This window comes from Dankookia rubra (assembly GCF_004355005.1).
In the GTDB taxonomy this organism is placed as follows: Bacteria; Pseudomonadota; Alphaproteobacteria; order Acetobacterales; family Acetobacteraceae; genus Paracraurococcus; species Paracraurococcus ruber_A.
The window spans coordinates 1-56,321 of the sequence record NZ_SMSJ01000033.1 but is presented as its reverse complement, the minus strand read 5'-3'; the positions used below and the strand labels follow the sequence as shown (position 1 = coordinate 56,321).

Genomic DNA, 56,321 nt, shown 5'->3' with positions numbered 1-56,321 from the left:
ACGAGCAGCACGCCGCCGGCCAGCAGCGCCGGCAGCAGCCAGGCCCAGGCGGGCGCCTGCGGCGCGAGCCAACGAGCCGATGCGGGCAATCTCCGCGCCGCGGCCAGCCGGGCGAGCTGCGCCAGCCCGAGCAGCAGCACGAATACCGCCCCCATCTCGACGCTGCCGGCCGTCAGCAGCAGCGCGGCGCAGAGCGCGGCAGGATGGCCGCGGCCGATCAGCAGCAACGCCGCGGCACCCATGCCGGCAAAGGCCGGCAGGTAGGCCAGGCTTGCCGCCGGCCAGAACCACATCTCCCCGGGCCGGGCGAGCAGCAGGGCGGCGGCGAAGAGGGCCAGCGGCGTGGCCAGGCTCAGCCGGGCGTTGCGCGCCGCGGCCAGAAGCAGGAGCAGCGCGCCGCCCCAGGCGGCAGCCAGCACGGGCACGATGCCCGGGACGTCCTGCCAGGCGACCAGGCGCGAATAGGCGAAGAGCAGCACCTCGGACACCGGCCGGGGGCTCCAGCCCAGGATGCGTTCGGCGACCTGGGCCCAGCCCGACTGGCCGTGTTGCGCGAATTGCAGGAACTCGTCCGGCCGCCAGCCACCGAGCGGCAGCAGCAGGGCATGCGCGGCAATGGCGGCGAGCGATACCAGGCCCAGCGCAAGGCCGGCCGGGCCTGCCGCTGGCCTGGCCATGCCGCCCTGCCTCAGACCGTGCTGATATCGGGCGCGTCGACCGCCTTCATGCCGACGACGTGGAAGCCGCTGTCCACGTGATGCACCTCGCCGGTGACGCCGGCCGAGAGGTCGCTCAGCAGGTAGAGGCCGGCGCCGCCGACTTCCTCAATGCTCACGTTGCGCTTCAGCGGCGCGTTGTACTGGTTCCACTTGAGTATGTAGCGGAAGTCGCCGATGCCGCTGGCCGCCAGCGTGCGGATCGGCCCGGCCGAGATCGCATTGACCCGGATGCCGATGCCGCCGAGGTCGACCGCGAGGTAGCGCACGCTGGCCTCGAGCGCCGCCTTGGCCACGCCCATCACGTTGTAATGAGGCGTGACGCGCTCCGCGCCCAGGTAGCTCATGGTCAGCAGCGATCCGCCCGGCTTCATGAGCGGTACCGCATGCTGGCTGACAGAGACGAAGGAATAGGCGGAGATGTCGAGCGCCTGCAGGAAGACGTCGCGCGGCGTATCCAGGTAGCGCCCCCGCAGGTAGTCCTTGTTGGCGAAGCCGATGGCATGGACCAGGAAGTCCATCCCGCCCCAGGCATCCTTGATGGCGGCGAAGGCGGCATCGACGCTGGCATCGTCCGTCACGTCGCAGGGCAGCACCAGGGAGGAGCCGAGGCTCTCCGCCAGCGGGCGGACCCGCTTCTCCAGCGCCTCGCCCTGATAGGTAAAGGCGACCTCCGCCCCTTGGGCCGCCAGCGCGCGGGCGATGCCCCAGGCGATCGAGCGATCATTGGCGACGCCCATGATGAGGCCCCGCTTCCCGGCCATCAAGGTGCCGGTGGGAGCATCGGCGAGGGGCGCGTCTGACATGCGGGACAGGGACCAGCTTGTTGCGGATGGGCAGGCGTGGTGGCACACCCCCGGACGCCGGGCAAGGGATTCCGGCCGCACGCTTCGTGACCCGGGATTACCGCCATGGACAGCACCGCCGCCGACCCGTTCGCCCGTTTCGAGGCCTGGATGGCGGAGGCAGCAGCTTCCGAGCCGAACGACCCGAACGCCGTCTGCCTGGCGACCTCGACGCCGGAGGGGCGTCCCTCCGCCCGCATGGTGCTGCTGAAGGGCATCGATCCGCGCGGATTCGTCTTCTACACCAACCTCGAGAGCCGCAAGGGCGGCGAGCTGCTGGCCAACCCCTTCGCCGCGCTCTGCTTCCACTGGAAGAGCCTGCAGCGCAGCGTGCGGGTGGAGGGCGCTGTCGAGCGCGTCTCCGACGCCGAGGCGGATGCCTACTACGCCTCCCGCGCCCGGGGCTCGCGCATCGGCGCCTGGGCCAGCCGGCAGTCGCGCCCGCTGGAAGGCCGCTTCGCGCTGGAGAAGGCGGTGGCCGAGTACACGATGAAATTCGGCATCAGCGAGATTCCCCGGCCGGAATTCTGGTCGGGCTTCCGGGTGCTGCCGGAGCGGATCGAGTTCTGGCGCGACATGCCCTTCCGCCTGCACGACCGCCAGGTCTTCCACCGGGTCGCCGGCAGCGGCGCGGCGGGGGCATCCGCGGCCTGGCGGGTCGAAGCGCTTTATCCGTGACGTCGCGCCGGGGGCGCGCGGGCGCATGATACCGGCGGCGCAGGCCGAGGCCGCGGCGCTGCTCCGCCGCCTCGCCGGCGCCGATCCGGTGGAGACGCACATCTCCGCCGTCTTCGTTGGGCCGGACACGGTGTGGAAGCTGAAGAAGGCGGTGGCGCTCGGCTTCCTCGACTTCTCGACGATCAAGGCGCGCGAGCATTTCCTGCGGCGGGAACTGGCGATCAACCAGCCGGTCGCGCCGGCTCTTTACCGCGACGCGGTGCCGGTGACCCGGGCGCCGGACGGCACCCTGGCGCTGGGCGGGCCGGGCGAGCCGGTGGACTGGGTGTTGCGCATGGCGCCGGTCCCGGCCGGCGATTTCCTCGATGCCGTGGCGGCGCGCGGCGGGCTGGACGAGGCGATGCTGGACGCCATCGCCGATGCCGCCTTCGACCTGCACGCCGCCCTGCCGCCGGTACCCGGGGTGGATGCGGCGGCCGCGCTGCAGCGGGTGCTGCAGGGCAATGCCGCGGCGGCGCTCGCCGCCGGCCTGCCGCCGCCGCGGATCGAGGCGCTGGCGGCGGCGACGCGCGGCTGGATCGCCCGGCTCGCGCCCATCCTGGCGGCGCGCGCCGAGGCCGGCCTGGTGCGGCGCTGCCACGGCGACCTGCACCTCGGCAATCTCTGCCTGTTGCAGGGCCGCGTGACGCCCTTCGACGCGCTGGAGTTCGACGAGGCGCTGGCGACCATCGACACCGGCTACGACCTCGCCTTCCTGCTGATGGACCTCGGCTACCGGGTCGGCCGGGCCGCGGCGAACCGGGTGCTGAACCGCTATGTCGCGCGAAGCGGCGATGCCGGGCTGGTCGCCGCCCTGCCGGTCTGGCTCTCGCTGCGGGCAATGATCCGGGCGCATGCTGTGGCGAAGGCGCAGGGCGTAATCCAGGGCCAGCCCTATCTCGACCTGGCCGAGGCGATGCTGACACCGCCGCCGCCGCGCCTGGTCGCGGTCGGCGGGCTGCAGGGCACCGGCAAGTCCCGCCTGGCCCGAGCCCTGGCCCCGGCGCTCGGCGCTGCCCCCGGCGCGCTGGTCCTGCGCAGCGACGAGATCAGGAAGCGCCGGGCCGGACTGACGCCGGAGCAGAGGCTGCCGGCGGAGGCCTATGCGCCGGAGGCCAGCGCGGCGGTCTTCGCCGAGCTCGCCGGCCAGGCCGCCGAGGCGTTGCGCGGCGGCCATGCCGTCATCGCCGACGCCGCCTTCCTGCGGCCGGAGGAGCGCGCGGCGATCGAGGCGGCACGCGCGAAGGCCCCGTTCCAGGGCTTCTGGCTGGAGGCGCCGCTCGAGGTGCTGCGCGCCCGCGTCGCGGCGCGCCGCGGCGATGCCTCGGATGCCGATGCCGCGGTGCTGGCGGCGGCCGCGGCGCGCGATCCCGGGCCGATCGGCTGGCAGCGGCTGGATGCCGCGGCCGACCCTATTCCGGCGGCACGTGCGGCCCTGGGCTTGAACCGGGACGATCCGTGATAGACATGTCTGAAATGCGCCTTCGGGGAGATGCGCCATGGCCTACCGTCGCCTGCTTCTGCCGCTGACCGGCACCGCTGCCGGGGAAGCCGCGCTTGCCACCGCGCTGAGCGTGGCGCGCATCTGGAATGCCCATGTGCATTGCCTGCATGTCCGGGTGGATGCGCGGGACGTGGCGCCGCTGGCCGGCGAGGGCCTTTCGGGCGCCATGATCGAGGAGATGATGGCGGCGACCGAGCGCGAGAGCGGTGAGCGCGCCAACCGCGTCCGCGCGCTGTTCGAGCGCTTCACCGGCCATGCCGGCGGCGTGGCGCTGGCCAACAGCGCCGAGACCGCGCTGAAGACCGACGGCCCGACCCTGTCCTTCGAGAGCATCGCCGGCCGCGAGGAGGACGTCGTCGCGCAGCAGTCCCGGCTGTACGACATGGCGGTGGTGCCGCATCCGGAGGCGGACGAGGACGTCTCCTCCTCCGACGCGCTGCATGCCGTGCTGTTCGATTCCGGCCGGCCGGTGCTGATCGCCCCGCGCGAGGCGCCGGCGACCATCGGCACCCGGGTCTGCTGCGCCTGGAACGGCTCGGCCGAGAGCGCCGCCGCCATCGCCGCGGCGCTGCCCTGGCTCCACCGGGCGAATTCGGTCCAGTTGCTGTACGCCGACGAATACCAGCGGCGCGGCCCGACGGTGGACGGCATCCGCAGCTACCTGCGCTGGCACGAGATCGAGGCCGAGCCGAAGCTGTTCAAGCCGCTGACCAAGGATGTCGGCGCCGGGCTGCTGGGCGCGGCGCGCGACTTCCGCGCCGACCTGCTCTGCATGGGCGCCTATAGCCATTCCCGGCTGCGGCAGCTGATCCTGGGTGGCGTGACGCGGCACATCCTGGAAAACAGCGACATGCCCGTCCTGATGTGCCGCTAGCCCCCACCACGCTGGTCCGGCCCGCCGCGGAGCACCTGGCGGAGTACGAGGCGGCGCTCCGCCGCGGCTGGTCCCCGGACAATGTCCGCGGCGAGTCGGCGCGGCTGGAGCAGCTGGAGAGGATCGCGTGCGCTACGGCCGGCTTCCTCGGCGGCCTGGATGACCGGGAAGCGCGGGGCGGTCCGATCATCCTGCCGGATGGCAGCCAGGTGCTGCGCCTGCCCGGCTTCCATCGCTGGATCTGGGCGGATGGCTTCTGCGGCGCGATCGGCTTTCGCTGGCAGCCCGGCACGCCGGCGCTGCCCGCCCATGTGATCGGCCATCTCGGCTATGGCGTGGTGCCCTGGCGGCGGCGGGAAGGGCAGGCGACCCGTGCGCTCGGCCTGCTGCTGCGGGAGGTGGCGCCGCTCGGCCTGCCTTGGGTCGAGGTCGCGGCGGAGCCGGACAACGCCGCATAAATCGCCGTGATCACCGCGAACGGCGGCGTGCTGGTGGCGCGCTTCACCACCGGCCCGGAATTCGGCAGCCGGCCTGGCTTGCGCTTCCGGATCGGGCTTCCGGCGCCATAGCCGTCCCTGATGATGACGATCACCCCCGGCCCATGGCGAAGCACGGCGGGCTGGACCATCTTCCGCCCCAACGGACGACAAACCCGTCCGGCATGGGGATAGAATGATCGATGTCCGCCCCTTCAAGACCCTCGGTGGCGCCAACCACGGCTGGTTGAAGGCGAAACACCACTTCTCCTTCGCCAGCTACCATGACGACGCTCGGATGAACTGGGGCCGCCTGCGCGTCTGGAACGACGACGAGATCGCCGCCGGCACCGGCTTCGACCCGCATCCGCACCGCGACATGGAGATCATCACCTATGTCCGGGAAGGCGCGATCACCCACAAGGACAGCCTGGGCAATACTGGCCGGACCGAGGCTGGCGACGTGCAGATCATGTCGGCCGGCACCGGGGTGGTTCACAGCGAGTACAACCTGGAGCCGGAGACGACCAAGATCTTCCAGATCTGGATCATCCCCGACCGCCGCGGCGTGAAGCCGAACTGGGGCGCCAAGACCTTCCCCAAGGCGACCCGCGAGGCGGGGTTCGAGGTGCTGGCCAGCGGCCGCGAGCAGGATGCCGGGACCGGCGCGCTGCCGCTGAACGTCAACGGCGCGGTGCTGGCGACGACGCTGAAAGCCGGCCAGACCCTGCGCCAGCCGCTCGCCGAGGGCCGCGCCGCCTACCTGGTGCCGGCCAAGGGGGCGGTGACGGTGAACGGGCAGGCGCTGGGCGCCCGCGACGGTGCCGGCATCGTCGATGAGCCGGTGATCGAGATCACCGCCAGCGAGGATGCCGAGCTGGTGCTGGTCGAGGTCGCCAAGGAGTAGCGGGAAGGGGGCGGGTGACCGCCCCCTTTTCCATGCGCCGCTTTGGCGCCCCGTTTCTTGCGCGCGATCTTGGCACCCTCTTTCTTGCGCGCGGTTTTGGCGCGACGCTGCCTCCCACCAAACCGCGGGAGGACACCATGCCGAAGATCCAGGCCGAGAAGCTGCGCGAGCTCGGCCGCGCGCTGCTGGTCGCCAACGGCGTGCCGGAGAGCGAGGCGGCGACCGTCGCGCGGCACGTGGTCAATGCCAACCTGGCCGGCCACGACAGCCATGGCATGATCATGCTGCCCAACTACATCGAGCGGGTGAAGGCCGGGCATATCGTCCCCGGCGCACCCCTTACCATCATCCAGGAAAGCCCGACCACCACCGTCGTCGACGGCAATTGGGGCTTCGGCTACGTCGTCAACGAACAGGCGATGGCGCTGACGATCGAAAAGGCGCAGGCCAGCAACATCGCGGCCACCACAGTCTTTCGCCAGGGCCATGTCGGAAGGCTGGCGAGCTACCCGCTGATGGCGGCGAAGGCGGGGATGATCGGCATGGCCTGGGCCGATAGCGGCCGTTCCCCCAAGGGCGTCGCCCCATTCGGCGGGCGGGAGGCGCGGCTCGGCACCAATCCCTGGGCCATTGCCGTGCCCTCCGACCTCGACGGGCCCTTCTGCATGGACTTCGCCACATCGGCCGTGGCGATGGGCAAGATCAAGCTGGCCGAGGCGCGCGGGCAGGAGATCCCGCTGGGCTGGGTGGTCGACAAGGATGGCGACCTGACCACCGATCCTGCGAAGATCAAGGGCGGCGCGCTGATGCCGCTGGGCGGGACGGAGGGCTACAAGGGCACCGCCCTGGCGGCGATGGGGGAGATCTTCTGCGGCATCCTCACCGGCCTCGGCTTCGGCGTGGAGCCCAGCGGGCGCCACAACGACGGCTGCTTCCTGATCGCCATCAAGGTCGAGGCCTTCCGGCCGCTGCTGACCTTCCGCCGCGAGGTCGCCGATTTCGCCCACTACCTGAAGGACACCCCGCCGGCCAAAGGCAGTCAGGGCGTGCTCTATCCGGGCGAGGTGGAGCACCGGGCGGAGCAGGCGCGCGGCGCCGCGGGCATCGAGATCGAGGACGCGACCTGGAGAAAGCTCGGCGAGCTGGCCGCGGCGGGCGGCGTGGCGATGCCGGCCTAGGCAAGGTCGGGGAGGAAAAGTATTCCCTCCCCGAACCCCACCCTTCCTTTCTTTGAGTCGGCTGCCGCCGCGCGTCGAGTGCCGGCTCACAGAAATAGATGAGGGGTCTGGGGAGAATACTTTCTCCCCAGCCTTTCCTTCTTACGGCTTCGCCCGGTCCCGGCTGACCTCGCGCACCATCCGATGCACGAAGTCCAGCTTCTCGATCGCCGGCGGCGACAGCACGAAGGGATAGAGGTCCGGCGCGCCCATGCAGCGGTTCAGGCTGTTCACCGCGAAGGTCAGCGGCAGCCAGGCCTCCACCAGCGGCTGGATCGACTCCTGCGCATAGGGGTCGAAATCGATCGCGGCATCAAGGTCGTCGGTCTTCGCCACCTTGGGCGAGACCTGCAGCCCGAAGGCATCGGCCATCTCCAGCGTGTCGATGATGTGCAGGTAGTGCGCCCAGGTCTCGGCGAAATCTTCCCAAGGATGGGTCGTCGCATAGGCGCTGACGAAATGCGCCTGCCAGTCGGCCGGCGGGCCGGACTGGTAGTGGCGCTGCAGCGCCGCGTTGTAGTCCTGGCTGTCGTCGCCGAAGACGGCGCGGCAGGCCTCGAGCCGTCCGCCGTCGCGCACCAGCAGGTCCCAGTAGTGGTGCCCGCTCTCGTGCCGGAAATGCCCGAGCAGGGTGCGGTAGGGCTCGCCCATCGCGGTGCGGCGCTTCTCTCGCTCGGCATCGTCCGCTTCGACCAGGGCGATGGTGATCAGCCCCTCGTCGTGCCCGGTCATGACGCGGGACGTGCCGCCCTCCGGCGGGTCGGCCAGCACGTCGAAGGTAAGGCCGTGCCGCGGGTCCTCGATGCGGTCCTGCAGCGGCAGGCCGAGCCGGAGCAGGGCATAGACCAGCCGCCGCTCGGCATCCTGGATCTTGCGCCAGGGGATCAGGTTGGCCGTGACGGTCAGGTCGGGCACGGTGCGGTTGTGCCGGCAGGCCGCACAATAGGCATCCGTCGTGCCTTCCGGCACCAGCCAATTGCAGGCGTCGTATTGCGCATTGGTGCAGAACAGCCGGCGCTGGTCGGGCTTGGCCAGCGGCTGCCATTCGTTGCCCTCGCCAGGCTCCACGGCCGAGAGCCGGGTGACCTCCGGCAGGAAGCCGAGGCGATGGCCGCAGCGCTCGCACTTGGTGTTCTCGAAGTACAGCACCTGATCGCAGTGCTGGCAGCGGAAAAGTTTCATGCGGGGCCTCCGGGACTTGCCCGGCGGCAGGTCGCGGGCAACGGGAGGACGCGCGAAAACCCGCTTGGTTTCGCAAGTGCGAAGGCTTGTTGCCGGGCCGGGGCTACTTGCTGGCGACGGCCGGCCGGTCCGCGGCACTCGCGCTGCCCCGGAGCCAGCCGGCGACCGCCGTGGCGATGTCCTCCAGCCGCCGCTGCCGGCCGGTGTCGATGGCGACCGTCGCGGTGATGCCGGCGCGCAGCGGCGGCTCCCCCGGGAAGGGCTGCAGCTGGATTTTCACCGGCAGCCGCTGCACCACCTTCACCCAGTTCCCGGACGCATTCTGCGGCGGCAGGATGGCGAACTCCGCCCCGGTCGCCGGGCTGATGCTCTCGACCACGCCTACCCAGGTCACCTCCGGGTACAAATCGAGCACCACGTCCACCGTCTGCCCCGGCACGATATGGGTGAGCGTCGTCTCCTTCAGGTTCGCCTCCACCCAGGGCCGGCGCTCGGAGACCAGGGCGAAGACCGGCGTCGCCGCCTTCACCTGCTCGCCCCGCTGCAGCCGCATGTTGACGATGGTGCCGCCGACCGGCGCTGCGATGGTGGTACGCCGCAGGTCGAGCAGCGCCTGGTCGCGCTCGGTGACCCGCTCCCGCACCGTCGGGTGCTCGTCGGTCGGCAGGTCGGGATTGCCCTTCAGCGTGGTCAGCAGCCGCACCAGGCGCTGGCGGACCACGTTGATCCGCTCGCGCGCCACGTCGGCATCGTTCTGCGTCTCCTCCATCTTGCTCGGCGCGGCGACGCCGCGGGCGTGCAGGTCCTGCTGACGGCGGGCCTGGCGCGCCAGGTACTCGGCCCGGGCCTGCAACTCGCCGAGCTCGCTCTGGGTCTCGCGGTAGGTCGCGCGGGCGGTCTCGACCAGGGTGCGGGCGGCGTCGAGCTCGGCCTCCGCCTTCTCGACCGCCAGGCGGAAGGGCTCCGGGTCCAGCCGCAGCAGCACGTCGCCGGCGGCGACGCGGCTGTGGTCGCGCACCGCGACCTCCAGGATCCGGCCGGCGACCTCGGGCGCGACCTGGACGATGTCGGCCTTCACATAGGCATTCTCGGTGGTGACGTAGCGGCCGCCGCGCTGCCAGATCAGCGCGGTGCCGGCGAGCGCCAGCAGCGGCACGCCGAGCAGCAGCACGGCGCGCAGCAGGCGCCTGGCCGGCGGGGCGGCGGTCATGGCGCCGCCCCGGGCCGCGCCTCGGCCCGCCCCTCCGGCCGGCGGGCGCCCATGCCGATGAGCTGGGCTTTCACCCGCTCCATCAGATCGCTGAGCGCCTCGCGCTCGCCCTCGTCGAGCGAGGCCAGGGCGTCGTCGAGCAGCCCCTCGGCGATCAGCCCCATCTCGTCCTGCACCGCCCTGGCCTCGGCGGTGAGGAAAAGCCGGTTGATGCGGCGGTCGGCCGGGTCGGGGCGGCGGGTCAGCCAGCGGCGCCGCTCCATCCGGTCGATCATCCGCCCGGCGGTGGCGCGCTCGACTTCCAGCATCTCGGCCAGTTCGGACTGGCTGATGCCGGGGTGGCGGTCCAGCCGGCTGAGCACCAGCCATTGCGCCCGGGTCAGCCCCATCCGCCTCACCCTCCGGTCGAAGGAGGACCGCATCAACCGCGCCACGTCGGCGATGAGGAAGCCGATATGGCGCCGGTCCTCCGGCGGGGCAGGCGCGGGCAGGGCGGGGGCTGGACGCGGCATCGGAGGCTCGCCCTCGTTTGTTGCCTAAGTCATCATCGCCCGGCACACTTTCGTCAAGGTTACGAGGCGGTCCCACCCGAAAATGTCCGACACGGCCGAGAGCCCGGAGCTGTCCGTCGCCCGCCGGGTGCTGATCCTGGCCGCGGTGGTGCTGTGCTCGACGCTCTACGCCACCACGCTGCTGGTGGCATCGACCCTGCTGCCGCAGATGCAGGGCAGCATGGCGGCGACGCCGGACGAGATCGCCTGGACCACCACCTTCAACATCCTGGCGACCGCCATCGCCACCCCGACCAGCGGCTTCCTCGCCGCCCGCTTCGGCCGCAAGCGGGTGCTGCTCACCGCCGTCATTGGCTCGACCGTGGCGACCTGGCTCTGCGGCCAGGCCGAGAGCCTCGAGGCGCTGGTGCTCTGGCGCATCCTGCAGGGCGGCATCGGGGCGCCGGTGGTGCCGCTGGCCAATGCGATCGTGCTGGACAGCTTTCCCCGGCGGCAGGCCGGCCTGGTCAGTTCGATCTTCGGCATGACCGTCGTGCTGGGGCCGGTGATCGGCCCGGTCTTCGGCGGCATGCTGGCCGAAACCTACAACTGGCGCTGGGCTTTCTACATGATCGTCCCAGCGGGTGCCCTGGCCGCGGCCGCCGTCGCCGTCATCCTGCCGGCGGACCGGCCGGGCCAGCGGGTGCCGATGGACTGGACGGGATTCCTCGCGCTCGCCACCGCCATCGCCTGCCTGCAGCTGGTCTTCTCCCGCGGGCAGCGGCTGGACTGGCTGGAGAGCTCGGAGATCATCGCCGAGATCGGCATCGCCGCGCTCGCCTTCTACGTCTTCCTGGCGCATTCGCTGACGACGGACCGGCCCTTCCTGAACCTGCGGCTGCTGCTCGACCGCAACTATGCGCTCGGCCTGGTGCTCGTGCTGATCTACGGGATGGTCAACTTTACCCCGATCGTGCTGCTGCCGACCCTGCTGCAATCCTATGCCGGCTATCCCGACAGCATCATCGGCCAGATCGTCGGCTATCGCGGCATCGGCGGCGTCATCGGCTTCGGCAGCACCCTGCTGATCGGCCGCTGGGACCCGCGGCTCGGCATGACCATCGGCTTCGGCCTGCTGGTGGTCTCGGGACTCTGGCTGATGAGCCTCGACCTCAACGTCGATGTCGACACGCTGCTGCTGAACGCGGTGCTGCAGGGGATCGCGGTCGGGATCATCTGGGTGCCGTTGACGGTGCTGACCTTTCGCACCCTCGACAGCCGCTGGACCGCCGAGGCGATGTCGCTGTTCCACCTTCTGCGGAACCTGGGGTCGAGCCTCTTCATCTCGCTGAGCGTGACCGAGATCGTGCGCTCCACCACCATGAACTACAGCCGGATGACCGAGCTGGTTTCGCCCTACAACCGGGCGCTCTCGGTGCCGAACCTGATGGGCGGCTGGAGCCTGGAGACGCTGCAGGGCCTGGCGCGGCTGTCGAAGGAGATCGACCGCCAGGCGGCGATGATCGGCTACCTCAATGCCTTCGGCCTCTACATGGCGGCTTCGGCGATCGCCATCGGCTTCGTGCTGCTGGCCAGGGGGAAGCCGCGGGCGGCGGGATAGGCTGGGTGGCGGCTGCGGTTCAGCCGCCCGCCGCGGCGTCCTCGCCCACCGGCTCCAGGTCCACCCCGATCTCCAGGCCGTGGTCGCCGCCGCCCAGCATCACCCCGCGCACCGGGCTGATGTCGCCGTAGTCGCGGCCCCAGCCCAGCACCACGTGCTCGTCCCGCACCAGCACGTCGTTGGTCGGGTCGAGTTCCACCCAGCCGTCCTCGGGGCCGAGCCAGGCGCCGACCCAGGCATGGCTCTGGTCGGCGCCGCGCCGGCGCGGCTGGCCGGGCGGCGGGCGGGTGCGGATATAGCCGGACATGTAGCGCGCCGGCAGGCCGATCGACCGCAGGCCGCTGATCATCAGGTTGGTGAAGTCCTGGCAGACCCCCTCTCGCCGCCGGAGGATCTCGGCGACCGGGGTATGCAGGTCGGTGACGCCGGCACGGAAGCGGAAATCGGCGCGGATCCGGTGGTTGAGCTCGAGCAGCCCGGCCAGCACCGGCCGTCCCGCCGGGAAGCTCTCGGCGGCATAGGCGCCGGCCGCCGGAACACCTGGGCACATCGGGCTGTCAAAGCGGAATTCCGCCGCCTGCCAGGCGCCCGGCCCACCGGCGCGCGCCAGCGCCGCCACCCGTTCCCAGGGCAGCGTCGCCTCCGCCGGCGGCGGGGCCGGGTAGCCGACCTCGACCTCCGCCTCGGCCGTCACTTCGAAAGCGTCGTGCGGCGCGTCGATGAACAGCCAGGTCACCGCATTGCCGAAATGATCCAGCCGGTCCTGCCGGCGCGAGGCCTCCGGCAGCGTCGAGATCGCCGCCGAGACTACCCGCTGGTAGGGCAGGTCACGCGGCCGCAGGTGCAGCATATGCGCGGCGAGGTCCACCGTGCTGCCATAGGCGTAGCGGGTGGTATGGCGGACCCGGTAGATCACGCCGCGCCGCGCAGCCAGATCGCCGGGGCGGGGCCCAGGCTGTGGGAGGCCGGCAGCAGCGCGAACCAGCGCCGGGTGATGCCGTCGGAGAGCGTGGCGACCGCGTCTTCCATCGCCACCAGCCGCGGCCGCAGCCGGACCGCTGCCTCGGCCTGGGACGGTGCCTCCGCCACCTGCCGCACCATCGCGCCCGCTTCCTCGATCAGGGATTCGGCCATCTGCTCCAAGGGTGACCCGGGCTTGCCCTCCAGGTCCACCAGCATGTCGCGCGCCGCCGCCAGCTGGAAGGCGAGGCCGCGCGGATTGCCTTCGTCGGCCAGCACCAGGTCGAGCACCGGCGCCGCCTGCAGCACGGTAAGGTACCGGCTGCGGTAGGTGATGACCGAGTCGCGCAGCTCGAGCGCCAGCCGCAGCCCCGGCTCCAGCTTCGCCGGCTGGCTGGCGGCACCCGGCTGTTCCAGCGCCCGGGTCAGCTCGGCGACGATCGCCTGGGCGCGCTCCACCCGCCGGCCGAGGTCGAGGAAGAGCCTGCCTCCGCCGCGTACCATGTTCTCGGCGGCAAGGCCCGCGACGGTGGCGGCGAAGCCCAGCACGCCGGCGCTGGCATGGCCCAGCGCTTCCAACCCATGTGCCTCGTCGCGGCCGAGCGGCACGGCGTCGAACTCTTCCGCCAGCTGCCGCAGGCCGCGGTTCAGCGCCAGGTGCATCTCCCCGGTCAGCCGGTCGCGCAGCAGCCCGGCGAGGCGGGCGACTTGGTTCAGCAGGGACTGAATCCGGCCCCGCTCCCGCACCGCCCGCAGCAGGGCGCGGGTCACCGGGATGGTGCCGATCTCCCGCGCCGTCTCGGCGTCCAGCAGCCCGGCCCGCACCAGGCAGGCGGCGAGGCTCTTCAGCTCGGCCAGCTCGCGCGGGCTCGGGCTGGTGGTGGCGAGGCGGGCGGCACTGGCGCGCAGCAGCCGCGCGGCGCTTTCCAGCCTTTCGAGGTAGCGTCCCAGCCAGAAGAAGTTGTCGGCGACGCGGCTCGGCAGGTCGCCGGTGCCGCGGCGGATCGGCAGCGATGGGATGCTCAGCTGCTGCGGCCCCTGGACCTCGGCCATGTCCTCGAAAGGGACCCAGACATCCTTGCTGAAGCCCATCGCCGGGCGGGCGCCAGTGCCCGGGTCGGGCGCCGGGAAGGCGCGCGCAAGCCCGCCCTGCAGCGCCTGCCAGCCGCGGCCGTCATGCACCAGGAAGAGCCGCAGGATCACCGGCCGCGGCTCCAGCCCCCGCGGCCCCGAGCAGGGCGCGACCGAGGCCGGCATGCGGGCGGAGACGGCGTATTCCTCGGGCGCGGCCAGGATGCGCTGGGCCAGCTCGGCCCGCGCCGCGTCGGGCAGGGCGGCGGCGGTGATGGAGCGTACCGTGCCGTCCACCGCGCGGCGCACCATCCAGCGGTCGAGATCGGCGCCGACGATGGCGCGCGCCGCCGGGTCGCCCAGCCAGAGGGTGCGGGCGCCGGCGAGGCGCAGCGGCTCGCCCAGCAGGCGCTGGGCCAGCGCGGGCAGGAAGGCGGCCAGGGCCGGGGCCTCGGCGAAGCCGGCGCCGGGGTCGTTGACGATGCGGACGGTGCCGGACCGAACCGCGTCCAGCAGGCCGGCGACGCCATGCCCCGGGCTCTGGTCGCCCTCCAGCGGGTCCATCTGCCGGCCGTCCACCCGGCGCAGCAGCACGTCGACCGGCTGCAGCCCGCGCAAGGTCTTCAGGTAGAGCGCGCCGTCCCGCACCGTCAGGTCGCCGCCCTCGACCAGGGCACAGGAGAGCCGGCGGGAGAGGACGACGTGCTCGTACCAATGCGGGCTGGAATGCCCGGCGGTGAGCATGGCGACGCCGGGGTTGCGGCCATCCGCCGCCGGCGGCGCCAGCCGCTGCAGGCTGTCCTGCCAGATGTCGAAAAAGGGGCCGTGCCGCCGGAGCTCGCGCGCCCGGACCAGCTCCGGCACGTAGCGCGACAGGGCGCGGCGGTTCTCCAGCACATGCGCGAGGCCGGTGGCCCCCGCCGTGCGGTCCGACAGTACCCGCCACTGGCCGTCCGGGGCGCGCAGCAGGTCGGCGGAGTAGAGGTGCAGCAGCGGCCCCCGGCGATGCCCGGCGGCCTCGCGGCAGGACCGCAGGAAGGCCGGGTTGGCATAGACCAGGGCCGGCGGCAGCAGGCCTTCCGCCAGCAGGTGCTGCGGGCCGTAGACGTCCTGCAGCACCGCTTCGAGCAGGTCGGCACGCTGGGCGAGGCCGGCGGCGAGCGCATCGAATTCGCCCGGCGGCAGGATCAGCGGGACCGGGTCGCAGCGCCATGCCGGGATATTGGCGCCGCCCGGCAGCAGGCTGGTGGCGCCTTCCTCGATGAAGTGCTGGTCGAGCAGCCCGGCACGTTCCGCCAGCTCGCCCCGGCCGAGCGAGGAGAGGGCGCCGAGCAGCCCGCCCCAATGCGGGCGGAAGCCGCCGGCGCCGTCGACCATTTCATCGAGCGGGGCGGAGTCTGTCATGCCTGGACGGTGATGCCATGATCGGCGCCCCGCGGCGAGGGGGCTGGGTCGCCGGACGCAACCGCCGCAGGTGATCGCCCCGCCCGGGCGCGGCGGGGGCCGCGGCCCCGCCATATGCCCGGAGCACCCTGCCGGAGTTTCAGGCCGGCGGGCTGCCCTGGCTGGCTGCCGACGAGGCAGGCTCACGCCTGCGGGCAGCTCCGCCCGCAGGCGATCCGCTTCAGCCGGCGCGCCGTAGGTCGAGCGACCGCGTCGATTCCCGCGCAAGCAGCGGCCGCGGCGGCGGCATCGGTCCCGGGGTATGGCCGAAGGGCTGGAACCGGGTGCGCCGCCGGGCCTCGGCCTCGTTTGCATTGACCGGCAGGGTCTCGTAGTTCCGCCCGCCGGGATGGGACACGTGGTGGGTCAGCCCGCCCAGGCTCCGCCCGGTCCAGCGGTCGTAGACGTCGAAGACCAGCGGCGTCTGCGCCCGGATCGTCGGGTGCAGCGCGGAAGGCGGGTCCCAGGCCTTGAAGCGGATGCCGGCGACGTACTCGCCTTCCGTCTCCGTCCGGGTCAGCGGCACCGCGTAGCCGTTGCAGGCCAGCACGTAGCGTTCGTCCACCCAGCCCGCGACCTTGGCCTGCAGGCGTTCGGTGCTGCTGTCGACGTAGCGCACCGTGCCGCCGCCGCCCGGCTCCTCGCCCAGCACGTGCCAGGGCTCGAGCGCATGCCGGAGTTCCAGCCTGGCGCCGCGCAGCGTCACCTCGCCGATCAGCGGGAAGCGGAATTCGAGGTGCGGGGCGAACCAGTCCTCGGCCAGCGGAAAGCCGAGATCGGCCAGCTCCCGCAGCACGTCGCCGAAGTCCTGGGCGACGTAGTGCGGCAGCATGAACTCGTCGTGCAGCCGCGTGCCCCAGCGGACCAGGCGGCGGTCATAGGGGGTCTTCCAGAAGGCGGCGATCGCGCTCCGCATCAGCAGCATCTGCGCCGCCGCCATCTGCGGATGGGGGGGCATCTCCAGCGCGCGGTACTCGACCAGGCCGAGCCGGCCGGAGCTGCTCTCCGGCGCATACATCTTGTCGATGCAGAACTCGGTCCGGTGGGTATTGCCGGTCATGTCGGCGAGGATGTTGCGGAAGAGCCGGTCCACCATCCAGGGCGGCGTCTCCTCCCCGGCCGTGATGCGGGAAAAGGCGATCTCGAGCTCGGCCAGGCTGTCCTGCCGCGCCTCGTCGACGCGCGGATGCTGGCTGGTCGGGCCGATGAACAGCCCGCTGAACAGGTAGGAGAGGCTCGGGTGGTTGTGCCAGAAGCCGAGCATGCTCTTCAGTAGGTCGGGCCGGCGCAGGAAGGGGCTGTCCTTCGGGCTGGCCGCGCCCATGACCACGTGGTTGCCGCCGCCGGTGCCGACATGCCGGCCATCCAGCATGAACTTCTCGGCCGAGAGCCCGGTCTGCCGGGCTTCCTCGTACAATTGCTCGGTGCGCGTCACCATCTCCGGCCAGGAGGTCGCGGGGTGGATGTTCACCTCGATCACGCCGGGGTCGGGGGTGACGGAGAAGTTCAGGATCCGCTCGTCGCGCGGCGGCAGGTAGCCTTCCAGCACCACCTTGCGGCCGCACTCGGCCGCCGTCGCCTCCACCGCCGCGGCGAGGTCGAGCCAGTCCTCCGCGGCCTGCAGCGGCGGAAAGAAGACGTGCAGCAGCCCGCCGCGGGCCTCGACCGCCATCGCGGTGCGGACCACGCCGGGATCGGAGCGGCCGACCACCGGCAGGTCCTGCGGCACCGGGCGGAAGCCCTCGGCGCCCATGCCGGGGGCGAAGCCTTCGCCGCGCCCGGGCGCTCGCGGGTCCTGCTGCGGGACCAGCCGCCAGGCATCGGGCGTCATGCCCCCCGCGGCGGCGCCGCGCATGCCGGGCCTGGACCGCTCGAAGGCCTGGCGCGGCGGCAGCGGGCCGGCGGGGGCGAAGGGATCGGCCTCGCTCTCGAAGATCCGCGCCGCATCCTCCTCGGACATCCAGGGCAGGCTTTCCAGCGGCAGGCGGAAGCCGACCGGGCTGTCGCCGGGCACCAGGAACATGTGGTCGCCGCGGAAGAACCAGCGGCCGGACTGCCAGCGCCGGGCACCGTCCTCGATCACGCGGCGGATCGGCAGCACCGAGCCGACCTGGGCGGTCAGCCCCTGGCCGAAGACCTTGGCCAGCCGCGCCCGCTCCAGCGGGTCCTTGAGCTTCGCGTCGTCGACGACGACGTTTGCCGGCAGGCGCTTCTCGCGCCAGAGGAAGTAGTGGATGTCCTCGTAGGCCGGATTGACCAGCGCCGGGTCGAGCTGCAGCCGCTCTGCCAGGATGCGGGCGAAGCGGTCGGCATCCTCCGCCGTCGCGTCGTCGGTGTCGTCGTCGGAGGCCAGCAGCGCCGGGTCCTGCCAGACCGGCTCGCCATCCTTCCGCCAATGCGCATAGAGCGCCCAGCGCGGCAGCTGCTCGCCCGGGTAGTGCTTGCCCATGGCGTATTGCAGCGCGGCGCCGGGCGACCAGAGCGGCACCAGCCGGCGCAGCAGCCGCCCGGCATAGCGCCGCTTGGTGGGGCCGAGCGCCGCGGTGTTCCATTCCGGCGCGTCCATGTCGTCGGTGGCGATGAAGGTCGGCTCGCCGCCCATGGTCAGCCGCACGTCGCCGTCCCTGAGCGCCGCATCCACCGCCTGGCCGCCGGCCAGGATCCCCTGCCACTGCCGGTCCGAATACGGCTTGGTGACCCGCGGCGTCTCCCGCACGCGCGTCACCGTCATGGCGAAGTCGAACTCGGTCTCGGCCTTCTCCGCGAGGCCGCTGATGGCCGCGGCCGAGGCCGGCTCCGGCGTCGCCGCCAGCGCGATGTGCCCCTCGCCGGTCATCAGGCCGGAGGTGGCGTCGAGCCCGACCCAGCCGGCGCCGGGCAGGTAGACCTCGGCCCAGGCGTGGAGGTCGGTGAAATCCTCGGTCGGACCGGAGGGGCCAACTAGCGCCTTCTGATCGGCAACGAGCTGGATCAGGTAGCCGGAGACGAAGCGCGCGGCGAGGCCGAGATGCCGCAGCGTCTGCACAAGCAGCCAGGCACTGTCACGGCAGGAGCCGCGCCGGTTGCCGAGCGTCTCCTCCGGCGTCCAGACGCCGGGCTCCAGGCGCACGACATAGGCGGTGCGCTCCTGCACCCGGCGGTTCAGGTCGACCAGGAAGTCGACGGTGCGCGTCTCGGCGCGCGGGATCTCGGCGAGGAATGTCTGCAGCAGCGGCCCCGGCGCCTCCAGCTTGCGGAAGGGGGCGAGCTCCTGGTCCAGCACCGCGTCGTAGGCGAAGGGGTAGGTCTCCGCCTCGGGCTCAAGGAAGAAGTCGAAGGGGTTGATCGTCGCCATGTCGGCGACGAGGTCCACTTCCACGCTGAAATGCGTGACGCGGTCGGGGAAGACGACGCGGGCGAGGTGGTTGCCCTGCGGGTCCTGCATCCAGTTGAGGAAATGCGGCTTCGGCTCGATCTTCAGCGCGTAGCTGACCACCGGCGTGCGGGCATGCGGCGCCGGTCGCAGGCGGATGGTCTGCGGCCCGAGCGTGATCGCCCGGTCGTAGCGGTAGCGGGTAGCGTGATTGAGCGCGACGTGAAGCGGCATGATCGGGAAGCCTGCGAAGAGTCAGCCGGGTTTACAGCAAAACCGGCGCCATGCGCGGCATGATGATCCGGGGATGGAGGGTTGCGCCCAGCGTCCGTCGGGCGCCCAAAATGCGGGCAGATGCCTGCTTTAGGAAGCAGTGGAGGCAATTGCCGTCCGCGTCGATCCGACCCGGTGTTCCCAGCCGCGCCGATCGCGTCCTAAGCTTCCCGCCAAGGGACTGGGGGGAAGGGCGCATGGCGCAGCGTAGCAAGCAGGTGGCGGGTTTCGCCGCCGCGGTGGCGGATATCCCGGATGGCGCGGTGATCGCCTTCGGCGGCTTCGCCGGACCCGGCACCCCCTACAACCTGACGAAGGCGCTGCTGGACCAGGGCGCCCGCCGGCTGACCTGCATCGGCAATACCACCGGCGGGGCGCACCAGCCGCGGCTGCCGGATATCGGCATGCTGGTGGAGGCCGGGCAGGTGGCGAAGGTCGTCTGCAGCTTCACCGCGGCGACGCGCCCGACCGACGTGCTGCCCTTCACGAAGTACTACGAGGCCGGCGAGGTCGAGGCCGAGCTGGTGCCGCAGGGCACGCTGGCCGAGCGGCTGCGCGCCGCGGGCGCCGGCATCCCGGCCTTCTACACCCCGGCCGCGGTCGGGACCGAACTCGCCGAGGGGCGCGAGACCCGCGTGATCAACGGCCGCGAATACCTGCTGGAATACGCGCTGCCCTGCGACGTCGCCTTTATCCGCGCCTGGCGCGCCGATGCCGCGGGCAACCTGCAATTCCGCCTGGCGCAGCGGAATTTCTGCCCGCTGATGGCGATGGCGGCGAAGCTCACGATCGTCGAGGTGGAGGAGGATATCCTGCCCGCCGGGGCGCTCGATCCCGACCAGGTGCACCTGTCCGGCATCTTCGTGCAACGCCTGGTCAAGGTGCCGCCGGCGCCCGAGGGGTTGTGGACCGTCCGCCGGCAGGAGCGCGCGAAATGAGCGCCACGGACATCAAGGGCTGGGATCGCCAGCAGATGGCGGACCGGCTCGCCCGGGAATTCCAGGACGGCTGGATCGTCAACCTCGGCGTCGGCATCCCGACGCTCTGCAGCAATACCGACATAGGCGACCGCGACATCCTCTACCACGCCGAGAACGGCGTCATCGGCTATGGCCCGGTGCTGCCGGCGGGGGAGGAGGACCTGCACCTGGTCAATGCCGGCGGGCAGAATGTCTCGCTGCGGCCGGGCGCGGCCATCGTCCACCATGCCGACAGCTTCGGCATCATCCGCAGCGGCCGGATCGACGTGACGGTGATGGGGGCCTACGAGGTCTCGGCCGGCGGCGACTTCGCCAACTGGAAGGTCGGGCGCGCCAAGGGCGGCGGCATCGGCGGCGCCATGGACCTCGCGGCCTGCGCGAAGCGGGTCTTCATCATCCTCGAGCACACCACCCGCAAGGGCGAGCCGCGGCTGGTGCCGCAATGCTCCCTGCCGGTGACGGCGCGCGGCGTGGTGACCCTGGTGGCGACGAATTACGGCCTGTTCGCGCCGACCGGGGAGGGCTTCGCGGTGATCGAACTGGCGCCCGGGATCAGCCTGGACGCCGCGCGCGCGGCGACCGGCGCACCGCTCATGGAAGGACGCTGAAATGGCCCTGCACATCGACTACTACGCCTCCCTCAACTCGCCCTGGACGCATCTGGGCGCGGCGCGGATCGAGGCGCTGGCGAAGCAGCACGGTGCCAGCCTCCGCATCTTCCCGGTCGATTTCGGCACCATCTTCGCCGGCTCCGGCGGCCTGCCGCTGCCCAAGCGCAGCCCGCAGCGCCAGGCCTACCGGCTGCAGGAACTGGCCCGCTGGCGGGAGGCGACGGGCATCCCGATCACCATCCAGCCGAAACACTTCCCGAGCTCCGAGGCGCTGACCAGCGCCTGCGTCATCGGCCTGCGGGAGACGGAGGGCGACGCGCCGGCGATCCGGCTCGCCCACCGGGTGCTGAAGGCGGTCTGGGAGGACGAGCTGAATCCGGCCGACCGCGACGTCCTGGCCGGGCTGGTCGGCGAATGCGGGCTCGACCCCGCGGCCGTGCTGGCGCTCGGCGACGACCCGCGCTGGGCGGCGATGCGGGAGGCGGATACCGCGGCGGCGCTGGCCCGCGGCGTCTTCGGCGCGCCGAGCTACGTCGTCGGCGAGGATATCTTCTGGGGCCAGGACCGGCTGGAATTCGTCGCGAAGCGGCTGGCCAAGGGGTAGGGGGGGCTCGCTACACTCGCGCCCGGAAAGCCCAGGAGCGAGCGATGCGGCACCAGAGCCCCGGCGGCCCGGCGTGATCGGCGAGAACCGCCGCCGCGTCGAGGATGCGCGCTTCCTCACCGGTGAGGGCCGCTACCTCGCGGACCGTATCCCCGCGGGCGCGCTGCATGGCGTGGTCCTGCGCTCGCCGCACGCGCATGCGCGGATCGTCTCGGTCGATGCCGCCGCGGCCGGCGCCATGCCGGGCGTGGCGCTGGTGCTGACCGGCGCCGACCTCGCCGCCGAGGGCATCGGCCCGCTGCCCTGTCCCGCCGTGGTGGCCACCATCGGCCCGATCATTGTTCCGGCCCGCCCGGCCCTGGCCCATGACGCGGTGAAGCATGTCGGCGAGCCGGTGGCGCTGGTGGTGGCGGCGACGGCGGCCGGGGCGCGCGACGCTGCCGAGGCGATCCTGGTGGACTACGAGACCCTGCCCGCCGTGGTCGATAGCCGCGCGGCGCTGGCCCCCGGCGCGCCGCAGATCTGGCCGGAGGCGCCGGGCAACCGCGCCTTCCGCTTCGAACGCGGCGACCGCGCCGCCATGGAGGCGGGATTCGCCGCCGCCGCCCGCACCATCGAGCTCGATCTGGTCAACCACCGCGTCCACGCCGCGCCGATCGAGCCGCGCGGCGCCGTGGCGTCCTGGGACGGCAGCCGCTTCGACCTGCTGTTCTCCGGCATGGGCGTGCACGCGATCCGCAAGCAACTGGCCACGGTCTTCGGGCTGGAGGAAGCCGCCTTCCACCTGCATTGCCCGGATGTCGGCGGCGGCTTCGGGATGAAGAACTTCCTCTTCCCCGAACACGTCGCCCTGCTCGCCGCCGCCCGCCGGCTCGGCCGCTCCGTCGCCTGGGTCGCCGAGCACACGGAGGAATTCCAGGGCGCCGTGCATGCCCGCGACTTCCAGGGCAGGGCGCGGCTGGCCCTCGATGCGGAGGGCCGCTTCCTCGCGCTGCATGCCCGGATGGCCGGCGACCTCGGCGCCTATTGCTCGGCCTTCGGGCCGGCGGTGCCGACCAACTCGGTCTCGACCGCGATCGGCGGCGTCTATGCCATTCCCGCCATCCTGCTGGAGGTGGAAGGCGCCTTCACCAACAGCCTCCCCGTCGATGCCTATCGCGGTGCCGGCAAGCCGGAAGCGAACTACCTGACCGAGCGCCTGGTCGAGGCCGCCGCCCGCGCCACCGGGACCGACGCGATCGAGATCCGCCGCCGCAACGCCATCAGCGCCTTCCCCTACCGAAGTGCCACGGGGATGCTGATGGATACCGGCCGCTTCGGCGACAACCTCGGCGACCTCGCGGCGCTGCTGGACCGCGAAGGCTTCGCGCAGCGCCGGGCCGGGAGCGAGGCGCGCGGCCTGCTGCGCGGCCTCGGCATCGCCTGCTTCCTCGAGACCTCGCGCGGCGCGCCGCAGGAATGGGCGGCGGTGCGCTTCGCCGCCGACGGCATGGTTGACCTCGTCATCGGCACGCAGAACAACGGCCAGGGGCTCGAGACCAGCTTCGCCCAGATCGCCGCCGCCTGGCTGGGGCTCGAGGAATCGCGCTTCCGCCTGGTGCAGGCCGACACCGACCTGGTCGCCTTCGGCAACGGCCATGGCGGCGCGCGCTCGCTGCATGTCGGCGGCACCGCGCTGGTGCTGGCGCTGGACAAGGTGATCGAGAAGGCCCGCCGCCTTGCCGGCCACCTCCTGCAGGTTGCGCCGGAATCGGTGGACTTCGCCGAGGGCTGCTTCACCTGCACCGCCACCGGCCAGGCCTTCACGCTGGATGCGCTGGTCGAGGCCTCGCGCGACCCGCAGGACGTGCCGGACGGGATGGAACTCGGCCTGGATGCCGAGGCGATGAACCTTTCGGACCTCGTCACCTTCCCCTCCGGCGCGCATTGCGCCGAGGTGGAGATCGACCCGGAGACCGGCGCCGTGACCCTGGCGCGCTACCAGGCGGTGGATGACTACGGCTCGCTGGTGAACCCGATGCTGACCCGCGGCCAGGTGCAGGGCGGCCTCGCCCAGGGGATCGGCCAGGCGCTGCAGGAACGCATCGCCTACGACCCGGAGACGGGTCAGCTGCTGTCCGCGTCCTTCATGGACTACGCCCTGCCGCGGGCGGCCGACCTGCCTGACTTGTTCATCGCCTTCGGCGAGGCGCCGACCCATTCCAACCCGCTTGGCGTGAAGGGGGTGGGACAGGCCGGCGCGATCGGTGCTCCGCAGACCGTGATGCATGCCGTGCTGGATGCGCTCCGGCCGCTCGGCGTGACCGGTCTGCAGATGCCGGCCACCGCCGAGGCGGTCTGGCGGGCGATCCGGGATGCCCGCGCCGGGCGCTGAGGCCCCGGCCGCAGGTCGTTTCATGCGGCAACCCCGGCGGTCCGGGCCGGTTCTTCGGCCCTGCTTCCAAGGACCGCCCATGACCACGGACGACATGAACTCCTCCCGCCGGCAGATCGTCGGCGGCGCCGGCTTCGGCCTGGCGGCGGCCGCTGCGGCACCGGCGCTGGGCCAGGCGGCAGCGCCCGCGGCGGCGGCGCAGCCGCTGCGGAACCCGGCCGACGCTTATCCGAAGCCGCCCTTCCAGCGGCAGTCTCAGCCCTGGCCGGGGCTCGCCGGGCAGATGCAGCCGCGCCCCGACCATGGCGAGAACAGCTATCGCGGCTCCGGCCGGCTGACGGGGCGCCGGGCACTGATCACCGGCGGCGATTCCGGCATGGGCCGGGCCGCCGCCATCGCCTATGCGCGGGAAGGCGCCGACGTCGCCATCAACTACCTGCCCGCCGAGGAGCCGGACGCGCAGGAGGTCATCGCCCTGATCCGGGAAGCCGGCCGGAAGGGCGTGGCCATCCCCGGCGACCTGCGCGAGGAGGCCTTCTGTCGCCGCCTGGTGGAGGATGCGGTGCGCGGCCTCGGCGGGCTCGACATCGTGGTGTGCAACGCGGCGCGGCAGCAGACCCGGGCCTCCATCCTCGACGTCTCGAGCGAGGATTTCGACGCGACGATGAGGACCAACATCTACGCGCCCTTCTGGATCATCAAGGCGGCGCTGCCGCATCTGCAGCCGGGCTCGGCCATCATCGGCACGACCTCGGAGCAGGCCTACGACCCGTCGCCCGAGCTCTACGACTATGCGCAGACCAAGGCGGCGACGATGAACTACGTGAAGTCGCTGGCGAAGCAGCTCGCGTCGAAGGGCATCCGGGTCAACGGCGTGGCGCCCGGCCCGATCTGGACGCCGCTGCAGGTTTCGGGCGGCGCGACGATGGAGAAGCTCGAGACCTTCGGCGGGCAGACGCCGATGGGCCGGCCGGGCCAGCCGGCCGAGCTCGGCTCGATCTATGTCCAGCTTGCCGCCGCCGATGCCAGCTACGCCACGGGGCAGGTCTACGGCTCGGCCGGCGGCAGCGGCCAGCCCTGACACGGGATGGGCGGGGCCGGCCCGGCCTCGCCCTTGCCGGCCCGGTTCAGATCACGAAGTTCAGCGGCTCCACCGTCGGCCGCTTCACCCCGGCCGCGGCGGCGCGCTTGATCAGGTCGGCGATGGTCAGGCGCGCGAGATGCTCGCGGCAGAGCGCTTCCATCTCGGTCCAGAGCGGCTGCACGACGGCCGCCTGCAGCCGCCCGGCCGGCGCCTCGGCACCGCCATCCTCGTCGAGCGCGGTGGAGACGATCTCGGCCAGCCGCAGGTCGCGCGGCGGACGGCCGAGCCGGTAGCCGCCCTTCGGCCCGCGGATGCTGTCGAGCAGCCCGGCGCGCGAGAGGGCCTGCAGCACCGGCTCGATGCCCCGGCGCGCCTGGCCCAGCCGTTCGGCGATGTCGGCGGCGCTGACCGCTTCGGTGCGGCCGGCATGGAAGGCTACGTCCAGCACGATCGCCACCGCGGTCATCGCCCGTTCCCGGCGCAGCAGCATGCGTGTTTCCTCCCAGGGGGCGGGTGCCCCTCAGGGCGGCGCCGGGGCGCCGCCCTTCCTCACGGGCCTCGGCCTCTCCCGCTCAGCCGCGGGTGAGGGTGGAGGCTTCCGGGCCCTTCTTGCCCTGCACGACCTGCATGGTCACCGACTGGCCTTCGGTCAGCGGCGGGATGCCGCTGCGCTCGAGCGCCGTCGCATGCACGAAGACGTCGCGCCCGCCGCCTTCCGGGGAGACGAAGCCGAAGCCCTTCTCCGCGCTGTACCACTTCACGGTGCCGCGCATCTCCTCGGCCGGGCCGGAGGGGGCGAAGCCGCCGCCGCCGAAGCCGCCGGCCCGAGGCGGCCGGTCGCCGAAGCCGCCCGGACGGGGCGGCCGGTCGCCGAAGCCACCCGAACGCGGCGCACCGCCGCCGCCGGGACCGCCGCCGCCGGGCTCGCCGGGGCTGGTGATCTCGACCACCTCGGTCACCTGCTGGCCCTTCTGCCCGGGGCCGACGCGGACGCGCAGCCCGGCGCCCGGGTTGACCGCGTCGCTGCCGGAGCGCTGCAGCACGGAGACGTGCAGGAAGGCGTCGCCGGAGCCGTTGCCGAGCTCCACGAAGCCGAAGCCTTTCTCCGGGTTGAACCACTTGACCGTGGCCTCGACCTCGGGACCCGTGGCAAAGACCGAGGGACCGCGGGAGGCCGGGGGGCCGCTCGGGATCGGGAAGGGGGGTGGGGCTCCCCAGCCACCACCACCGCCGCCAAACTCGGGTGTATCGTCGTCAAACCCGCGCTTGCGGGGCTTGCGGGGGCGCCAGCTTTCGTTTTTGGCCATCTCTCGAACTCTTCGGTGCTCCACGGGCCACGCCCCGTTTCCGGAACCCGGCCTGCCTTCATCTGCCCCCTTGGACAGCGAATGGCATACGCCAAGCACCTAGCATAAGCCTTCTCGCTTCGCGCGCCAGCCCATCGTGGAAATCTGAGCGCAGCGATGAAATTTCGATATCGTATCGTCTATATCCGGCCAAACGGGCGGCAGGCTGCGGCAAATCGCGGCAGAAACCGGCGCCGCCGGCCGGTTGACCAGGCCCCGGGGCGCCCCGCACCGTGGCCCGGAACGGGGATTCGCGTGAACGATCTCGGGGCCGCCTTTGCCACCGCGCTGCACCTGGTCGCCGAGGGCGACCCGGCGGTGCTGCGGATCGTCGGCCTGTCGCTGCGGGTCAGCCTGGCCGCGACGCTCTGCGCCGCGCTGGCCGGCCTGCCGCTCGGCGCCCTGCTGGCGGTGACGCGCTTCCCGGGCCGGCAGGCGATCATCGTCGCACTGAATGCGCTGATGGGCCTGCCGCCGGTGGTCGCGGGGCTGCTCATCTACCTGGCCCTGTCGCGCAGCGGGCCGCTCGGCGGGCTCGGCCTGCTGTTCACCCCGGCGGCCATGGTCATCGCCCAGACCCTGCTGATCGCGCCGATCCTCGCCGCCCTGTCGCGCCAGGCCATGGAGCCGCTCTGGGAGGAGTATGCCGAGCAGCTCCGCTCCTTCGGCGCCGGCCCCTGGCGGGCGGTGCCGACCCTGTTGCGGGACGGCCGCTTCGCGCTGCTGACCGTGCTGCTGGCCGGCTTCGGCCGGGCCAGCGCCGAGGTCGGCGCGGTGATGGTGGTTGGCGGCAACATCGAGGGCTTCACCCGGGTGATGACCACCGCCATCGCGCTTGAGACCAGCAAGGGCGACCTGCCGCTGGCCCTGGCGCTGGGCGGCATCCTGATGGCGATCGTGCTGGCGGTGAACGTCGCGGCGCAAGTGTTGCGCGACGCCGCGGCGCGGGCGGGCGGCTGATGCGGGCGCCGGAGGCCGCGCTGCCCCTGCTGGCCGAGGGGCTCGGCTATGCCGCCGGCGGCGTCGCCATCCTGCGGGGCGTGACGCTGGCGATCGAGGCCGGGCCGCCGCTGCTGGTCATCGGCCCGAACGGCGCGGGCAAGTCGGTGCTGCTGCGGCTGCTGCACGGGCTGCTGCCGCCGGGCGCCGGGCGCATCCATTGGGCGGGGCCTGGGCCGAAGCGCGACGCCATGGTCTTCCAGCGCCCGGTGATGCTGCGGCGGACGGCGCTCGCCAACCTCGAATACCCGCTGGCCCTGGCCGGGCTGCCGCGCGCGGCGCGGCGGGCGCGGGCGGAGGCGGCGCTGGCCGAGTCCGGGCTGGCGGCGCTGGCCGGGCGGCCGGCCCGGCGGCTCTCGGGCGGCGAGCAGCAGCGCCTGGCGCTCGCCCGCGCCGCCGCCCTGGCGCCGGAGGTGCTGTTCCTCGACGAGCCCTGCGCCAGCCTCGACCCGGCGGCGACCCGGGCGGTGGAGGCGGCGATCGCCGGCATCGCCGCGCGGGGGACGAAGATCGTCATGACCACGCACGACCTGGCCCAGGCGCGGCGGCTGGCGGGGGAGGTCGCGTTCCTGCACCGCGGCCGGCTGCTGGACCACGCGCCGGCGGCAGCCTTCTTCGCCGGGCCCGCCGCGCCCGAGGCCGCGGCCTTTCTGCGGGGCGAATTGCTGGCCTGAGCCGGGCTTGGGCATACTGGGCGCGACGGAACGGGGAAGCGCCATGCGGTTGCGGGACAAGGTCGTGGTCATCACCGGTGCGGGGGCCGGCATCGGCCGCGCCACGGCGCTGCTCTGCGCCGAGGAAGGCGCCACCGTCGCCTGCATCGACCGCGACCCCGCCGCGGCCGAGGCGGTCGCCGCGGCACTGGCCCGGCCGGGAATGGCCATCACGGCCGATGTCGGGGCGGAGGCGGAGGTGGCCGCCGCCATGCAGGCCGCGGCCGCCCGCTTCGGCCGGATCGACGTGCTGCTCAGCAATGCCGGCTTCGGCATCCAGGGTGCGGTGACCGAGACCACGGAGGCCGACTGGGACGCGATTTTCCGGGTCAACGTGAAGGGCGTGTTTCTCTGCGCCAAGCACGCCATCCCGATCATGGCGGCGAGGGGGGGCGGGGTGATCGTCAACACGGCGTCGAACATCGCCATCGTCGGGATCCGCGACCGCGCCGCCTATGTGGCGACCAAGGGCGCGGTGGATGCGCTGACCCGGGCCATGGCGATCGACCATGCGGGGCAGGGCATCCGGATCAATGCGGTGGCGCCGGGGCCGACCGCGACCTCCTACTTCGAGGGCATGCTGGCGCGGTCGAACGACCCGGCGGCTTTCACCGCGGCGCTGGCTGCGCGCTCCCCGCTCAACCGTGTGGCGCAGCCGGAGGAGATCGCCCGGGCGATCGTCTTCCTCGCCTCCGACGACAGCTCCTTCATGCTCGGCGCGACGCTGGTGGTGGATGGTGGCCATGCCATCTGGTGAAAGTGCCCGATCGCCGGGCGCAGACGGCGCGGCGCGTGAACCGGCTGCGTCGGGCAGCGCCCTTTTCCATGACGGCAACCGCGCGCTGCAGGACCGCTTCGACGGCCGCCGGGTCGCCGACACGCTGGAGGCGCGCCGCCGCGCTGCGGCCTTCGCGCCGGAGCATGTGGCACTGATCGAGGCGGCGCCCTTCTTCTTCCTGGCGACCGCGGCGGAGGGCGCGGTCGACTGCAGCTTCAAGGGCGGCCCGCCCGGCTTCGTCCGCGTCACCGGCCCGGCCGAGCTGGAATTCCCAGACTACGACGGCAATTCGATGTACCTCTCGCTCGGGAACATCCTGAAAAGCCCATCCATCGGCATGCTGTTCATCGCCTTCGACGGGAGGTCGCTGCGGCTACGCCTGCGCGGCCAGGCCAGCCTGGTCGAGGATCCCGTGCGGATCGCCGCCATCCCCGGCGCGCGGCGGCTGGTGCGCGTCGCGGTCACCGACATCTTCCCGAATTGCCCGCGCTACATCCCGGACCTCGCCGGCAGTGCGCCCTCCGCCTACCTGCCGCGGCCGGACGGCAGCCAGCGTGCGCCGGAATGGAAGGGCCGGGATTATATCCGCGACATCCTGCCGCGGGACGACCCGCACCGGGTGTGACGGCCGCTTGATCCTGTTCTAGCCTGCCCGCGACGCAGCGATGGGGTGGGGCCGATGGACGGGATCACGCGCAGCCTGGACGAACAGGCGCTGGTGCGGACGGCGCACCGCGTCCTGCCGGCCGGCGGCTTCGGCAATTTCGCCTCGGACATCATCATCCGGGAAGGCCGCGGCGGCCGGGTGTGGGATGTCTCAGGCAACGAATACGTGGATTACCTGCTCGGCTCCGGCCCGATGTTCATCGGCCATGCGCATCCCGAGGTGACGGAGGCGGTGCTGGCCCAGGTGCCGCGCGGCACGACCTTCTTCGCCAACAACGAGCACGGCATTCGCCTGGCCGAGGTGATCGTCGAGGCCATGCCCTGCGCCGAGCAGGTCCGCTTCGTCAGCAGCGGCTCGGAAGCCGACATGTACGCGATGCGCGTCGCCCGCGCCTTCCGCGGCCGCGACCGCATCCTGAAGTTCGAGGGCGGCTACCACGGCATGTCGGACTGGGGGCTGATGAGCCTGGCCCCCAAGCGCCTGGCGAATTTCCCGACCGCCGTGCCGGATTCGGCCGGCATCCCGAAGAGCGCGCGGGACGAGGTGCTGGTCGCTCCCTTCAACGACCTGGACGCGGCGCGGGCGCTGATCGAGGCGCATCACGACGAGCTCGGCGGGGTGATCCTCGAGCCGTTCCAGCGGCTGATCCCGCCGGCGCCGGGCTTCCTGCAGGGCATCCGCGACATCACCGCGCAATATGGCATCCCGCTGATCTTCGACGAGGTGGTGACGGGCTTCCGCTTCGCCTACGGCGGCGCTCAATCCTACTACGGGGTGACGCCCGACCTCTGCACACTAGGAAAAATCATCGGCGGCGGCTTCCCGCTGGCGGCGATCGCCGGGCGGGCCGACATCATGGCGCATTTCGACCGCGGAATCGTCGGCGACGACGGCTTCCTGATGCAGGTGGGAACACTCTCGGGCAACCCGGTCGCCGCGCTCGCCGGCCTTGTCACGCTCGAGGTGCTGCGCCGCCCCGGCGCCTATGAACAGGTCTTCGCCAGCGGCCGGACGCTGATGTCGGGCATCGACGGCATGCTGAGGAAGGCCGGGCTGCCGGCGCAGATCGTCGGCGAGCCGCCGCTCTTCGACGTGGTCTTCAGCGCCGAGGAGGTGCGCGACTACCGCAGCACGCTGCGCGCCGATGCCGCGCTGCAGAAGCATTTCAACACTCAGCTGCGGGCGGCCGGCATCCTGAAGGGCGACAGCAAGTATTACATGTCGCTGGCGCATACCGCCGAGGACCTTGAGCAGACGCTGCAGGCCTTCGCCGGCGCTATCGCCGCACTGCCGCGGAAGGTGGGGTAGGAAAGGCCGGGGAGAAGGTATTCTCCCCGGACCCCTCATCTATTTTTGGGAGTCGGCACTCGCCGCGCGGCGGTCGCCGACTTTCAGAAGGGAAGGGTGGGGTTCGGGGAGGGAATACCCTTTTCCCTCCCCGACCTTCCTCAATCGACCTTCACCACCAGCTTGCCGAAGTTCTTCCCCTCGAGCAGCCCGATGAAGGCCTGCGGCGCATTGCGCAGCCCCTCGGCCACGTCCTCCCGCCAGGTCATCCGGCCATCCGCCATCCAGCCGAGCATCTCCTTGCGGAACTGGCCGTAGCGCGGCCAGCCCTTGTCGCTGACGATGAAGCCCTCGATCCGCAGCCGCTTGCGGACCACGGCGCCCAGGTTCGGCCCCGGCGCACCGCCGAAGCTGTCGGCGCCCTCGACCGAGTTGTACTGGCTGATGACGCCGCACATCACCATGCGGCCGAAATCGCGGAAGCGCGGGAAGACCGCCGCCTGCACCGGGCCGCCGACATTCTCCCAATAGACGTCGATCCCCTCCGGGCAGGCCGCGTCGAGCTGCGCGTCGAGGTCGCCGCGGTGGTCGATGCAGGCGTCGAAGCCCAGCTCCTCCGTCACGTACTGGCACTTCTTCGGCCCGCCGGCGATGCCGATGACCTTGCAGCCCTTGATCTTGGCGATCTGCCCGACGACCTGGCCCACCGCGCCCGAGGCGGCGGAGACGACCACCGTCTCGCCGGACTTGGGCATGCCGATATCCTCCAGCCCGACCCAGGCGGTCAGGCCGGGCATGCCGAGCACGCCGAGATTGGCCGAGAGCGGCGCCTCCTTCGGGTCCACCTTGATCAGCCCAGCGGCCTTCACGCAGGAATAGCGCTGCCAGCCGTAGCCGCCCGCGACGATGTCGCCCGGGGCAAAGCCCGGTGCCTTGGAAGCGACGACCTCGCCCGCCGCACGGCCTTCCATGACCGCGCCGAGCTCGACCGGCTTGGCGTAGCTCTTCGCCTCCGCCATGCGGCCGCGCATGTAGGGGTCGAGCGAGAGGTACTGGTGGCGGATCAGCACCTCGCCCTCCCGCGGCTCCGGCACCGCCGTCTCGACGATCTCGAAATCCTCGGGCACCGGGGCGCCCTTGGGGCGGCGGCGCAGCAGCACCTGCAGGTTGGCGTTGGTCATGGCGGTCCTCCCTTGGAATGGCCGCAACATTGCCCCGGTTGCAGCCCGGGGGAAGGGGGCCACCTGCGCTGCATGACCCAGCGCCCCACCGAACGCGTCGCCGACTACCCCCGCCCGCCGCGGCTCGAACGCAGCAACCGCCTGGTCCGCATCCTGCTCGGCGGCGAGACCATCGCCGAGACCCGCGATGCCTTCCGGGTGCTGGAGACCTTCCACCCCTCGAGCTGGTACCTGCCGCCCGAGGCCTTCCGCCCCGGCGTGCTGCGCCCCGCGCCCGGCGGCAGCCTTTGCGAGTGGAAGGGCCGGGCGCGCTATTGGACCCTTGCTGCCGGCGGCGTGGTGGCGGAGGCGGCCGGCTGGTCCTACCCGGACCCAACCCCAGCCTTCGCCGATATCCAGGACCATGTCGCCGTCTATGCCGGCCGGATGGAGGCCTGCTTCGTGGACGACGAGCGGGTGGCGCCGCAGCCCGGCGGCTTCTACGGCGGCTGGATCACCGCGGAACTGGTCGGACCCTTCAAGGGCGGGCCCGGCACCCTGGGTTGGTAGGGCAACGCGCTCAAAATCGTGAAGCGGATGGCCGCCGCATTGCGCGGACGGCAAGACGTTGTGATCGGCATTGCACCGATAACGGGGCGAGGGTGGCGGCGGAACCTTTTGGGGGATGACACCGCATGCGAATCCACACTCTCACGCTTGCCTTGGCCGCCGGGCTGGCCCTGGCCGCCTGCGCCGACGTGAAGACCACCAGCGGCCCGCCGATCGCCGGGACCTCGACCGGGCCGGGCGCCGCGCCGCTGCAGCAGCAGGCGCGCGATACCATGGGCGCGAATAGCGCCAATGCCTCGGGCGGCACGGCCACCTTCACCGGCACCCGCAGCGCCGGCGACACCGGGTCCAAGCCGACCATCGACTATACCGGGACGGCGCCTTCCGGTGGCGCCGGCAGCCCCACGCCGGTGCCGCTGCCGACCGGCGGCCGACGCGAAGGCAACAAGGGCGGCTGAGCCGCCGGGCGGGGCTCAGCCGAGCCCCGCCAGCTCCCGCCACTCGGCCTCGGTCAGCACCCGGACACCAAGCTCGGCCGCCTTCGTGGCCTTGCTGCCCGCATCCGCCCCGATCACCACGAAATCCGTCTTCTTCGACACGCCCTTGGTCACCTTGGCACCGAGCGCTTCGGCGCGCGCCTCGGCCTCCGGCCGGGTCATCGTCCCGAGCGTGCCGGTGAAGACCAGCACCTTGCCGGCGAAAGGCGAATCCGCATCCGCGGTGAAGGCGACCGGCTCGGGCGTGACGTAGCGCGCCAGGTCGTCCAGCGCCGCCAGGTTGTGCGGCTCCTCGAAGAAGTCGACCAGTTCCTGAGCGATGGCCGGGCCGATGCCCTGGATCGAGCCCAGCTCCTCCCGCGCCTCGGAGCCGATGATCCGTGCTGCCAGCATCCGCTCCCGCCACTCCGGCAGGGAATGGTAGTGGCGTGCCAGCAGCTTGGCATTGGCCTCGCCGATGCGGCGGATGCCCAGCGCGAAGATGAAGCGGTCGAAAGGCGGCCGCCGCCGCGCCTCGATGGCCCGCACCAGGTTTCGGGCCGACAGCGCGCCCCAGCCCTCCATCGCCGCGATCCGCGCCTCGTGCGCCGGCAGGCGGAAGATGTCGGCCGGGGAGGCCAGCAGACCCGCCTCGCGCAGCTGGACGATCCGCTCCTCGCCGAAGCCGTCGATGTCGAGGGTGTTGCGGGCGACGAAGTGCTTCAGGCGCTCGATCGTCTGGGCCGGGCAGATCAGCCCGCCGGTGCAGCGCTTCACCACCTCGCCCGGCGGGCGCACGGCATGGCTGCCGCAGAAGGGGCAGGTGTCGGGGAAGGCGAAGGGCTTGCTGTCGGCCGGGCGCTTGTCCAGCACGACCGAGACCACCTGTGGGATGACGTCGCCGGCCCGCTGCAGCACCACCATGTCGCCGACGCGGATGTCCTTCCGCGTGATCTCGTCCTCGTTGTGCAGCGTCGCGTGCTGCACCATGACGCCGCCGACATTCACCGGCTCCATCACCGCGCGCGGCGTCAGCGCCCCGGTGCGGCCGACCTGGATCTCGATCCGCAGCAGCTTCGTGATGGCCTGCTCGGCGGGGAATTTCCAGGCGATGGCCCAGCGCGGCGCCCGGCCGACGAAGCCGAGCCGGGTCTGCCAGTCCAGCCGGTCCAGCTTGTAGACCACGCCGTCGATGTCGTAGGCGAGGCCGGCGCGCTGCTCCGCCATCCGCGCCTGGAAGGCCTCGGCCGCTCGCTCGTCCGGCAGCAGCTCCGACATCGGGTTCACCCGGAAGCCCCAGTCCTTCAGCCGGTCGAGGTAGCCGGAATGCGTCTCAGCGACCGGCTCGCTGGAGACACCCTGCGCATAGGCGAAGAGCTTCAGCGGCCGCCGTGCGGTGATCGTCGGGTCGAGCTGCCGCAGCGAGCCGGCTGCGGCGTTGCGCGGGTTGGCCGGGATGCGGACGGCTTCGCCGACCTTCTCCCCGGCCTCGCGCCGCCGCTCGCGCTCGGCATGCAGCCGCGTCTGCTCGGCCTGGAAGGCGAGGAAGTCGGCCTTGGTCATGAAGACCTCGCCGCGGATCTCGATGCGCTCCGGGAAGGGCGGCGGCAGCGCGCGCGGCAGCTCGGACAGGGTCAGCAGGTTGGCGGTGATGTCCTCGCCCTCGGTGCCGTCGCCGCGGGTCGCGCCGCGCTGGAAGCTGCCGTTCTCGTAGGTCAGGTTGACCGAGAGCCCGTCGATCTTCGGCTCGGCGACGAAGGCCAGCACCTCCGCTTCGGCCAGGCCGAGGAAGCGGCGGATGCTGCGGGCGAACTCGGCGAAATCCTCGGGCGCGAAGGCATTGCCGAGGCTGAGCATCGGCGTGCCGTGCCGCGCCTTGGCGAAGCCCGCCGCCGGTGCCGCGCCGGGGGCGGCGTCCGAGGGGCTATCCGCCCGCTTCAGCCGCGGGAAGCGCGCCTCGATCGCCGCGTTGCGCCGGCGCAGCGCGTCGTAGTCGGCGTCGGTGATCTCCGGCGCGTCCTGCTGGTGGTAGGCGATGTCGGCGGCGGCGATCTCGGCGGCCAGCGCGGCGAGTTCCTCAGCGGCCTCGGCCTCGTCCAGCGCCTCGGGCGGGCGGGCGCGGCGCGCGGTCCCGGTCATGGCGCATCCCCCGCTGCGAGCCGGTGGAAGGCATCGCCCGCGAGAAGGAAATCGGTCACCGGCGCCGCCTCGGCGCCGAGCCTGGCGTGGAAGCGCAGCGCCAGGTCGTCCCCCGCATCGGCATTCCACCAGAGGAAGCTGCCGCCCTCCGCCAGCGCCGCCGCGGCAACGGCGCCGACCAGGGCGCGGCCGATCCCGCGCCGCCGGGCCTCGGGCGCGACATAAAGGTCGTTGAGGAAGAGCCCCCAGCGGCTATGGCCGCTGTCGTAGCAGGCATGCGCCGTGGCGAAGCCGAGCGCCTCGCCGGCCTGCTCGGCCAGCAGCACCAGCGCCCGCGGGTCCCCGATCAGGTCGCGCGCCACGCTGGCCGCCGAGATCCGCTCCGGCCGCAGCCCCGGCTCGTCGTTGATGGCGCGCAGCATGCCGGCCAGCGCCGCTGCATCGGCCGGGACCGCCGCCCGGATCACAGCAGCCCGCCGGTCAGCAGGCTGTCGGCCGCCGCCCGTGCCGCATCGGTCACCCGCTCGCCCGCCAGCATGCGGGCGATCTCCTCGCGCCGCTCCCGCTTGTCCAGCGGCTCGACCGTCGTCGCCGCGCGCTGGCCCTTCACCGACTTGGCGACCCGCAGCTGCTGCGCCCCGCGCGCCGCGACCTGCGGGCTATGCGTCACCACCAGCACCTGCAGCCGTTCCGCGACGCGCGCCAGCCGGTCGCCCACCGCCGCCGCCGTGGCGCCGCCGATGCCGGCATCGACCTCGTCGAAGACCAGGGTCGGCACCGGCGAGCCCCGCGCCAGCACCACCTTCAGCGCCAGCATCAGCCGCGACAGCTCGCCGCCCGAGGCGATCTTCTGCAGGTGCCCCGGCGTCTGCCCAGGATTCGTGGAGACGAGGAAGGTGACGCGGTCCATGCCGTCGGCCGCCCATCCGCCCTCCTCGCGCGGCGCGACCTCGACCACGAAGCGGGCGCGGTCGAGCTTGAGCGGCGGCAGCTCCTTCGCCAGCGCCGCCTCCAGCCGCTTGGCCGCGGCCTGGCGAGCCTCGGTCAGCGCCCGGCCGGCCGCGAGGTAGTCGGCGCGGGCGGTGGCGGCGGCGGCTTCCAGCCCGGCCACGCGCTCGGTCCCCGCATCCAGCGCGCCGAGCCGTTCCTTCAGCTGCGCCAGGTGCGAGGGCAGCTCCACCACCGGCACGGCATGCTTGCGGGCGGCGGCGCGCAGGCCGAAGAGCCGGTCCTCCAGCGTCTCCAACCGGCGCGGGTCCGGCCCGCCCTCATGCATCAGCCGCTGCAGCAGCGTCTCCGCCTCGGCCAGCGCGTCCTGTGCCTGGGCGAGGAAGCCGAGGATCGGCTGCGCCTCCTCGTTCGGCGCCGGGAGGCGTTCCAGCGCCCGGGCGGCGCCGCGCAGCGCATCGCCGGGGCCGCCGCGGCGGCGGTCGCGCGGCTGCAATTCGGCGAGCGCCGCGGCGATGCTCTCGCTGCGCCGCTCGCCCTGCTGCAGGCGCTGGCGCTCCTTCGACAGCTCCTCCTCCTCGCCCTCCACCGGGGCGAGGTCGGCCAGCTCCTGCACGGCGTGGCGAAGGAATTCCTCGTCGCGCTGGGCGGCGGCGATCGCCTCCCGTGCCGCGGCCAGGGCGCGCGTGGCGTCCCGCCAGGCGCGATGCGCGGCGGCCGTCGCATGGCGCTTCGGCTCCAGCCCGCCGAAGGCATCCAGCAGCCCGGCATGGGTGGCGGGGTCGGCCAGGCCGACCTGGTCGTGCTGGCCCTGCACCTCGACCAGGGTCGCCGCCAGCCGCCGCAGCAGGGCGACGCCGACGGGTTGCTCGTTGACGAAGGCGCGGCTGCGGCCATCGGCCTGAACCACGCGGCGCAGCACCAGCGTGTCGTCCCGCTCGATGCCCTGTTCCTCCAGTACGGCGAAGGCCGGATGACCCTCGGGCGGCGTGAAGGCTGCGGTGACGGAACACTGCGCCTGGCCGGCGCGTACCATCCCCGCCTCGGCCCGGACGCCGCAGGCGAGGCCGAGGCTGTCCAGCAGGATCGACTTGCCCGCACCGGTCTCGCCGGTCAGCACGGTCAGCCCGGCGCCGAAGGCCAGGTCCAGCCGCTCGATCAGGACGACGTCGCGGATAGCGAGGGAGGCCAGCATGGGTGGCGTGCGACCCGCCCTGTTCCTCAGAAGACCCAGTTCCAGGCGCGGCGCGCGAAGCCCGGCCGGTCCGGCGCCGAGGCCTCGGCGCCCGCCACCAGCAGGGCGTAGCTGTCCTGGTACCAGGGGCTGCCGGGGAAATTGTGGCCGAGCACCGAGGCGGTCTTCTTCGCCTCCTCCGTCAGGCCGAGGGTCAGGTAGATCTCGGTCAGCCGGTGCAGCGCCTCGGGCACGTGGTTGGTGGTCTGGTATTCCTCGACCACCCGCTTGAAGCGCCCGATCGCCGCGGCATAGAGGCGCTGGCGCTGGTAATAGCGGCCGATGTTCATCTCCTTGCCCGCCAGGTGGTCGCGGCCGAGGTCGAGCTTCAGCCGGGCGTCGCGGGCATAGGCGGTTTCGGGGAAGCGGTTCACCACGTCCTGCAGCGCCGCCATGGCCTGTTCCGTGGTCCGCTGGTCGCGCTGCGCGTCGGCGATCTGCTCGTAGTAGCAGAGCGCGCGCAGGTAGAAGGCATAGGCGATGTCGCGATGCGCCGGATGCAACTGGATGAAGCGGTCCAGCGCGCCGATGGCCTCGGTGTAGCGGTTGCGCTGGTACTCGGCATAGGCCGACATCAGCTTGGCGTTGGTCGCCCAGGTCGAATAGGGATGGTCGCGCTCGATCTGGTCGAAGTAGTCGGCCGCGGCGGCGTAGCGCCGGGCCTGCAGGGCCTCCACGCCGGCGCCGTAGAGGCCTTCCGGGGAGGGGTCGACCGTGGCGTTGGCGATCCGGCGCTCGCCGTCCAGGCTGGCCTGCTTGCCGTCCCAATTGTCGAACCAGGAACAGCCCGGCAGGGCGGCGAGGCCGAGGCAGAGAACGAGCAGGGTGGGGAGGCGTCTTGTCATCATGGCCCGGTCGCTGGAGTGCCGTGGCGCTGGGGCGGCGTCATGCTGGCGAGGCAGCATGCGGGCGCCCGAGGCCGCTGGTCGATGAGCGGAATCCCGCGGCCAGGCAAGCCCGTCCCGCGGCGTCCCGCTCTATAGCACGCTGCCGCCCTGGTCCACAGGCGGCACCCGGGGGCAGGCGCCGGGTCAGGCGACGGCGGCGGCCGCGGCGGCGGCGAGCGGCATGCGCGCCCCGCCATCGATGCTGGCGCCGGTCGGCAGCGCCCGCCAGTTGGCGCGATCGGCGAACAGCGCCCGCAGCAGCCGGTTGTTCAGCGCGTGGCCCGAGCGGTGGCCGGTGAAGCGGCCGCGGATCGGCGCCCCGGCCAGGGCCAGGTCGCCCACCACGTCGAGCATCTTGTGGCGGACGAACTCGTCCGGCCGGCGCAGCCCGCCGGGGTTCAGGACGGCCGGGCCGTCGACCACCACGGCATTGGCCAGGCTGCCGCCCAGCGCCAGGCCGGCGGCGCGCAGCCGCGCCACGTCCTCGGCCAGGGTGAAGGTCCGGGCATCGGCCAGGCCGGTGCGGAAGCTCTGCGGCGTGAGCCGCATGGACACCGACTGCCGGCCGATCGCGGTATTGGGGAAGTCGATGCTCAGCGCGGCATCGAAGCGGTCGCCGCTGCCCGGGGCCAGTTCGGCCCAGGCAAGGTTCGGACCTTCGCCCTCCTGCACCCGGACCGGGCGCAGCACCTCGATCGACTCGGCCACGCCGGCACCGATGCCGCCATGGGCGGCGAGGCCGACGCAGTCGATCAGGAAGACGAAGGGCGCGGCCGAGCCGTCGAGGATTGGCACTTCCGGACCGTCCAGCTCGATCACCGCGTCGTCGACGCCGCAGCCGGCCAGCGCCGCCATCACGTGCTCGACCGTACCGATGCGGTGCTGCGGCGCTTCCGTCGCGCCGAGCGCAGTGCAGAGCCGGGTATCGACCACCTGATCGAAGAGCGCCGGGATCTCGAGGCCGATATCGGTCCGGTGGAACACGATCCCCGCGCCCGGTGCGGCCGGTCGCAGGGTGAGCTGGGCACGCCGGCCGCTGTGCAGGCCGATGCCAACGCAGCCGATGGCGGCTTTCAGCGTCCGGCGACGACCTGTTTCGAGCGCGATGTAACCGTCCATTCCTGATCCTGCGACCCCTGGACGGGTGCTGCATGGCGCCTGTCCCATCGCATAGATGGCACCGCCGGCGCAACGTGGCGAATAAAGCCTTGTTTCGTCATATTACGCCGCAAGCCACTGAAATCGCATGATTTGTGCGTTGCAAAATATTGCGCAGGCCCCAACCCTGTGACCCCACATGGAAAAGGCCGCCGCGGTGTCCCGCGGCGGCCTCCCCACTCGGATCCCGGCCGGTTCAGTTCGACTGGCGGCGCAGGAAGGTCGGGATGTCGAGCCCCATGTCGTCCTGCTGCGGCGCGCGCGAGGCGGCCCGCGGCGCCGGAGAATCGGGCACCAGGCGATCCGCCACCGGCGCCGGGGCCGGCTCCGACAGGGTGCGGCGCATCAGGCCGCCGCCGGTCACGTTGCGGAACAGGTTACGGAAGCCGCCGCCGCCCGAGGCCGCCGCCGCCGCGGGCGCTGCCGGGCGGGCTTCCGCCGGGCCGACCACGGGGGCCGGGCGGCCGCCGGGGAAGGAGTTCGGCGCCGGGGCCGGGGTCATCACCACCGGCGCTGCGGCCTCGTGATCCTCGACCAGCACCGGGTGCGGGCCAATCTGCTGCGGCATCGGCTCGGGGGCCGCCACCGGCGTCCCGTTCACCGCCGCGCGAATGAATGAGCCGGGGATGCCGCCAGCGCGGCGCGGCGCCTGGCCGGCCGGCTGCACGCCGGCGACCGGGGAGGCCGCGCGGGGCGCCGGCGCCGTTGCGACCGTGGGACGCCCGCCCGGCACCAAGGTCAGGCCTTCCGGCTTCGCCGTCGGGGCTGCGGCCGGCTGGGCCTGCACCGCATCGATGCCGGTAGCGACGACCGAAACGCGGAGCCGGCCGTTCAGGTCGTCCTCGACCGAGGTGCCGAAGATGATGTTGGCGTCCTCGTCGACTTCCTTGCGGATGCGGCTGGCGGCTTCCTCGACCTCGTACAGCGTCATGTCGTAGCCGCCGGTGATATTGATCAGCACGCCGCGGGCGCCGCGCAGCGATGCGTCGTCCAGCAGCGGGTTGCTGATCGCCTTCTCCGCCGCCTTCACCGCGCGGTCGTCACCCTCGGCCTCGCCGGTGCCCATCATCGCCTTGCCCATCTCCGCCATGACGGTGCGGATGTCGGCGAAGTCGAGGTTCACCAGGCCGGGCTTGATCATCAGGTCCGTGACGCCGCGGACGCCGTCGTACAGCACCGCATCGGCCATCTTGAAGGCCTCGGCGAAGGTCGTCCGCTCGTTCGCCATCCTGAAAAGGTTCTGGTTCGGGATGATGATCAGCGTGTCGACGACCGACTGCAGCTCATCGATGCCCGCCTCGGCGGAGCGCTTGCGCTTCGGACCCTCGAAGTCGAAGGGCTTGGTGACGACGCCGACGGTCAGCACGCCCCGCTCGCGCGCCATGCGGGCGATGACCGGCGCCGCGCCGGTGCCGGTGCCGCCGCCCATGCCGGCGGTGACGAAAACCATGTGCGCGCCGTCGAGGTGACGGGCAAGCTCCTCAGTCGCCTCTTCCGCGGCGGCGCGGCCGATCTCCGGCTTCGCGCCGGCGCCGAGGCCCTGCGTCAGGTGCGGGCCGAGCTGCACGCGGCGTTCCGCCTTGCTGTGCACGAGCGACTGCGCGTCGGTGTTCGCCACGACGAATTCCACACCTTCAAGCCCCATGGCGATCATGTTGTTGACCGCATTGGTGCCGCCGCCGCCGACCCCGATGACGGTGATGCGCGGGCTGAAGTCGGTGTGCTGGGCGACAGGCAAGGTGAGGTTGAGCGTCATGCGGGCATCTCCTCGGGCGATCCTAATGTCGTGAGACGATTCGTGTCCTGCGGACGACGCGGCAAATCGCATTTCATCCACAGGATTTTTCAGGTCGACGTGGCGTGGCGGCAGCATCACGCGCGATCCCGCAGCCAGTTGACCAGCCGGCGAAAAACACCCGGCGGCCGGTCAAGTCCGGGCAGGAGGTCGAGCAGCGGCCGGCCCTCGCCGGCGCACCAGGTGAGCAGCCCGAGCGGCGCGGCGAAGGCTGGCCCTTGCGCGGTTTCCGGCAGGCCGCGCACCGGATGCGGCCGGCCGAGCCGCACCTGGCGATCGAGCACCCTTGCCGCGAGCTCGCGCGCGCCGACCAGCTGGCTGGCGCCGCCGGTCAGCACGACACGGCGGCCCATCTCCTGGCTCAGCCCGGCGGCGTCGAGCCGGTCGCGGATCAGCTCGAAGGTTTCCTCGAGCCGCGGGCGGATGATGCCGACCACCATGGCGCGAGGGATGCGGGCGATCTGGTCGTCCTCCTCCCCGACGAGCGGCACCGGCAGCCATTCGCGCTCGTCGTCGGGCGCGCCCAGCACGCCGCCATGAAGCGTCTTCAGCCGCTCGGCATGCGCGACCGGCGTCGAGAGCAGCCGCGCCAGGTCGTTGGTGACATGCCAGCCGCCGACCGGAAGCTGCGCGGTGTGCAGCAGGTGACCCTCGGCGAAGACCGCGAAGCTGGTGGTGCCCCCGCCCATGTCGATGACGGTGGAGCCGAGATGCTTCTCGTCCTCGACCAGCGTGGCAAGGCCGGCGGCGAAGGGCGCGGAGACCAGCTCCTCGACCTCGAGGTCGCAGCGCATCAGGCAGGCGCCGAGGTTGCGGAGCGAGGCCTGCGCCGCATCGACCAGGTGCAGCCGCGCGGTCAGCGTGTCGCAGATCATCCCGCGCGGGTCGTTGGCGCCCGGCGTCGCATCCACCGTGAAGCCGAGCGGGAAGGCATGCACCGTCTCCCGCCCGTCCTCGGCGCCGCGGCGGCGGCCCTCGGCCATGATCGCGCGCAGGTCGGGCTCGGTCACTGCACGGCCGCCGATCTGCCACTGGATGTTGTGGTGGCGCGACTCCGGCTGGCCGCCCGAGAGGTTGACGACGACGCTGCGCAGCCTTGTGTCGGCCATCTCCTCGGCCTGGCCGACCGCGGCGCGGATCGCGCCCTCGGCTTCCTCGAGGTCGATGATGCTGCCGCCCTTGACGCCGCGCGCCCGCTGCCAGCCGAAGCCGAGCGCGCGGGCCTCCCCGTCGTTCTCGATGCGGGCGATGATGCAGACGATCTTGGTGGTGCCGATGTCGAGCACCGCGAAGACGCCGGGCTTGGCGCCGCGGCGGCGGCGGGCCGGCGCCGGCGGATCGATGGCGGGCGGCAGGCGGGACAGCTGGTTCATCCGCGGCCGCTCCTCGACTTCTGCGTCTCGGCCGGCTGCGGGCCCGGCGGGCTGGGCGGCAGCCGCAGCACCAGCTTGTCCGGCAGCCGCAGGTCGATCGCGACCAGCGGCCGGTCCATCAGCCCCTGCTTCGCCTGCAGCTCCGCCAGCCGGTTGATCGCCGCGACCTCCTGGCCTTCCGGCAGCAGCACGTCGGTGCCGTTGCGCAGCCGCAGGTTCCAGCGGCGCTCGGAGACGCGGACCAGCGCATGCACGCGCTCCTGCACCTCGGCCGCGCCGCGCAGCGCATCGACCATCGGCGCCGCGGCGCGGTCGGCGCCGAGGCCCACGATCAGCGGCAGCCGACCGAAGGCGCCGACATTCTCGGTCGCCACCACGCGGCCCTCGCGGTCGATGACCGAGAACTTGCCGTCGCGCTGCCAGATGGCGAAGGGCTGGCGTTCCTCCAGCCGCACCCGGATGGTGCCGGGCAGCAGGCGCTCGACATGGGCGTGCCCGACCCAGGCGATCTGTTCCAGCTGCTCCCGCGCCCAGTGCGGGTCGAAGCCGAGGATCGGGTCGCCGCGGCGGACGCCGAGCGCCTCGCGCACCAGGTCGGGCGCCGTGTGGTACATGCCCTCGACCTGCACGTCCTGCACCTGCAGGCCGCCGCTGGCGGCGATCTCCGCCGCGCCGTCCCAGAGCGCGGCGAGCCTGCCGTAGGGGTCGGCGGCCATCACGGCGAGCGCCGCCGCGGCCAGCGCGCCGGCGCCGAGCAGGCCGAGCCCGGCCGGGCGCAGCAGGCCGCGCCGGCGGCGCAGCCAGAGCCGCAGCGAGGTCGGCCGGCTCGGCGCGCTGCTGAGCGAGGCGCGGGTGCGGGCCGGGGCGTCGCGGCGGGGGCGCGCGGAAGGGCTACTGGCCATGGCGGGCCTGCCCGACCATCCAGGCGCAGAGCGCGGGGAAGGCGATGCCGACATGCGCGGCCTGTTCCGGCACCAGCGACGTGCGGGTCATGCCGGGCTGGGTGTTGACCTCGAGCAGGAAGAGCCGGCCGGGCTCGCCCTCGGTGTCGTCGTAGCGGAAATCGGCGCGCGACACGCCGCGGCAGCCGAGCGCGCGATGTGCGGCGACCGCGGCCTCCATCGCCTGCCGCGCGGCCTCCGGGTGGATCGGCGCGGGGACGGCGTGGCGGCTGCCGCCATCGGCGTATTTCGCCTCGTAATCGTAGAACTGGAGATGCGTGGCGATCTCGGTGACGGCCAGGGCGCGGTCGCCCATGACGGCGACGGTCAGCTCGCGGCCGGGGATATAGGGCTCGACCATGATCTGCGGGCCGAAGCGCCATTCGCGGGCGATGGCGGCGCGGCGGTTGTCGCCGTCCCGCAGGATGGTGACGCCGACCGAGGAGCCCTCGTTCGGCGGCTTCACCACGAAGGGGCGCGGCATCGGGTCGGCGGCTTCCAGCTCTTCCGGCGTCACCACAAGGTGGGCGCAGACCGGCAGCTTCGCGGCGGCGAGCAGCGCCTTGGCGGCCGGCTTGTCCATGGCGACGGCGGAAGCGCGGACGCCGGAGCCGGTATAGGGCAGCTGCAGCCAGTCGAGCACGCCCTGGATGCAGCCATCCTCGCCGAAGCGGCCGTGCAGGGTATTGAAGACGACGTCGGGCTTTGCCGCCGCCAGCGCCGCGATGACGCCGGCCAGGTCGGCGGAGACGTCGACCGGCGTGACCTCGAAGCCCGCCTCGCGCAGCGCGGCGATGCACTGGGTGCCGGAGGCGAGGCTGACCTCGCGCTCCGCCGAGATGCCGCCGTAGAGGACCGCGACGCGGGTCATGCCTTCGCTCCGGTGACCGCAGCGCCGGATGGCCCGGCGGCCTGGGCCGGGGCGGCGGGCGCCGCCACCCCGATGCGCCTGATTTCCCACTCGAGCGCCACGCCGCTCCGGGCCAGGACGCGGGCGCGCACCGCCTCACCCAGCGCCTCCAGCTCGGCGGCGGTGGCGCCGCCGGTGTTGAGCAGGAAGTTGCAGTGCTTCTCGCTGACCTGCGCGGCGCCGATGCGCAGCCCGCGGCAGCCGGCGGCGTCGATCAGCTCCCAGGCCCTGACGCCCGGCGGGTTCTTGAAGGTGGACCCGCCGGTGCGGGCACGCGTCGGCTGCGTCGCCTCGCGGGCCGCGCGGATCCCGTCCATGCGGGCGGCGATCGCGGCCGGGTCGCCGGGCCGGGCATGGAAGCGGGCGCGGGTGACGACGGCGCAGGGGGGCAGCGACGCGTGGCGGTAGGCGAAGCCGAGCCCGGCGGCATCGAGGCGACGGACGCCCTCCGCGGTCGCCACCTCCGCCCAGTCCAGCACGTCCTTCACCTCGGCCGCATAGGCGCCGGCATTCATCGCCACCGCGCCGCCGATGCTGCCCGGGATGCCGGAGAGGAATTCGAGCCCGGCCAGCCCGGCCGCCGCGGCGTGCTGCGCCACCGTGATGTCAAGCGCCGCGGCGCCGGCGAGGATGCCGTCGGCCTCGACCTGCACGCCGCCGAAGGCGCCGCCGAGCCGCAGCGCCACGCCGGGCAGGCCACCGTCGCGGATGATGAGGTTGGAGGCCGCGCCGAGCACGGTCAGCGGCATGCCGGCGGGCAGGCCGGCCAGCAGCGCCACCAGGTCGTCTGCATCGGCAGGCCGCACCAGCCATTCCGCCGGGCCGCCGACGCGGAACCAGGTGAAGGCCGCCAGCGGCGCGCCTGCCTGGACACGGCCACGGATGGTCGGCAGGGCGTGATCCATGGTCCGGCGGCTCATGCGCGCCTCATCGGCGTGACGCGGCCGCCCGGCTGCAGCGCGGTCAACTGTTCCGGCAGGGCATGTGCCCAGGTGGTGATGCTGCCGGCGCCGAGGCAGACGACGAAGTCGCCCGGCTTGGCGATGGCGTTGACCATCTCGGCCAGCGAATCCGGGCCGGGCAGCGGCACCACGCTGCGGTGCCCGCGGGCCCGCAGGCCTTCGACCAGCCCGTCCTTGTCGATCCCCTCGATCGGCGCCTCTCCGGCGGCGTAGACGTCCGCCACGATCACCGTCCCCGCATCGTTCATGCAGGTGCAGAAATCCTCGAAGAGCTGGGCGAGGCGGGAATAGCGGTGCGGCTGCACCACCGCGATCACGTCGCGCGCGCCGGCCTGCCGCGCCGCCTTCAGCACGGCGGCGATCTCCACGGGGTGGTGGCCGTAGTCGTCGATCACGGTGATGCCGCCGGCCTCGCCGACATGGGTGAAGCGGCGCTTAACCCCCTTGAAGCCGGCCAGCGCGCTGCGGATCGTGTCCTCGTCGATCTCCATCTCGACGCCGACGGCGATGGCGGCCAGCGCATTCTGCACGTTGTGCTGGCCGAGCATCGGCAGCCGCATCGGCTTCATGGTGCGCGTCCGGCCGGTGGCGCGGTCCTGCACCGAGACGGTGAAGGTCGCGCCCTTGCGGTCGGTCAGCAGCTTCTCAGCCCGCACATCGGCCTGCGGCGAGAAGCCGTAGGTCACGATGCGGCGGTCGAGCTTCGGGATCATCGCCTGCACCTCGGGGTGGTCCAGGCAGAGAACCGCGAAACCATAGAATGGAATATTGCCGACGAACTGTGCGTAGCCTTCTTTCATCGCCTCGGCCGTGCCCCAGTGGTCCAGGTGCTCGGCGTCCATGTTGGTGACGATGGTCACGACGCTCGGCAGCCGCAGGAAGGAGCCGTCGCTCTCGTCGGCCTCGACCACCATCCATTCGCCGGAGCCGAGCCGGGTATTGGTGCCGTAGGCGTTGACGATGCCGCCGTTGATCACGGTCGGGTCGATCTTGGCGGCTTCCAGCACGCAGGCGATCAGGCTGGTGGTGGTGGTCTTGCCATGCGTGCCGCCGACCGCAATCGACCATTTCAGCCGCATCAGCTCGGCCAGCATCTCGGCCCGCCGCACCACCGGGATCAGCTTGGCCCGCGCCGCCTGGACCTCCGGGTTGTCCTTCTTCACCGCGGTGGAGACGACGACCACCTGCGCCGCGCCCAGGTTCTCGGCGTCATGGCCGACCGAGACGGCGATGCCGGCGGCGCGCAGGCGGGCGACGTTGTAGCCCTCGGCGATGTCGCTGCCCTGCACCTGGTAGCCGAGGTTGTGCAGCACCTCGGCGATGCCGGACATGCCGATGCCGCCGATGCCGACGAAGTGGATGGGGCCGATGGTGAGGGGCAGGGCGCGCATTCAGGGGGAATCCTGCGGGGCTTTGGCCCGCACGAGGGAAAGGACGAGATCGGCGAGCCGCCGCGCGGCCTCGGGCCGGGCGAGCTTCGCCGCGGAGGCGGCGGCGCGGGCGAGGCCGCGCGGGTCGGAGAGCAGCGATGCGAGTTGGCCGGACAGCGCCGCCGGCGTCAGCGTCGCCTGCGGCATGACGATGGCCGCGCCCGCCTCGGCCAGGGCCCGGGCATTGGCCTGCTGGTGGTCGTCGATCGCGTGCGGCAGCGGCACCAGGATGGCGGGCCGCCCGGCACAGGCCAGCTCGGCGATGGTCCCGGCCCCGGCCCGCGCCACCACCAGATGCGCGGTGGCTAGCCGCCCGGCGACGTCGGGGAAGAAGGCGGAGAGCTCGGCCGGCACGCCGGCGGCGTCATAGGCGGCGCGGACCCGCGCCAGGTCCTCCGGCCGGCATTGCTGGGCGACCACCAGGCGCTTGCGCAGCGGCTCCGGCAGGGCGGCGACGGCCTCGGGCACGATGTCGGCGAAGACCCGGGCGCCGAGCGAACCGCCGAGCACCAGCAGCCGCAGCGCGGAATCGGTCCCCGGATACTCGGCGCCGGCCAGCGCCGCGAGCGCCGGGCGGACCGGGTTGCCCACCACCTCGGACCTGGCGCCCGCGGGCACGCTGGCGGTGGCCGTATGCGACAGGGCAAGCAGATCGGCGCGCGGGGCCAGCAGCCGGTTGGCGCGGCCGAGCACGGCGTTCTGCTCGTGCAGCACGGTCACCGGGTGGCGGCCGCCGAGCATGGTCAGCGCGGCGATCAGCGGCGGCACGCTCGGATAGCCGCCGAAGCCGACCACGGCGGCGGCATGCAGGTCGCGCAGCAGGCCGCGCGCCTGCAGCGTGCCGGCGGCCAGCGCCGCCGCGCCCTTCGCCGCGCGCAGCGCGCCGCGGCCGGACAGGCCGGAGCCCCTGAGGACGAAGCGTTCGGCATTGGCGAAGGCCGGGCTGTCGAAGGCGGTGGAGCGTGCGTCGGTCATCAGCGCGATCCGCTCGCCGCGCGCCAGCAGCTCGGCCGCCAGCGCCTCGGCCGGGAACAGGTGCCCGCCGGTGCCGCCGGCGGCGATGACGATGGGGTGCACGGCCGGGCCCCTCATTCGCGCCCCTCCAGGCGAGGGCCGCGCCGGCGCGTCAGGGCCAGCAGCATCCCCATCCCCAGCGCGATCGCCAGCACCGAGGAGCCGCCGTAGGAGACGAAGGGCAGGGTCATGCCCTTGGTCGGGATCAGGTGCAGCGTCGAGGCCATGTTGACGAAGGCCTGCAGGCCGAACTGCGCCAGCAGGCCGGTGGCGGCGAGCACCACGAACATGTCGCTCTCGGCCATCAGCCGCCACAGCCCGCGCACCACGATGAAGCCGAAGAGCAGCAGGATCACCGTGCAGATGACGAAACCGAATTCCTCTCCCGCCACGGCGAAGACGAAGTCGGCGTGCGCGTCCGGCAGGGCATTCTTGACCCGGCCCTCGCCCGGGCCACGGCCGAACAGGCCGCCATAGCCGAAGGCCTCCATCGACTTGGTGATCTGGAAGGTGTCGCCCGCGGCGGGGTCGAGGAAGCGGTCCACCCGGCTGCGCACGTGGGGCAGGATGAAATAGGCGCCGATCGCCAGGCCGACACCGCCCGCGGCGCAGACGCCGACCAGCAGCAGGTTCAGCCCGGCGACGAAGAACTGCGCCAGGAAGACCGAGACGACCACCATCAGCATGCCGAAATCCGGCTGCGACTTCAGGATCACGGCGATCACCGCCAGCAGCAGCAAGGCGAGGCCCGGCCAGAGCACGCGGCCATGCAGCAGGCCGAGGCCCTGCGGCCGCCCCTCCGCCAGCCGCGCCGCGGCGGCGTCCTTGCCCATCGCCATCAGCCAGGCGGTCACCACCGCGAAGCAGGGCTTGAGGAATTCGGAAGGCTGCATGGTGCCGAGCAGCGGGATGTTCAGCCAGCGCCGGGCGCCCTTGGTCTCGAAGCCGATCACCAGGGTGGCGGCCGTCAGTAGGATCGCGCCGAGGCAGCCGAGCAGGGCGAAGCGCCTGACGCCCCGCGGCGAGAGCAGCGAGACGATCACCATCAGCGACGCCGCAAGGCCGAGGAAGACCACCTGCTTGGCCAGCAGCAGGGAGCGCGCGGAGGTGCCGATGACGCGTTCGGCGACCGCGGGCGAGGCCGCCAGCATCATGATGTAGCCGAAGCCGATCAGCGCCAGCAGCGCCGCCAGCGTCCAGCGGTCGATCGTCCACCACCAGCGGCCGAGGGTGGAGTTGTCGGCGCGGCTGATCGCCATCAGGCGGCCCTTTCCTGCGGCAGGCCGGCGACAAGGGCACGGAAGCGGTCGCCGCGCGCGTCGTAGCCGGTGAACTGGTCCCAACTGGCGCAGGCCGGCGAGAGCAGCACCACCGGCGCCGCCCCGCCTGCTGCGGCGGCGGCGGCCAGGGGCAGCGCGGCCTCCAGCGTGCCGGCGATCTCGTGCGGCACGCCATGCGCGGCCAGCGTCGCGGCCAGGGCCGGCGCGTCGCGGCCGATCAGCACGGCGCGGGCGATGCGCGGGAACCAGGGGGCCAGGCTCTCGATGCCGCCCTCCTTGGCCTCGCCGCCGGCGATCCAGACGACGCGGTCGTAGCTGGCCAGCGCCCGGGCGGCGCTGTCGGCATTGGTTGCCTTGCTGTCGTTCACGAAGGACACGCCGCGGATCTCGCCGACCCGCTCCTGCCGGTGCGGCAGGCCGGGATAGCTGCGCAGCGCCTCGGCCACTGCCGCGCGCGACAGGCCGAGGTCGAGCGCGCAGGCCGCGGCGGCGGCGGCATTCTGGGCATTGTGGCTGCCGGGCAGGCTGGCGGCCTCCCGCAGGTCGAGCAGCGGGCCGGCATCGTCGCGCAGCAGCGGCCCCTCGGCCCAGATGCCGCCCAGCTGGGGCGTCTCGCCCGAGATCGGCACGAGGCGGCCGGACACCGCGGGCCGCAGCGCGCGGCTGGCCGCATCGTCCATCCCGAGCACGGCGAGGTCGCCCGGCTGCTGCCCGGCGAATACCCGCCGCTTTGCCGCCGCATACCCGGCCATGTCGCCATGCCGGTCCAAATGGTCCGGCGATAAATTCAACATGACCGCCTCATTGAAGCGAATCGTTACGAGCCTCTCCAACATGTAAGACGACATTTCGAGAGTGTAAACAGATTCGGACCCCCATATGTTGAGGGAGAGCGCCGCGGGGCCGAGGTTGCCGCCGGCCTGGGAGGCGATGCCAGCACGCGTCAGCAGGTGATGCAGCAGCGCCGTGGTGGTCGACTTGCCGTTGGTCCCGGTGATGCCGACGAAGCGGGCGGCAGAGCCCGCGGCCCGCACCGCGCGGTACAGGTACTCGACATCGCAGAGGATCGGCCGGCCCGCCGCCCGCGCCGCGGCGGCCGCGGGGTGCGCCCGCGGCAGCAGGTGCGGGATGCCGGGCGAGAGCAGCAGCGCGTCCCAGCGGAAGCGTCCCTCGGCCGGGTTCGCCACGGCGAGGCCGGCGGCTTCCGCCGCGGCGCGGCCTTCCGGCCGGTCGTCCCAGCAGGTGACCTCGGCGCCCCAGGCGGCCAGCTGCCGCGCCGCGGGCAGCCCGGCGCGGCCGAGGCCGACAAGCGCGATGCTTTCGCCGGAGAAGGGCGTGAATGCGGTCATCGAATCTTCAACGTCGAGAGTCCGACGAGTGCCAGCACCATCGCAACGATCCAGAACCGGATCACGATGGTCGGCTCCGCCCAACCCTTCTTCTCGAAATGGTGGTGCAGCGGCGCCATCAGGAAGACGCGCCGCCCGGTGCGCTTGTACCAGAAGACCTGGATGATGACGCTGACAGTTTCGACGACGAACAACCCGCCGACGATCGCCAGCACGATCTCATGCTTCGTCGCCACGGCCACGCCGCCGAGCGCGCCGCCGAGCGCCAGCGAGCCGGTGTCACCCATGAAGACCGCGGCCGGCGGCGCGTTGAACCAGAGGAAGCCGAGGCCCGAGCCGATCAGCGCGGCGAGGAACACCGCGAGCTCGTTGGCGCCGGGTACGGCGTGCAGCTGCAGGTAGTCCGCCAGCACGCGGTTGCCGACGAGATAGGCGATGAGGGCGAAGACGCCGGCGGCGATCATGGCCGGCACGATCGCCAGCCCGTCCAGCCCGTCGGTCAGGTTCACCGCGTTGGAGGCGCCCATCATCACCACCGTCCCGATCAGCGGGAACAGCATGCCGAAGGGGATCAGCACCTCCTTGAACACCGGCACCGCCAGGCCGCCGGCGATCGCCGGCGGATGCAGCCACCAGATCCAGGCGGCGGCGACGAAGCCGATGCCGGCCTGCACCAGCAGCTTCATGCGGCCGGAGACGCCCTTGGTGTTGCGCTTGGTGACCTTCAGCCAATCATCGGCGAAGCCGAGCAGCCCGTAGGTCACGGTCACCAGCAGCACCGCCCAGACCAGCCCGCTGCGCAGGTCGACCCAGAGCAGCGTGGACAGCACCAGGGCCAGCAGGATCAGCACGCCGCCCATGGTCGGCGTGCCCTTCTTGGTCACCAGGTGGCTCTGCGGCCCGTCTTCCCGGATCGGCTGGCCGCCCCGCTGGAAGCCGCGCAGCCAGCGGATCACCGCCGGGCCGAGGACGAGCGAGAACACCAGCGCCGTCAGGCAGGCCGCGCCCGCGCGGAAGGTCGTGTACCGGACCAGGTTGAAGAGCGCGAACTCCTCGGCATAGGGCGCGAGCAGGTTGAAGATCACGTCGAGGACTCCGTCAGCGCCCGCACCACGAGCGCCATCCGGCTCCCCAGCGCACCCTTCACCAGCACCACGTCGCCGGGACGCAGCGCCTCCTTTACCAGCGGCGCCAGCGCGGCGCTGTCCGCCGCATGCGCGCCGCGCCTGGCCGCCGGCAGCAGCGCATAGAGCCGCGCCATCTCCGGACCGCAGCAGAAGACCAGATCCGCCTTGCCAGCTTCTGACGCGAGTCCGGCATGCAGCGCGGCGGAGAACTCGCCGAGCTCGCGCATGTCGCCCAGCACGGCGACCCGCCGCGGGCCCGGCCGCAGCGCCAGGGTCTGCAGCGCCGCCCGCATCGCCGGCGGGGCGGCGTTGTAGCTCTCGTCGATCAGCAGGGCGGTGCCGCCGGGCACCGCGACCTCGCGCGCCGCGCCGCGGCCGGCGCCGGGTGCATAGGCGAGCAGCGCCGGCGCGGCGCGGGCGGCGTCCTGGCCCAGCGCCTCGACCAGGGCCAGGGCGCAGCAGGCATTCTCGGCATGGTGCAGGCCCATGGCCGGCATCGTCACCTCGACCGCCCGGCTGCGGATCACCACCATCGCCCGGGTCCGGCCGTCGCGCAGGATGCTCGCCTCGGCCAGGCGGATCTCGGCCGCCGGGTCGCGCCCGAAGCCGATGATGCGGGCCGCCCCCGCGGCGCGGGCGATGGCCGAGAGCCGGTCGAAGAAGGCCGAATCGCGCGGCAGCACCGCGGTGCCGCCCGGGACCAGCCCGGCGGCGATGCTGCCCTTCTCGTCGGCCACCGCCTCGAGCCCGCCCATATGGCCGATATGCGCCTCGCCGATCATGGTGACGGCGGCGGCATGCGGGGCGGCGAGGCGGGCCAGCGGCAGGATCTCGCCCGGGTTGTTCATGCCGATCTCGATGACGGCGTAGGCTGACGTGGCCGGCATCCGGGCAAGGGTGAGCGGCACGCCCCAGTGGTTGTTGTAGGAGGCGATGGCGGCATGGGTCGGGCCGGTGGAGCCGAGCAGCAGCCGCAGCATCTCCTTTGTGCCGGTCTTGCCGACGCTGCCGGTGACCGCGGCCACCTTGCCGCCGCAGCGGGCGCGGCCGGCGGCGCCGAGCGCCTGCAGCCCGGCCAGGGTATCGGCCACGCGCAGCAGCGGCGCGTCCGCCGGCAGGCCGGGGATGTCGCGGTCGACCATGGCGGCGGCGGCGCCGGCCGCCAGCGCCTCGGCGACGAAATCGTGGCCGTCCCGCGCGTCGCGCAGCGCGACGAAGAGGTCGCCCGGCGCCAGCGTGCGGGTATCGATCGAGATGCCGGTCACCGGGGCATTGCCGGCGAGGCTTCCCCCGGTCGCGGCGCGCAGGGCATCGGCGGTCCAGAGGCTCATGCCGCACCGCCCGTCAGCGCGCGGACCACGGCCACGTCGTCGAAGGGCGTGGTCACGCCGCGGATGGTCTGGCCGCTCTCGTGCCCCTTGCCGGCCACCGCCAGCACGTCGCCCGGGCCGAGCGCGGAGAGCGCCGCGGCGATCGCGGCGCGGCGGTCGCCGGCATCGACGCCGCCGGGGCAGCCGGCCAGCACCGCGGCGCGGATCAACGCCGGATCCTCGGAGCGGGGATTGTCGTCGGTCACCCAGGCGCGGTCGGCATGCGCGGCGCAGGCGGCGCCCATCAGCGGCCGCTTGCCCGGGTCGCGGTCGCCGCCGGCGCCGAAGACCACGTGCAACGCGCCGCCCGGCGCCACGTGCGGGCGAAGCGAGCGCAGCAGGGTCGCCAGCCCGTCCGGGGTATGGGCGTAGTCCACATAGGCGGCGGCGCCGTTCGGCAGCCGCGCGGCCAGTTCCATCCGCCCGCGCACGCCGGCCAGGTGCGGCAGGTGGGCGAGCGCGCGGTCCGCCGGCATCCCGGCGGCGACCGCGAGCGCCAGCGCCATCAGCGCATTGTCGGCCTGGAACCGGCCGGGCAGGGCGAGCCGCAGGGCGTGCCGGGTGCCATGGGCCTCGAGCTCGAGCGCCTGGCCGTCCGGCAGCGGCTGCTGCGCCAGCAGGCGGAGATCGGTCCCGGCCGCCCCCACCGTGACCAGCCGCAGGCCGCGCTGCGCGGCGATGGCGCGGATCGCTTCGAGCGTCTCCGCATCCATGTCGGCATTGACGACCGCGGTGGCGCCGGCCGGCAGCAGCGTCTCGAAGAGCCGCAGCTTGGCCGCGCGATAGGCCTCCATCGTGCCGTGATAGTCGAGGTGGTCGCGCGTGAGGTTGGTGAAGCCGGCCGCCGTCAGCCGCACCCCGTCCAGCCGGCGCTGCTCGATGCCGTGCGAGGAGGCCTCCATCGCCGCATGGCCGAAGCCGGCACGGGCCAGCATCGCCAACTGCGCATGCAGCGCCACCGGGTCGGGCGTGGTCAGCGAGGGGCCGGGCGGCAGGCCTTCGGCCACCAGGCCGAGCGTGCCGAGCGAGGCGGCACGCGCCCCGTCCAGCACCCAGAGCTGGCGTAGGAAGTCCACCGTGCTGGTCTTGCCGTTGGTGCCGGTGACGGCGACCACGGTCGCCGGCTGCAGGCCGTCCTGCGCCGCGGCCAGCAGCGCGAGCGCCCGGCGCGGGTCGGGCTCGGCCAGCAGCGGCCGCACCGGGACGCCCTCGGGCCAGGCCGTGCCGGCCGGCGCCAGCACCGCGGCGGCGCCCTGCGCCACCGCCTGGGCGATGAAGGCGCGGCCATCGGCCTTCGCCCCGGGCAGGGCGGCAAAGAGAAAGCCGGGCCGCACCGCCCGGCTGTCCGCCGTCAGCCCGGCGATCTCGATGCCGCAGGCGGGCGGCGCGGGCAGGCCGGCGCGGCCGAGGAGCTCATCGAGGCGCAAGGCCGGCCTCGTCCGACGGGGCCGGGAGGGCAGCGAAGCGGAAACCGGCCGGCCATTCGGTCCGGCGCAGCGCCGGGGGCTGCGGCACCGCCGGCGCCGCCGGCGTCTGCTGCAGCGGCACGCCGAGCGGACGACCCGCGGGGCCATTGGCCTGGGGCGCGTTCCCCGCGGCGGCATTGGCGCGGCCCGCGGCGGGCGGCGTGGCGGCCACGACCGGCGCCTTCGGCGCGGCGCCGGCCGGGCGGCCGGGCTGCAGCGGGATGCTGATGGTCTGCTGGATCTGCGGGATGCGGTCGGTCTCCGGCACCATGCCGAGGATCGGTGCGACCCGGCGGATCACCGCGCCGGCCGCCGGCGCGGCGACCCAGCCGGCCGTCGCGTAGCCATGGCTCTGCGCGTTCGGCTTCGGCTCGTCGACCATGACGTAGATCGCATAGCGCGGCTGGTTCATCGGGAAGGCGCCGACAAAGGCGGCGATGCGCTTGTCCTTCTGGTAGCCGCCGCGCGCGGTCGACTTCTCCGCCGTGCCGGTCTTGCCGCCGACGAAGTAGCCGGCGACGTCGGCGCCCTTGCCGGAGCCGTCGGTGACGACCAGGCGCATCAGCTTCCGCATGGTCTCGGAGGTCTTCTCCGCCAGCACCCGGGTGCCGTCCCGCGTCACGCCGTCCGGCTGGGCCAGGATGGTCGGCTGGCGCAGGATGCCGCCATTGGCGACCGCAGAGATGCCGGTGACGACGTGCAGCGGGCTGACCGAGATGCCGTGGCCGAAGGCGATGGTCATCGTGTTGATGTCGCGCCAGCCATTGGCCGAGGGCGCCAGCGGCCGCGTCGTCTCCGGCACCTCGAGCCCCAGCCGGTTCAGCATGCCCATGCGGGCCATGAACTCGCGGTGCCGGGTCGGCCCGACTCCCATCGCCATGTGCGCGGCGCCGAGATTGGACGAATAGGCCAGCACTTCCGGCAGCACCAGGGAGCGGTGCTTGCCCTTGTAGTCGCTGATGGTGAAGCGGCCGTAGCGGATCGGCTTCGAGGCGTCGAAGCTGCTCCAGATGTTCGCCGTGCCGTAGTCGAGCGCCATGGCCGCGGTCAGCAGCTTGAAGGTCGAGCCCGGCTCGTAGAGCCCGACCGTCGCGCGGTTGAAATGCGGGTCCTGGTCCTGGCGCGGGGCGACCGGCATCGGGGCGCGCGCGGCCACCGTGCGGATCGGCGATTCCGCATCGGCCCGCTGCTGCAGCCCGCCAGGGTCGGAGGCGTCGTAGTCCGGCAGGCTGACCATCCCAAGCACTTCCGCCGTGTTGATGTCGAGCACGACGCCGGCGCCGCCGATGCCGTTGAAGTCGGCGATGGCCTTCTCCACGGACTCGCGCAGCGCGACCTGGACGCGGACATCGACCGAGAGGCGCAGCGGCGAATGGTCGGCGCGCAGCCGCTCGTCGAAGGATTTCTCGACGCCGGCGATCCCGCGCCCGTCGATGTCGACCGAGCCGAGCACATGCGCCGCGGCGCGGCCCTGCGGGTAGAAGCGCCGCTCGCTGGCGCGGAAATGGAAGCCGGGAATGCCGAGGTCGTTGATCGCCTGCTGCTGCCGCGGCGGCAGGTTGCGGGCGATATAGGCGAACTGCACGGGGCGGTCGCTGTCGCCGACCGTGCGCTGGCTGATGCGGGCGATCAGCCGCTCGCGGTCGAGCGCCGGCAGCACGCGGCGCAGCTTGTCGGCGGCCTCGGCCGGGTCGTTGATCTCCTGCGGATTGGCATAGAGCTCGGTCACCTGCAGCGAGACCGCCAGGACTTCGCCATTGCGGTCGGTGATCGGGGCGCGGCCGATATTCGGCTCGCCCGGCACCTTCGCCGCGGCGCGCAGCTTCGGCTGCATCGGGTCGATCACGGTGGCGACCGCCAGCTTCAGCCCGACCGCGCCGAACAGCATGGCGAAGCCGCCGGCGGCGATCAGCAGCCGGCCGCGCGTGGTCTCGAGCTGCGAACGGCGGGCGAGGTCGGGGCCGCTGACCCGGACGAGGGCGCGCGAGGCGGACTGCGCCGGCGCCCCGCCCGAGGGCAGCGGGCGGCCGGCCGGCGCCGCATGCGGGGAGGGTGGCGGCCGCAGTTCCTCGGCGTCGAAGCGGCCCTTCACCGCAGCCCCCCCCCGAGGGTGGCGGCATTGGCGGAGCCGAAGGGTACCGGCGGTGCCAGCAGCGGCCGGCCGCCGCCGAGCGCGGAGCCGAGCGCGATGACCGGCGCTTCCGCCATGCGCGGCACCGGCGCGGCGGCGACCTGGGAGGCCACTTGGGTCACCGCGGGGCGGAAGGTCGGTGCCGGCGGCGTCGGCGCATGCGCGACCTGCGGGACGACCGCCGGGCGCGACGGCGCGGCGATCGGCGGCAGCGCTGCCACCTCGCGCGGCGCCGGGCGGGCGACGACGAGGCGGGGCGGCGGGGCGATGCGGGCCAGGTCGACCGGCGCCGGCTTCGG

General features: G+C 72.8%; 48 protein-coding genes and 1 pseudogene (1 of these 49 running past the window's edge). 19 read left to right on the top strand and 30 right to left on the bottom strand.

Annotated features, from left to right (window positions below; genetic code table 11):
• Together E2C06_RS20825 and fabI are read right to left on the bottom strand one after the other, a co-directional pair.
• Positions 1-677, bottom strand: the start of a protein-coding gene (locus E2C06_RS20825) for a hypothetical protein (protein WP_133290542.1). Its footprint begins 733 nt before the window's first position; the window shows 677 of its 1,410 coding nt (coding positions 1-677); its start codon is at positions 675-677; the stop codon falls past the left edge of the window.
• Between the two features lie 11 nt (positions 678-688).
• Positions 689-1,522 carry an enoyl-ACP reductase FabI gene (gene fabI / locus E2C06_RS20820; RefSeq protein ID WP_133290541.1) on the bottom strand — a complete coding sequence of 278 codons (834 nt, stop codon included), beginning with the start codon at positions 1,520-1,522 and terminating at the stop codon, positions 689-691.
• 105 nt (positions 1,523-1,627) lie between these two features.
• Here fabI and pdxH point away from each other — a divergent pair, with 105 nt between their 5' ends.
• The 6 genes from pdxH (at position 1,628) to E2C06_RS20790 (ending at position 7,217) form a co-directional block, all read left to right on the top strand.
• Entirely contained in the window at positions 1,628-2,239 is a 612-nt protein-coding gene (pdxH, locus tag E2C06_RS20815; protein ID WP_133290540.1) for a pyridoxamine 5'-phosphate oxidase, read from the top strand.
• A gap of 25 nt (positions 2,240-2,264) precedes the next feature.
• Positions 2,265-3,740 carry a bifunctional aminoglycoside phosphotransferase/ATP-binding protein gene (locus E2C06_RS20810; RefSeq protein WP_133290539.1) on the top strand — a complete coding sequence of 492 codons (1,476 nt, stop codon included), beginning with the start codon at positions 2,265-2,267 and terminating at the stop codon, positions 3,738-3,740.
• A 37-nt stretch (positions 3,741-3,777) separates the two neighbouring features.
• Positions 3,778-4,656, top strand: a complete 879-nt coding sequence (locus E2C06_RS20805; RefSeq protein WP_133290538.1) for a universal stress protein — start codon at positions 3,778-3,780, stop codon at positions 4,654-4,656.
• Positions 4,647-5,114: a GNAT family N-acetyltransferase gene (locus E2C06_RS20800; RefSeq protein ID WP_206664622.1), complete on the top strand. Its 468-nt coding sequence runs from the start codon at positions 4,647-4,649 to the stop codon at positions 5,112-5,114. Before E2C06_RS20805 ends, E2C06_RS20800 begins: the two co-directional genes overlap by 10 nt.
• Positions 5,115-5,328: 214 nt before the next feature.
• Positions 5,329-6,039 carry a pirin family protein gene (locus E2C06_RS20795; RefSeq protein ID WP_133290537.1) on the top strand — a complete coding sequence of 237 codons (711 nt, stop codon included), beginning with the start codon at positions 5,329-5,331 and terminating at the stop codon, positions 6,037-6,039.
• 137 nt (positions 6,040-6,176) lie between these two features.
• Positions 6,177-7,217 (top strand): Ldh family oxidoreductase, encoded by a 1,041-nt coding sequence (locus E2C06_RS20790; RefSeq protein ID WP_133290536.1) that lies wholly within the window; start codon positions 6,177-6,179, stop codon positions 7,215-7,217.
• A 141-nt stretch (positions 7,218-7,358) separates the two neighbouring features.
• On the opposite strand, the gene E2C06_RS20785 is transcribed toward E2C06_RS20790, so the two are convergent.
• From E2C06_RS20785 to E2C06_RS20775, 3 genes are all read right to left on the bottom strand, one after another.
• Positions 7,359-8,438 carry a zinc-binding metallopeptidase family protein gene (locus tag E2C06_RS20785; RefSeq protein ID WP_133290535.1) on the bottom strand — a complete coding sequence of 360 codons (1,080 nt, stop codon included), beginning with the start codon at positions 8,436-8,438 and terminating at the stop codon, positions 7,359-7,361.
• 103 nt (positions 8,439-8,541) lie between these two features.
• On the bottom strand, positions 8,542-9,648 hold the full coding sequence (locus E2C06_RS20780) for an HlyD family secretion protein (RefSeq protein WP_133290534.1): 1,107 nt from the start codon (positions 9,646-9,648) through the stop codon (positions 8,542-8,544).
• A complete protein-coding gene (locus E2C06_RS20775; protein ID WP_133290533.1) occupies positions 9,645-10,160 on the bottom strand; it encodes a MarR family winged helix-turn-helix transcriptional regulator in 516 nt (171 codons plus the stop codon). The genes E2C06_RS20780 and E2C06_RS20775 overlap by 4 nt, the downstream gene beginning before the upstream one ends.
• Positions 10,161-10,242: 82 nt before the next feature.
• Here E2C06_RS20775 and E2C06_RS20770 point away from each other — a divergent pair, with 82 nt between their 5' ends.
• On the top strand, positions 10,243-11,760 hold the full coding sequence (locus E2C06_RS20770; protein WP_133290532.1) for a DHA2 family efflux MFS transporter permease subunit: 1,518 nt from the start codon (positions 10,243-10,245) through the stop codon (positions 11,758-11,760).
• A gap of 19 nt (positions 11,761-11,779) precedes the next feature.
• On the opposite strand, the gene E2C06_RS20765 is transcribed toward E2C06_RS20770, so the two are convergent.
• From E2C06_RS20765 to E2C06_RS20755, 3 genes are all read right to left on the bottom strand, one after another.
• The gene (locus E2C06_RS20765; RefSeq protein WP_133290531.1) at positions 11,780-12,676 is read right to left on the bottom strand and encodes a transglutaminase family protein; all 897 of its coding nucleotides are present in this window, start codon (positions 12,674-12,676) and stop codon (positions 11,780-11,782) included.
• Positions 12,673-15,195, bottom strand: coding sequence for a circularly permuted type 2 ATP-grasp protein (locus tag E2C06_RS20760; protein ID WP_165982525.1), 2,523 nt, complete (start codon positions 15,193-15,195; stop codon positions 12,673-12,675). Before E2C06_RS20760 ends, E2C06_RS20765 begins: the two co-directional genes overlap by 4 nt.
• Before the next feature lie 220 nt (positions 15,196-15,415).
• Complete coding sequence (locus E2C06_RS20755; protein ID WP_133290529.1) at positions 15,416-18,820, bottom strand: transglutaminase family protein; 3,405 nt, start codon at positions 18,818-18,820, stop codon at positions 15,416-15,418.
• Positions 18,821-19,056: 236 nt separating this feature from the next.
• Between E2C06_RS20755 and E2C06_RS20750 the strand changes: the two genes are divergently transcribed.
• From E2C06_RS20750 to E2C06_RS20730, 5 genes are all read left to right on the top strand, one after another.
• Entirely contained in the window at positions 19,057-19,797 is a 741-nt protein-coding gene (locus E2C06_RS20750; protein WP_133290528.1) for a CoA transferase subunit A, read from the top strand.
• Positions 19,794-20,447 carry a 3-oxoacid CoA-transferase subunit B gene (locus E2C06_RS20745; protein ID WP_133290527.1) on the top strand — a complete coding sequence of 218 codons (654 nt, stop codon included), beginning with the start codon at positions 19,794-19,796 and terminating at the stop codon, positions 20,445-20,447. Before E2C06_RS20750 ends, E2C06_RS20745 begins: the two co-directional genes overlap by 4 nt.
• 1 nt (position 20,448) lies before the next feature.
• Positions 20,449-21,054 (top strand): 2-hydroxychromene-2-carboxylate isomerase, encoded by a 606-nt coding sequence (locus E2C06_RS20740; protein WP_133290526.1) that lies wholly within the window; start codon positions 20,449-20,451, stop codon positions 21,052-21,054.
• A gap of 73 nt (positions 21,055-21,127) precedes the next feature.
• Positions 21,128-23,428: a xanthine dehydrogenase family protein molybdopterin-binding subunit gene (locus E2C06_RS20735; protein ID WP_133290525.1), complete on the top strand. Its 2,301-nt coding sequence runs from the start codon at positions 21,128-21,130 to the stop codon at positions 23,426-23,428.
• A 79-nt stretch (positions 23,429-23,507) separates the two neighbouring features.
• Complete coding sequence (locus E2C06_RS20730; protein WP_133290524.1) at positions 23,508-24,509, top strand: SDR family oxidoreductase; 1,002 nt, start codon at positions 23,508-23,510, stop codon at positions 24,507-24,509.
• Positions 24,510-24,555: 46 nt separating this feature from the next.
• On the opposite strand, the gene E2C06_RS20725 is transcribed toward E2C06_RS20730, so the two are convergent.
• The gene (locus tag E2C06_RS20725) at positions 24,556-25,002 is read right to left on the bottom strand and encodes an RrF2 family transcriptional regulator (RefSeq protein WP_133290523.1); all 447 of its coding nucleotides are present in this window, start codon (positions 25,000-25,002) and stop codon (positions 24,556-24,558) included.
• Between the two features lie 82 nt (positions 25,003-25,084).
• Positions 25,085-25,819: a cold-shock protein gene (locus tag E2C06_RS40350; protein WP_133290522.1), complete on the bottom strand. Its 735-nt coding sequence runs from the start codon at positions 25,817-25,819 to the stop codon at positions 25,085-25,087.
• Positions 25,820-26,113: 294 nt separating this feature from the next.
• Between E2C06_RS40350 and E2C06_RS20715 the strand changes: the two genes are divergently transcribed.
• The 5 genes from E2C06_RS20715 to E2C06_RS20695 are packed head-to-tail and all read left to right on the top strand — an operon-like array spanning position 26,114 to position 30,323.
• Complete coding sequence (locus E2C06_RS20715) at positions 26,114-26,818, top strand: ABC transporter permease (protein WP_133290521.1); 705 nt, start codon at positions 26,114-26,116, stop codon at positions 26,816-26,818.
• Entirely contained in the window at positions 26,818-27,531 is a 714-nt protein-coding gene (locus E2C06_RS20710) for an ATP-binding cassette domain-containing protein (RefSeq protein ID WP_133290520.1), read from the top strand. The genes E2C06_RS20715 and E2C06_RS20710 overlap by 1 nt, the downstream gene beginning before the upstream one ends.
• Positions 27,532-27,574: 43 nt before the next feature.
• Positions 27,575-28,327 (top strand): SDR family oxidoreductase, encoded by a 753-nt coding sequence (locus tag E2C06_RS20705; protein WP_133290519.1) that lies wholly within the window; start codon positions 27,575-27,577, stop codon positions 28,325-28,327.
• The gene (locus E2C06_RS20700) at positions 28,314-28,973 is read left to right on the top strand and encodes a pyridoxamine 5'-phosphate oxidase family protein (protein ID WP_165982524.1); all 660 of its coding nucleotides are present in this window, start codon (positions 28,314-28,316) and stop codon (positions 28,971-28,973) included. Before E2C06_RS20705 ends, E2C06_RS20700 begins: the two co-directional genes overlap by 14 nt.
• Before the next feature lie 54 nt (positions 28,974-29,027).
• On the top strand, positions 29,028-30,323 hold the full coding sequence (locus E2C06_RS20695) for an aspartate aminotransferase family protein (RefSeq protein ID WP_133290517.1): 1,296 nt from the start codon (positions 29,028-29,030) through the stop codon (positions 30,321-30,323).
• Positions 30,324-30,463: 140 nt separating this feature from the next.
• Here the strand turns inward: E2C06_RS20695 and E2C06_RS20690 are convergent, their stop codons facing one another.
• Positions 30,464-31,483, bottom strand: a complete 1,020-nt coding sequence (locus tag E2C06_RS20690; protein WP_133290516.1) for an NADP-dependent oxidoreductase — start codon at positions 31,481-31,483, stop codon at positions 30,464-30,466.
• Positions 31,484-31,555: 72 nt separating this feature from the next.
• On the opposite strand from E2C06_RS20690, the gene E2C06_RS20685 reads away from it, so the two are divergent.
• The gene (locus E2C06_RS20685) at positions 31,556-32,032 is read left to right on the top strand and encodes a DUF427 domain-containing protein (protein ID WP_133290515.1); all 477 of its coding nucleotides are present in this window, start codon (positions 31,556-31,558) and stop codon (positions 32,030-32,032) included.
• A gap of 125 nt (positions 32,033-32,157) precedes the next feature.
• The gene (locus E2C06_RS20680; RefSeq protein WP_133290514.1) at positions 32,158-32,490 is read left to right on the top strand and encodes a hypothetical protein; all 333 of its coding nucleotides are present in this window, start codon (positions 32,158-32,160) and stop codon (positions 32,488-32,490) included.
• A 15-nt stretch (positions 32,491-32,505) separates the two neighbouring features.
• Here the strand turns inward: E2C06_RS20680 and ligA are convergent, their stop codons facing one another.
• The 19 genes and pseudogenes from ligA to E2C06_RS37740 form a co-directional block, all read right to left on the bottom strand.
• A complete protein-coding gene (gene ligA / locus E2C06_RS20675; RefSeq protein ID WP_133290513.1) occupies positions 32,506-34,647 on the bottom strand; it encodes an NAD-dependent DNA ligase LigA in 2,142 nt (713 codons plus the stop codon).
• Entirely contained in the window at positions 34,644-35,114 is a 471-nt protein-coding gene (locus E2C06_RS20670; RefSeq protein ID WP_133290512.1) for a GNAT family N-acetyltransferase, read from the bottom strand. Before E2C06_RS20670 ends, ligA begins: the two co-directional genes overlap by 4 nt.
• Positions 35,111-36,790, bottom strand: a complete 1,680-nt coding sequence (gene recN, locus E2C06_RS20665) for a DNA repair protein RecN (protein ID WP_133290511.1) — start codon at positions 36,788-36,790, stop codon at positions 35,111-35,113. Before recN ends, E2C06_RS20670 begins: the two co-directional genes overlap by 4 nt.
• Before the next feature lie 26 nt (positions 36,791-36,816).
• Entirely contained in the window at positions 36,817-37,677 is an 861-nt protein-coding gene (locus E2C06_RS20660) for an outer membrane protein assembly factor BamD (protein WP_241671391.1), read from the bottom strand.
• A 183-nt stretch (positions 37,678-37,860) separates the two neighbouring features.
• Positions 37,861-38,835 carry a UDP-3-O-acyl-N-acetylglucosamine deacetylase gene (gene lpxC / locus E2C06_RS20655; RefSeq protein WP_133290510.1) on the bottom strand — a complete coding sequence of 325 codons (975 nt, stop codon included), beginning with the start codon at positions 38,833-38,835 and terminating at the stop codon, positions 37,861-37,863.
• A 235-nt stretch (positions 38,836-39,070) separates the two neighbouring features.
• Complete coding sequence (gene ftsZ / locus E2C06_RS20650; protein WP_133290509.1) at positions 39,071-40,630, bottom strand: cell division protein FtsZ; 1,560 nt, start codon at positions 40,628-40,630, stop codon at positions 39,071-39,073.
• Positions 40,631-40,746: 116 nt separating this feature from the next.
• Positions 40,747-42,042, bottom strand: coding sequence for a cell division protein FtsA (gene ftsA, locus E2C06_RS20645; protein WP_133290508.1), 1,296 nt, complete (start codon positions 42,040-42,042; stop codon positions 40,747-40,749).
• The gene (locus tag E2C06_RS20640; protein WP_133290507.1) at positions 42,039-42,944 is read right to left on the bottom strand and encodes a cell division protein FtsQ/DivIB; all 906 of its coding nucleotides are present in this window, start codon (positions 42,942-42,944) and stop codon (positions 42,039-42,041) included. Before E2C06_RS20640 ends, ftsA begins: the two co-directional genes overlap by 4 nt.
• Positions 42,934-43,854: a D-alanine--D-alanine ligase gene (locus E2C06_RS20635; RefSeq protein ID WP_133290506.1), complete on the bottom strand. Its 921-nt coding sequence runs from the start codon at positions 43,852-43,854 to the stop codon at positions 42,934-42,936. The genes E2C06_RS20640 and E2C06_RS20635 overlap by 11 nt, the downstream gene beginning before the upstream one ends.
• Positions 43,851-44,813 (bottom strand): UDP-N-acetylmuramate dehydrogenase, encoded by a 963-nt coding sequence (gene murB / locus E2C06_RS20630; protein WP_241671390.1) that lies wholly within the window; start codon positions 44,811-44,813, stop codon positions 43,851-43,853. Before murB ends, E2C06_RS20635 begins: the two co-directional genes overlap by 4 nt.
• Positions 44,810-46,246 carry a UDP-N-acetylmuramate--L-alanine ligase gene (murC, locus tag E2C06_RS20625; protein WP_133290505.1) on the bottom strand — a complete coding sequence of 479 codons (1,437 nt, stop codon included), beginning with the start codon at positions 46,244-46,246 and terminating at the stop codon, positions 44,810-44,812. Before murC ends, murB begins: the two co-directional genes overlap by 4 nt.
• Entirely contained in the window at positions 46,247-47,377 is a 1,131-nt protein-coding gene (murG, locus tag E2C06_RS20620; protein WP_133290504.1) for an undecaprenyldiphospho-muramoylpentapeptide beta-N-acetylglucosaminyltransferase, read from the bottom strand. It lies immediately after the preceding gene.
• On the bottom strand, positions 47,374-48,558 hold the full coding sequence (locus E2C06_RS20615) for an FtsW/RodA/SpoVE family cell cycle protein (protein WP_193560486.1): 1,185 nt from the start codon (positions 48,556-48,558) through the stop codon (positions 47,374-47,376). Before E2C06_RS20615 ends, murG begins: the two co-directional genes overlap by 4 nt.
• Entirely contained in the window at positions 48,558-49,928 is a 1,371-nt protein-coding gene (gene murD / locus E2C06_RS20610) for a UDP-N-acetylmuramoyl-L-alanine--D-glutamate ligase (protein WP_133290503.1), read from the bottom strand. The genes E2C06_RS20615 and murD overlap by 1 nt, the downstream gene beginning before the upstream one ends.
• The gene (gene mraY / locus E2C06_RS20605; protein ID WP_133290502.1) at positions 49,925-51,013 is read right to left on the bottom strand and encodes a phospho-N-acetylmuramoyl-pentapeptide-transferase; all 1,089 of its coding nucleotides are present in this window, start codon (positions 51,011-51,013) and stop codon (positions 49,925-49,927) included. Before mraY ends, murD begins: the two co-directional genes overlap by 4 nt.
• The gene (locus tag E2C06_RS20600) at positions 51,010-52,386 is read right to left on the bottom strand and encodes a UDP-N-acetylmuramoyl-tripeptide--D-alanyl-D-alanine ligase (RefSeq protein ID WP_133290501.1); all 1,377 of its coding nucleotides are present in this window, start codon (positions 52,384-52,386) and stop codon (positions 51,010-51,012) included. Before E2C06_RS20600 ends, mraY begins: the two co-directional genes overlap by 4 nt.
• On the bottom strand, positions 52,383-53,852 hold the full coding sequence (locus E2C06_RS20595; RefSeq protein WP_165982523.1) for a UDP-N-acetylmuramoyl-L-alanyl-D-glutamate--2,6-diaminopimelate ligase: 1,470 nt from the start codon (positions 53,850-53,852) through the stop codon (positions 52,383-52,385). The genes E2C06_RS20600 and E2C06_RS20595 overlap by 4 nt, the downstream gene beginning before the upstream one ends.
• Positions 53,839-55,983, bottom strand: a complete 2,145-nt coding sequence (locus E2C06_RS20590) for a peptidoglycan D,D-transpeptidase FtsI family protein (protein WP_133290499.1) — start codon at positions 55,981-55,983, stop codon at positions 53,839-53,841. Before E2C06_RS20590 ends, E2C06_RS20595 begins: the two co-directional genes overlap by 14 nt.
• A pseudogene (locus E2C06_RS37740) lies at positions 55,980-56,321 on the bottom strand (hypothetical protein); the annotation flags it as partial. The gene E2C06_RS20590 and the pseudogene E2C06_RS37740, both read right to left, overlap by 4 nt.

Bases quoted from the DNA above. Each gene is read 5' to 3' on its own strand.
- fabI (WP_133290541.1), bottom strand. From the start codon at position 1,522: ATGTCAGACGCGCCCCTCGCCGATGCTCCCACCGGCACCTTGATGGCC.
- pdxH (WP_133290540.1), top strand. From the start codon at position 1,628: ATGGACAGCACCGCCGCCGACCCGTTCGCCCGTTTCGAGGCCTGGATG.
- E2C06_RS20810 (WP_133290539.1), top strand. From the start codon at position 2,265: ATGATACCGGCGGCGCAGGCCGAGGCCGCGGCGCTGCTCCGCCGCCTC.
- E2C06_RS20805 (WP_133290538.1), top strand. From the start codon at position 3,778: ATGGCCTACCGTCGCCTGCTTCTGCCGCTGACCGGCACCGCTGCCGGG.
- E2C06_RS20795 (WP_133290537.1), top strand. From the start codon at position 5,329: ATGATCGATGTCCGCCCCTTCAAGACCCTCGGTGGCGCCAACCACGGC.
- E2C06_RS20790 (WP_133290536.1), top strand. From the start codon at position 6,177: ATGCCGAAGATCCAGGCCGAGAAGCTGCGCGAGCTCGGCCGCGCGCTG.
- E2C06_RS20785 (WP_133290535.1), bottom strand. From the start codon at position 8,438: ATGAAACTTTTCCGCTGCCAGCACTGCGATCAGGTGCTGTACTTCGAG.
- E2C06_RS20780 (WP_133290534.1), bottom strand. From the start codon at position 9,648: ATGACCGCCGCCCCGCCGGCCAGGCGCCTGCTGCGCGCCGTGCTGCTG.
- E2C06_RS20775 (WP_133290533.1), bottom strand. From the start codon at position 10,160: ATGCCGCGTCCAGCCCCCGCCCTGCCCGCGCCTGCCCCGCCGGAGGAC.
- E2C06_RS20770 (WP_133290532.1), top strand. From the start codon at position 10,243: ATGTCCGACACGGCCGAGAGCCCGGAGCTGTCCGTCGCCCGCCGGGTG.
- E2C06_RS20760 (WP_165982525.1), bottom strand. From the start codon at position 15,195: ATGACAGACTCCGCCCCGCTCGATGAAATGGTCGACGGCGCCGGCGGC.
- E2C06_RS20755 (WP_133290529.1), bottom strand. From the start codon at position 18,820: ATGCCGCTTCACGTCGCGCTCAATCACGCTACCCGCTACCGCTACGAC.
- E2C06_RS20750 (WP_133290528.1), top strand. From the start codon at position 19,057: ATGGCGCAGCGTAGCAAGCAGGTGGCGGGTTTCGCCGCCGCGGTGGCG.
- E2C06_RS20745 (WP_133290527.1), top strand. From the start codon at position 19,794: ATGAGCGCCACGGACATCAAGGGCTGGGATCGCCAGCAGATGGCGGAC.
- E2C06_RS20740 (WP_133290526.1), top strand. From the start codon at position 20,449: ATGGCCCTGCACATCGACTACTACGCCTCCCTCAACTCGCCCTGGACG.
- E2C06_RS20730 (WP_133290524.1), top strand. From the start codon at position 23,508: ATGACCACGGACGACATGAACTCCTCCCGCCGGCAGATCGTCGGCGGC.
- E2C06_RS20725 (WP_133290523.1), bottom strand. From the start codon at position 25,002: ATGCTGCTGCGCCGGGAACGGGCGATGACCGCGGTGGCGATCGTGCTG.
- E2C06_RS40350 (WP_133290522.1), bottom strand. From the start codon at position 25,819: ATGGCCAAAAACGAAAGCTGGCGCCCCCGCAAGCCCCGCAAGCGCGGG.
- E2C06_RS20710 (WP_133290520.1), top strand. From the start codon at position 26,818: ATGCGGGCGCCGGAGGCCGCGCTGCCCCTGCTGGCCGAGGGGCTCGGC.
- E2C06_RS20705 (WP_133290519.1), top strand. From the start codon at position 27,575: ATGCGGTTGCGGGACAAGGTCGTGGTCATCACCGGTGCGGGGGCCGGC.
- E2C06_RS20700 (WP_165982524.1), top strand. From the start codon at position 28,314: ATGCCATCTGGTGAAAGTGCCCGATCGCCGGGCGCAGACGGCGCGGCG.
- E2C06_RS20695 (WP_133290517.1), top strand. From the start codon at position 29,028: ATGGACGGGATCACGCGCAGCCTGGACGAACAGGCGCTGGTGCGGACG.
- E2C06_RS20690 (WP_133290516.1), bottom strand. From the start codon at position 31,483: ATGACCAACGCCAACCTGCAGGTGCTGCTGCGCCGCCGCCCCAAGGGC.
- E2C06_RS20685 (WP_133290515.1), top strand. From the start codon at position 31,556: ATGACCCAGCGCCCCACCGAACGCGTCGCCGACTACCCCCGCCCGCCG.
- E2C06_RS20680 (WP_133290514.1), top strand. From the start codon at position 32,158: ATGCGAATCCACACTCTCACGCTTGCCTTGGCCGCCGGGCTGGCCCTG.
- ligA (WP_133290513.1), bottom strand. From the start codon at position 34,647: ATGACCGGGACCGCGCGCCGCGCCCGCCCGCCCGAGGCGCTGGACGAG.
- recN (WP_133290511.1), bottom strand. From the start codon at position 36,790: ATGCTGGCCTCCCTCGCTATCCGCGACGTCGTCCTGATCGAGCGGCTG.
- E2C06_RS20660 (WP_241671391.1), bottom strand. From the start codon at position 37,677: ATGATGACAAGACGCCTCCCCACCCTGCTCGTTCTCTGCCTCGGCCTC.
- lpxC (WP_133290510.1), bottom strand. From the start codon at position 38,835: ATGGACGGTTACATCGCGCTCGAAACAGGTCGTCGCCGGACGCTGAAA.
- ftsZ (WP_133290509.1), bottom strand. From the start codon at position 40,630: ATGACGCTCAACCTCACCTTGCCTGTCGCCCAGCACACCGACTTCAGC.
- ftsA (WP_133290508.1), bottom strand. From the start codon at position 42,042: ATGAACCAGCTGTCCCGCCTGCCGCCCGCCATCGATCCGCCGGCGCCG.
- E2C06_RS20640 (WP_133290507.1), bottom strand. From the start codon at position 42,944: ATGGCCAGTAGCCCTTCCGCGCGCCCCCGCCGCGACGCCCCGGCCCGC.
- E2C06_RS20635 (WP_133290506.1), bottom strand. From the start codon at position 43,854: ATGACCCGCGTCGCGGTCCTCTACGGCGGCATCTCGGCGGAGCGCGAG.
- murB (WP_241671390.1), bottom strand. From the start codon at position 44,813: ATGAGCCGCCGGACCATGGATCACGCCCTGCCGACCATCCGTGGCCGT.
- murC (WP_133290505.1), bottom strand. From the start codon at position 46,246: ATGCGCGCCCTGCCCCTCACCATCGGCCCCATCCACTTCGTCGGCATC.
- murG (WP_133290504.1), bottom strand. From the start codon at position 47,377: ATGAGGGGCCCGGCCGTGCACCCCATCGTCATCGCCGCCGGCGGCACC.
- E2C06_RS20615 (WP_193560486.1), bottom strand. From the start codon at position 48,558: ATGGCGATCAGCCGCGCCGACAACTCCACCCTCGGCCGCTGGTGGTGG.
- murD (WP_133290503.1), bottom strand. From the start codon at position 49,928: ATGACCGCATTCACGCCCTTCTCCGGCGAAAGCATCGCGCTTGTCGGC.
- E2C06_RS20600 (WP_133290501.1), bottom strand. From the start codon at position 52,386: ATGAGCCTCTGGACCGCCGATGCCCTGCGCGCCGCGACCGGGGGAAGC.